54 protein-coding genes, 1 tRNA gene and 1 other RNA gene (2 of these 56 running past the window's edge) are annotated in these 55,535 nt (G+C 66.8%); 24 read left to right on the plus strand and 32 right to left on the minus strand.

The features are described from left to right. The 4 genes from ITJ67_RS05160 to aceE form a co-directional block, all read right to left on the minus strand. Positions 1-161, minus strand: partial view of a beta-ketoacyl-ACP synthase III gene (locus ITJ67_RS05160; RefSeq protein WP_160072037.1) — the 5' end (the start) only. It extends 850 nt beyond the left edge of the window; the window shows 161 of its 1,011 coding nt (coding positions 1-161); it begins with the start codon at positions 159-161; its stop codon lies beyond the left edge, outside the window. Between the two features lie 39 nt (positions 162-200). Further along, positions 201-1,124, minus strand: coding sequence for an ACP S-malonyltransferase (locus ITJ67_RS05165; RefSeq protein WP_160074172.1), 924 nt, complete (start codon positions 1,122-1,124; stop codon positions 201-203). 78 nt (positions 1,125-1,202) lie between these two features. Beyond that, entirely contained in the window at positions 1,203-2,447 is a 1,245-nt protein-coding gene (locus ITJ67_RS05170) for a PucR family transcriptional regulator (RefSeq protein ID WP_160072035.1), read from the minus strand. Positions 2,448-2,487: 40 nt separating this feature from the next. Continuing rightward, positions 2,488-5,232: a pyruvate dehydrogenase (acetyl-transferring), homodimeric type gene (gene aceE / locus ITJ67_RS05175; RefSeq protein WP_160072033.1), complete on the minus strand. Its 2,745-nt coding sequence runs from the start codon at positions 5,230-5,232 to the stop codon at positions 2,488-2,490. 267 nt (positions 5,233-5,499) lie between these two features. Here aceE and ITJ67_RS05180 point away from each other — a divergent pair, with 267 nt between their 5' ends. Both ITJ67_RS05180 and ITJ67_RS05185 read left to right on the plus strand, forming a co-directional pair. Further along, positions 5,500-5,895, plus strand: a complete 396-nt coding sequence (locus tag ITJ67_RS05180; protein WP_194676977.1) for a redoxin domain-containing protein — start codon at positions 5,500-5,502, stop codon at positions 5,893-5,895. Then, positions 5,886-5,961 (plus strand) — tRNA-Val (locus tag ITJ67_RS05185). Before ITJ67_RS05180 ends, ITJ67_RS05185 begins: the two co-directional genes overlap by 10 nt. Positions 5,962-6,164: 203 nt before the next feature. Here the strand turns inward: ITJ67_RS05185 and ITJ67_RS05190 are convergent. After that, on the minus strand, positions 6,165-6,422 hold the full coding sequence (locus ITJ67_RS05190) for a hypothetical protein (RefSeq protein ID WP_194676978.1): 258 nt from the start codon (positions 6,420-6,422) through the stop codon (positions 6,165-6,167). A gap of 1,203 nt (positions 6,423-7,625) precedes the next feature. Here ITJ67_RS05190 and ITJ67_RS05195 point away from each other — a divergent pair. Both ITJ67_RS05195 and ITJ67_RS05200 read left to right on the plus strand, forming a co-directional pair. After that, positions 7,626-7,994, plus strand: coding sequence for a hypothetical protein (locus ITJ67_RS05195; RefSeq protein ID WP_194676979.1), 369 nt, complete (start codon positions 7,626-7,628; stop codon positions 7,992-7,994). A gap of 655 nt (positions 7,995-8,649) precedes the next feature. Next, positions 8,650-9,432: a hypothetical protein gene (locus tag ITJ67_RS05200; protein ID WP_194676980.1), complete on the plus strand. Its 783-nt coding sequence runs from the start codon at positions 8,650-8,652 to the stop codon at positions 9,430-9,432. A 194-nt stretch (positions 9,433-9,626) separates the two neighbouring features. Here the strand turns inward: ITJ67_RS05200 and ITJ67_RS05205 are convergent, their stop codons facing one another. Further along, positions 9,627-9,869: a hypothetical protein gene (locus ITJ67_RS05205; RefSeq protein WP_194676981.1), complete on the minus strand. Its 243-nt coding sequence runs from the start codon at positions 9,867-9,869 to the stop codon at positions 9,627-9,629. Positions 9,870-10,012: 143 nt separating this feature from the next. Next, positions 10,013-10,429, minus strand: a complete 417-nt coding sequence (locus tag ITJ67_RS05210; protein ID WP_194676982.1) for a hypothetical protein — start codon at positions 10,427-10,429, stop codon at positions 10,013-10,015. A 359-nt stretch (positions 10,430-10,788) separates the two neighbouring features. Between ITJ67_RS05210 and ITJ67_RS05215 the strand changes: the two genes are divergently transcribed. Both ITJ67_RS05215 and ITJ67_RS05220 read left to right on the plus strand, forming a co-directional pair. Further along, the gene (locus tag ITJ67_RS05215) at positions 10,789-11,319 is read left to right on the plus strand and encodes a hypothetical protein (RefSeq protein WP_194676983.1); all 531 of its coding nucleotides are present in this window, start codon (positions 10,789-10,791) and stop codon (positions 11,317-11,319) included. 52 nt (positions 11,320-11,371) lie between these two features. Beyond that, positions 11,372-11,893, plus strand: coding sequence for a hypothetical protein (locus ITJ67_RS05220; protein ID WP_194676984.1), 522 nt, complete (start codon positions 11,372-11,374; stop codon positions 11,891-11,893). Positions 11,894-12,425: 532 nt separating this feature from the next. Here the strand turns inward: ITJ67_RS05220 and ITJ67_RS05225 are convergent. Beyond that, complete coding sequence (locus ITJ67_RS05225) at positions 12,426-12,971, minus strand: CPBP family intramembrane glutamic endopeptidase (protein ID WP_194676985.1); 546 nt, start codon at positions 12,969-12,971, stop codon at positions 12,426-12,428. Positions 12,972-13,442: 471 nt separating this feature from the next. Continuing rightward, a complete protein-coding gene (locus tag ITJ67_RS05230; protein ID WP_194676986.1) occupies positions 13,443-14,159 on the minus strand; it encodes a hypothetical protein in 717 nt (238 codons plus the stop codon). A 216-nt stretch (positions 14,160-14,375) separates the two neighbouring features. Here ITJ67_RS05230 and ITJ67_RS05235 point away from each other — a divergent pair, with 216 nt between their 5' ends. Continuing rightward, positions 14,376-14,915, plus strand: a complete 540-nt coding sequence (locus ITJ67_RS05235; RefSeq protein ID WP_194676987.1) for a hypothetical protein — start codon at positions 14,376-14,378, stop codon at positions 14,913-14,915. 187 nt (positions 14,916-15,102) lie between these two features. Here ITJ67_RS05235 and ITJ67_RS05240 read toward each other — a convergent pair whose 3' ends face one another. The 6 genes from ITJ67_RS05240 to ITJ67_RS05265 form a co-directional block, all read right to left on the minus strand. After that, positions 15,103-15,615 carry a DUF1990 family protein gene (locus ITJ67_RS05240; protein WP_194676988.1) on the minus strand — a complete coding sequence of 171 codons (513 nt, stop codon included), beginning with the start codon at positions 15,613-15,615 and terminating at the stop codon, positions 15,103-15,105. Between the two features lie 6 nt (positions 15,616-15,621). Then, the gene (locus ITJ67_RS05245) at positions 15,622-16,668 is read right to left on the minus strand and encodes a hypothetical protein (RefSeq protein WP_194676989.1); all 1,047 of its coding nucleotides are present in this window, start codon (positions 16,666-16,668) and stop codon (positions 15,622-15,624) included. Positions 16,669-16,777: 109 nt separating this feature from the next. Then, on the minus strand, positions 16,778-17,755 hold the full coding sequence (locus tag ITJ67_RS05250; RefSeq protein ID WP_160071921.1) for a zinc-binding dehydrogenase: 978 nt from the start codon (positions 17,753-17,755) through the stop codon (positions 16,778-16,780). A 2-nt stretch (positions 17,756-17,757) separates the two neighbouring features. Beyond that, positions 17,758-18,180, minus strand: a complete 423-nt coding sequence (locus ITJ67_RS05255; protein WP_160071920.1) for an organic hydroperoxide resistance protein — start codon at positions 18,178-18,180, stop codon at positions 17,758-17,760. Between the two features lie 2 nt (positions 18,181-18,182). Continuing rightward, positions 18,183-18,641, minus strand: a complete 459-nt coding sequence (locus ITJ67_RS05260; RefSeq protein ID WP_194676990.1) for a MarR family winged helix-turn-helix transcriptional regulator — start codon at positions 18,639-18,641, stop codon at positions 18,183-18,185. 84 nt (positions 18,642-18,725) lie between these two features. After that, entirely contained in the window at positions 18,726-19,388 is a 663-nt protein-coding gene (locus ITJ67_RS05265) for a hypothetical protein (RefSeq protein WP_194676991.1), read from the minus strand. Between the two features lie 347 nt (positions 19,389-19,735). Between ITJ67_RS05265 and ITJ67_RS05270 the strand changes: the two genes are divergently transcribed. After that, entirely contained in the window at positions 19,736-19,942 is a 207-nt protein-coding gene (locus ITJ67_RS05270) for a hypothetical protein (protein ID WP_160071918.1), read from the plus strand. Between the two features lie 90 nt (positions 19,943-20,032). On the opposite strand, the gene ITJ67_RS05275 is transcribed toward ITJ67_RS05270, so the two are convergent. Next, positions 20,033-20,713 carry a Pr6Pr family membrane protein gene (locus ITJ67_RS05275; RefSeq protein WP_160071917.1) on the minus strand — a complete coding sequence of 227 codons (681 nt, stop codon included), beginning with the start codon at positions 20,711-20,713 and terminating at the stop codon, positions 20,033-20,035. Between the two features lie 64 nt (positions 20,714-20,777). On the opposite strand from ITJ67_RS05275, the gene ITJ67_RS05280 reads away from it, so the two are divergent. Beyond that, positions 20,778-21,809 (plus strand): sensor histidine kinase, encoded by a 1,032-nt coding sequence (locus ITJ67_RS05280; protein WP_194676993.1) that lies wholly within the window; start codon positions 20,778-20,780, stop codon positions 21,807-21,809. A gap of 35 nt (positions 21,810-21,844) precedes the next feature. Here the strand turns inward: ITJ67_RS05280 and ITJ67_RS05285 are convergent, their stop codons facing one another. The 4 genes from ITJ67_RS05285 to ITJ67_RS05300 form a co-directional block, all read right to left on the minus strand. Then, positions 21,845-22,738, minus strand: a complete 894-nt coding sequence (locus ITJ67_RS05285) for an SDR family oxidoreductase (RefSeq protein WP_194676994.1) — start codon at positions 22,736-22,738, stop codon at positions 21,845-21,847. Positions 22,739-22,790: 52 nt separating this feature from the next. Then, a complete protein-coding gene (locus tag ITJ67_RS05290; RefSeq protein WP_194676995.1) occupies positions 22,791-23,591 on the minus strand; it encodes an SDR family NAD(P)-dependent oxidoreductase in 801 nt (266 codons plus the stop codon). Positions 23,592-23,653: 62 nt separating this feature from the next. Continuing rightward, positions 23,654-24,544 carry an SMP-30/gluconolactonase/LRE family protein gene (locus ITJ67_RS05295; RefSeq protein WP_194676996.1) on the minus strand — a complete coding sequence of 297 codons (891 nt, stop codon included), beginning with the start codon at positions 24,542-24,544 and terminating at the stop codon, positions 23,654-23,656. Then, positions 24,534-26,342 (minus strand): glycoside hydrolase family 15 protein, encoded by a 1,809-nt coding sequence (locus ITJ67_RS05300; RefSeq protein ID WP_194676997.1) that lies wholly within the window; start codon positions 26,340-26,342, stop codon positions 24,534-24,536. Before ITJ67_RS05300 ends, ITJ67_RS05295 begins: the two co-directional genes overlap by 11 nt. A gap of 209 nt (positions 26,343-26,551) precedes the next feature. On the opposite strand from ITJ67_RS05300, the gene ITJ67_RS05305 reads away from it, so the two are divergent. Genes ITJ67_RS05305 through ITJ67_RS05330 form a run of 6 tightly spaced genes read left to right on the plus strand, consistent with a single transcriptional unit; the run spans position 26,552 to position 32,838 of the window. After that, positions 26,552-27,622: an acyl-CoA/acyl-ACP dehydrogenase gene (locus ITJ67_RS05305; RefSeq protein WP_194676998.1), complete on the plus strand. Its 1,071-nt coding sequence runs from the start codon at positions 26,552-26,554 to the stop codon at positions 27,620-27,622. After that, complete coding sequence (locus ITJ67_RS05310; RefSeq protein WP_323741395.1) at positions 27,619-29,094, plus strand: bifunctional PIG-L family deacetylase/class I SAM-dependent methyltransferase; 1,476 nt, start codon at positions 27,619-27,621, stop codon at positions 29,092-29,094. Before ITJ67_RS05305 ends, ITJ67_RS05310 begins: the two co-directional genes overlap by 4 nt. Next, complete coding sequence (locus ITJ67_RS05315; RefSeq protein ID WP_194676999.1) at positions 29,091-29,921, plus strand: glycosyltransferase; 831 nt, start codon at positions 29,091-29,093, stop codon at positions 29,919-29,921. Before ITJ67_RS05310 ends, ITJ67_RS05315 begins: the two co-directional genes overlap by 4 nt. After that, positions 29,918-30,445, plus strand: a complete 528-nt coding sequence (locus ITJ67_RS05320) for a hypothetical protein (RefSeq protein ID WP_194677000.1) — start codon at positions 29,918-29,920, stop codon at positions 30,443-30,445. Before ITJ67_RS05315 ends, ITJ67_RS05320 begins: the two co-directional genes overlap by 4 nt. Continuing rightward, positions 30,442-31,869 carry a phytoene desaturase family protein gene (locus ITJ67_RS05325; RefSeq protein ID WP_194677001.1) on the plus strand — a complete coding sequence of 476 codons (1,428 nt, stop codon included), beginning with the start codon at positions 30,442-30,444 and terminating at the stop codon, positions 31,867-31,869. Before ITJ67_RS05320 ends, ITJ67_RS05325 begins: the two co-directional genes overlap by 4 nt. A 30-nt stretch (positions 31,870-31,899) precedes the next feature. Continuing rightward, entirely contained in the window at positions 31,900-32,838 is a 939-nt protein-coding gene (locus ITJ67_RS05330) for an aldose 1-epimerase family protein (protein WP_194677002.1), read from the plus strand. Between the two features lie 2 nt (positions 32,839-32,840). On the opposite strand, the gene ITJ67_RS05335 is transcribed toward ITJ67_RS05330, so the two are convergent. Then, a complete protein-coding gene (locus ITJ67_RS05335) occupies positions 32,841-33,827 on the minus strand; it encodes a LacI family DNA-binding transcriptional regulator (protein WP_194677003.1) in 987 nt (328 codons plus the stop codon). A gap of 174 nt (positions 33,828-34,001) precedes the next feature. Between ITJ67_RS05335 and ITJ67_RS05340 the strand changes: the two genes are divergently transcribed. From ITJ67_RS05340 to ITJ67_RS05350, 3 genes are all read left to right on the plus strand, one after another. Then, complete coding sequence (locus ITJ67_RS05340; RefSeq protein ID WP_160071904.1) at positions 34,002-34,826, plus strand: Nif3-like dinuclear metal center hexameric protein; 825 nt, start codon at positions 34,002-34,004, stop codon at positions 34,824-34,826. Between the two features lie 101 nt (positions 34,827-34,927). Beyond that, positions 34,928-35,662: a zinc ribbon domain-containing protein gene (locus ITJ67_RS05345; protein ID WP_160071903.1), complete on the plus strand. Its 735-nt coding sequence runs from the start codon at positions 34,928-34,930 to the stop codon at positions 35,660-35,662. Between the two features lie 149 nt (positions 35,663-35,811). Then, a complete protein-coding gene (locus tag ITJ67_RS05350) occupies positions 35,812-36,960 on the plus strand; it encodes an ABC transporter ATP-binding protein (RefSeq protein ID WP_104241372.1) in 1,149 nt (382 codons plus the stop codon). 197 nt (positions 36,961-37,157) lie between these two features. Here the strand turns inward: ITJ67_RS05350 and ITJ67_RS05355 are convergent, their stop codons facing one another. The 3 genes from ITJ67_RS05355 to ITJ67_RS05365 form a co-directional block, all read right to left on the minus strand. Then, entirely contained in the window at positions 37,158-38,120 is a 963-nt protein-coding gene (locus ITJ67_RS05355; RefSeq protein WP_104241371.1) for a carbohydrate ABC transporter permease, read from the minus strand. Further along, positions 38,117-39,247, minus strand: a complete 1,131-nt coding sequence (locus ITJ67_RS05360; RefSeq protein ID WP_104241370.1) for a carbohydrate ABC transporter permease — start codon at positions 39,245-39,247, stop codon at positions 38,117-38,119. Before ITJ67_RS05360 ends, ITJ67_RS05355 begins: the two co-directional genes overlap by 4 nt. A gap of 111 nt (positions 39,248-39,358) precedes the next feature. Beyond that, positions 39,359-40,675, minus strand: a complete 1,317-nt coding sequence (locus ITJ67_RS05365) for an ABC transporter substrate-binding protein (RefSeq protein ID WP_160071902.1) — start codon at positions 40,673-40,675, stop codon at positions 39,359-39,361. A gap of 321 nt (positions 40,676-40,996) precedes the next feature. On the opposite strand from ITJ67_RS05365, the gene rnpB reads away from it, so the two are divergent. Then, positions 40,997-41,362: RNase P RNA component class A (rnpB, locus tag ITJ67_RS05370), an RNA gene on the plus strand. A gap of 91 nt (positions 41,363-41,453) precedes the next feature. Here rnpB and ppgK read toward each other — a convergent pair. Beyond that, positions 41,454-42,236, minus strand: coding sequence for a polyphosphate--glucose phosphotransferase (ppgK, locus tag ITJ67_RS05375; protein WP_104242077.1), 783 nt, complete (start codon positions 42,234-42,236; stop codon positions 41,454-41,456). Between the two features lie 40 nt (positions 42,237-42,276). Beyond that, positions 42,277-43,149, minus strand: coding sequence for a type I methionyl aminopeptidase (map, locus tag ITJ67_RS05380; protein ID WP_194677004.1), 873 nt, complete (start codon positions 43,147-43,149; stop codon positions 42,277-42,279). 12 nt (positions 43,150-43,161) lie between these two features. Between map and ITJ67_RS05385 the strand changes: the two genes are divergently transcribed. Then, the gene (locus ITJ67_RS05385; protein ID WP_104241367.1) at positions 43,162-43,350 is read left to right on the plus strand and encodes a hypothetical protein; all 189 of its coding nucleotides are present in this window, start codon (positions 43,162-43,164) and stop codon (positions 43,348-43,350) included. A gap of 33 nt (positions 43,351-43,383) precedes the next feature. Here ITJ67_RS05385 and panB read toward each other — a convergent pair whose 3' ends face one another. Further along, a complete protein-coding gene (gene panB, locus ITJ67_RS05390; RefSeq protein WP_228502331.1) occupies positions 43,384-44,211 on the minus strand; it encodes a 3-methyl-2-oxobutanoate hydroxymethyltransferase in 828 nt (275 codons plus the stop codon). A gap of 75 nt (positions 44,212-44,286) precedes the next feature. Between panB and glnA (ITJ67_RS05395) the strand changes: the two genes are divergently transcribed. Together glnA (ITJ67_RS05395) and ITJ67_RS05400 are read left to right on the plus strand one after the other, a co-directional pair. Then, the gene (glnA, locus tag ITJ67_RS05395; protein ID WP_104241365.1) at positions 44,287-45,624 is read left to right on the plus strand and encodes a type I glutamate--ammonia ligase; all 1,338 of its coding nucleotides are present in this window, start codon (positions 44,287-44,289) and stop codon (positions 45,622-45,624) included. Between the two features lie 3 nt (positions 45,625-45,627). Continuing rightward, on the plus strand, positions 45,628-48,645 hold the full coding sequence (locus ITJ67_RS05400; RefSeq protein WP_160071900.1) for a bifunctional [glutamine synthetase] adenylyltransferase/[glutamine synthetase]-adenylyl-L-tyrosine phosphorylase: 3,018 nt from the start codon (positions 45,628-45,630) through the stop codon (positions 48,643-48,645). A gap of 37 nt (positions 48,646-48,682) precedes the next feature. Here ITJ67_RS05400 and ITJ67_RS05405 read toward each other — a convergent pair whose 3' ends face one another. Further along, on the minus strand, positions 48,683-49,009 hold the full coding sequence (locus ITJ67_RS05405; protein WP_194677005.1) for a hypothetical protein: 327 nt from the start codon (positions 49,007-49,009) through the stop codon (positions 48,683-48,685). A 135-nt stretch (positions 49,010-49,144) separates the two neighbouring features. Continuing rightward, entirely contained in the window at positions 49,145-50,569 is a 1,425-nt protein-coding gene (gene glnA / locus ITJ67_RS05410) for a type I glutamate--ammonia ligase (RefSeq protein WP_068492563.1), read from the minus strand. Between the two features lie 166 nt (positions 50,570-50,735). Between glnA (ITJ67_RS05410) and ITJ67_RS05415 the strand changes: the two genes are divergently transcribed. After that, positions 50,736-51,161 carry an RDD family protein gene (locus ITJ67_RS05415; protein ID WP_194677006.1) on the plus strand — a complete coding sequence of 142 codons (426 nt, stop codon included), beginning with the start codon at positions 50,736-50,738 and terminating at the stop codon, positions 51,159-51,161. 36 nt (positions 51,162-51,197) lie between these two features. On the opposite strand, the gene ITJ67_RS05420 is transcribed toward ITJ67_RS05415, so the two are convergent. Beyond that, a complete protein-coding gene (locus tag ITJ67_RS05420; RefSeq protein ID WP_104298719.1) occupies positions 51,198-51,917 on the minus strand; it encodes a DUF4191 domain-containing protein in 720 nt (239 codons plus the stop codon). 116 nt (positions 51,918-52,033) lie between these two features. Between ITJ67_RS05420 and ITJ67_RS05425 the strand changes: the two genes are divergently transcribed. After that, positions 52,034-53,767 carry a hypothetical protein gene (locus ITJ67_RS05425; RefSeq protein WP_194677007.1) on the plus strand — a complete coding sequence of 578 codons (1,734 nt, stop codon included), beginning with the start codon at positions 52,034-52,036 and terminating at the stop codon, positions 53,765-53,767. 5 nt (positions 53,768-53,772) lie between these two features. On the opposite strand, the gene sucB is transcribed toward ITJ67_RS05425, so the two are convergent. Then, positions 53,773-55,254, minus strand: coding sequence for a 2-oxoglutarate dehydrogenase, E2 component, dihydrolipoamide succinyltransferase (gene sucB / locus ITJ67_RS05430; protein WP_194677008.1), 1,482 nt, complete (start codon positions 55,252-55,254; stop codon positions 53,773-53,775). A gap of 32 nt (positions 55,255-55,286) precedes the next feature. After that, a protein-coding gene (gene lpdA, locus ITJ67_RS05435) for a dihydrolipoyl dehydrogenase (RefSeq protein WP_228496588.1) crosses the window boundary here: on the minus strand, positions 55,287-55,535 show its 3' portion. 1,152 nt of this gene lie beyond the right edge of the window; the window shows 249 of its 1,401 coding nt (coding positions 1,153-1,401); the start codon falls outside the window, past its right edge; the stop codon is at positions 55,287-55,289.

The following is a 55,535-nucleotide window of genomic DNA, read 5'->3' on the forward strand; positions in this document are numbered from 1 at the left end:
ATGACTCCCGTGCGCTGGCGGATCCACTCATCAGACGAGTTGATCGGCTCGATGATCTCCGAGTTCGGGACGACGCGCTCGCCGCGGGCGGCACCCATGGCGAGGATGCGCGTGTACTGCGCGCCCGTCGACTGCACAAGGGTCGGTGTTGCTGTGGTCATGCGAGTCCTCTCGAGGATGCTCTTGGCAGTTCGGTGTTCTCAGACGTCGGCCGCGATGCGTTCGCGTGCCACGTCGAGGTCTGCGGGAGTGGAGAGTGCGAGGGTCGGGGTTCCCTTGAGCGCTCGCTTGGCGAGTCCGCTCAGGGTGCCGGCTGGTGCGAGTTCGATGAGTGAGGTGACGCCGGCGTCGGCGAACGCGCGCATGCAGGCGTCCCAGCGCACTGGTTGCGCGAGCTGTCGGATGAGGGCGGCACGGAACTCGACTCCATCGGTCACGACCGAGCCGGTCTCGTTCGACCAGATCGTGCGCACGGGGTCACGGACCTCGAAGTGCTCAGCATCCGCGGTCAGCGTAGTGCGGGCCTGTTCCATGTAGCGGGTGTGGAAGGCACCGGCCACCTTGAGCGGGATCACTCGTGTTCCAGGTGCGGGCTCGCTGCGGAGTGCTGCGAGTGCTTCGGGTGCGCCGGCCGCGACGATCTGCCCGCCGCCGTTGAAGTTGGCGGGGGTGAGGTCGAGTTCCGCGAGACGCGCGAGGACCGCGTCCTCGTCACCGCCGAGAACAGCGCTCATGCTGGTGGGAGTGGCGGCGGCGTCCTGCGCCATCAGCTGCGAACGCCGCGCGACGAAGCGCATCGCGGTGTCGGCGTCGAAGATGCCCGCCGCGTAGGCGGCCGTGATCTCGCCGACGGAGTGGCCAGCGACCCCACCGATCGCCGCTGCTGCGCCGGGGATCTCCATGAGGGAGTTCCAGGCGAGGATGCCGGCCGCGACGATGAGGGGCTGCGCAACTGCGGTGTCGCGGATCGTGTCTGCGTCAGATTCAGTGCCGTGCTTGACGAGGTCGATGCCGGAGGATGCGGACAGCTGCTCGAGGGTGTCTCGGTTCCTGGTGTCTTCGATCCAGGGGAGCAGGAAGCCTGGAGTCTGTGAACCCTGGCCTGGGCAGGTGACGACAATCATGGATTCCATCATGACAGCACCTGGGCGTTCAGCCCTGTAGCAACAGTCCCAAGAAGTCGAAAGATCATTAGAGGTTTTCTAGTGCGAGGTGCGGCGGCTGCGTCGAGCCACGTTGCTGGCAGGGGTGCCGCTCGGCTGGCGGCGGGGCTCTGGCTGCTTCGGCTCGGCGATGTTCCCGAGGATCAGCGCGCACTGGAGTATGAGCGCCTCTCGCGGTCCGGTGGCGTCCCAGCCGATGACTTCGCTGACGCGCTTGAGGCGGTAGCGGACGGTGTTGGGGTGCACGAAGAGCTCGCGGGCCGTCGCCTCGAGCGAACGTCCGTTGTCGAGATAGCACCAGAGCGTCGTCAGCAGATCGCTCTGGTGATCCGCGAGTGGCCTGAAGACCCTCGCGACAAGCGTCTGGCGTGCGAGCGGGTCGCCGGCGAGGGCACGTTCTGGGAGGAGCTCGTCGGCCAGCATGGGGCGCTGCGCCTTCCTCCACGCGCCCGCCACGGCGAAGCCGGCGAGCGCGGCGCGGGCGCTGCGAGAGGCCTCGACCACGCTCGGCACGGGTGGGCCGAGGACAAGTCGGCCGTCGCCGAAGCTGGGCTCGAGCCGCTCGGCGATCTCCATGAAGGGCACCTGCTCGGCTTCGTCACCTTCGCCGTCGGGGTGAGCCCGGCCGATGACGAGCACCAGCCGGCCTCCCTGCACGCCAACGAGAAGGTCGACCTTGTTGTGGCGGGCCGTCCGGCGGATCTGGTCGACCTCGAGGATCCTCGGAGTCGTCCCGACGAGCACGCTGACCTCGCCGTGCCCGTGCCAGCCGAGCGCGGCGATACGGCTCGGGAGCTCGTCGTCGTGCTCGCCGGTGAGGATCGAGTCGACGACAAGCGCCTCAAGGCGCGCATCCCACAGGCCTCTCGCCTCGGCTGCGCGTGCGTACACGTCGGCCGCGGCGAAGGCGATATCTCGCGAGTACTTCAGCACCGCTTCACGCACGTCGCCGTCGGTCAGCTTCGTGCGCTCCTCGACGACCTCCACGACCACCCGGATGAGCTGCAGCGTCTGCTGCAGGCTCACCGAACGAAGGAGCTCTCGAGGCGCCGAGTCGAAGACGTCGGCCGCTACCCATGGGGTGGCTGTCGGGTCTTCGAACCAGGCGATGAAGGATGAGATGCCCGACTGGGCGACGAGGCCTACGGCACTGCGTCGCCCAGGGGGCATGTCACCGAACCAGGGAAGGGTGTCTTCCAAGCGCTTCACTGTTGCGGTCGAGAGCTCTCCCGAGATCGATCGCAGCCAGTTGAGCGTCTGTTCCTTCGTGCGTGGAGCGGGCATGATTCCGAACTGTGAGGAGGCGAGCAGGGGAGGAGCGCTGTTAGGCGTCTCCGCCCGCGCTGCCGCTCGTGCCGGCCTTCGGGTTGTGGAGGTCGTACTTGTCGATGGCCTCCTGCACGAGGGAACGGTCGATCTTGCCCTGCGTCGCGAGGCGCTCGAGAGCGCGAACGACGACGGAGTGGCTGTCGATCAGGTAGTACCGACGTGCGGCGGGACGCGTGTCGGAGATGCCGAAGTCATCGGCACCGAGCGTCGTGAAGTCGTTCTTCACGAACGGACGGATCTGGTCCTGAACCGCGTGCGAGAAGTCGCTCACGGCGATGACGGGGCCTTCCGACGCCTGGAGCTTGTCCGTGACGAACGGGACCTTGGGCTCCTCGTTCGGGTGCGTCCAGTTGTACTCCTCGGCACGGAGGCCGTCGCGACGGAGCTCGTTCCAGGACGTGACCGACCAGACTTCAGCCGCAACACCCCAGTCCTTCTCCAGAAGCTCCTGCGCTTCGAGGATCCACGGCACACCGACACCCGAGGCGAGCAGCTGCACGCGCGGTCCCTGCGCCTCGGTTCCCTTGAGGTAGTAGATGCCCTTGAGGATGCCCTCGACGTCCACGTTCTCCGGCTCAGCTGGCTGGGCCATCGGCTCGTTGTACACCGTGAGGTAGTACATGACGTTCGGGTCCTGCTTCGGGTTCTCCGACTGGGAATCCGGGCCGTACATCCGCTCGATACCCGCCTGCATGATGTGTGCGAGCTCGTAGGCGAAGGCGGGGTCGTAGGTCACGACTGCCGGGTTCGTGGCTGCGATGATCGGCGAGTGGCCGTCCATGTGCTGCAGGCCCTCGCCGGCGAGCGTCGTGCGCCCAGCTGTGGCTCCGATGAGGAAGCCGCGCGTGAGCTGGTCTGCCGCCGCCCACATGGCGTCGGCGGTGCGCTGGAACCCGAACATGGAGTAGTACATGTAGATCGGGATCATGGCCTCGCCGTGCGTCGAGTACGACGATCCGGCTGCCGTGAATGCGCCCATGGCGCCGGCCTCGTTGATGCCGACGTGGTTGATCTGCCCCTGCTCGCTCTCGCGGTAGGCGAGGAGCAGTTCGCGGTCGACCGACATGTAGTGCTGGCCGTTCGGGTTGTAGATCTTCGCGGTCGGGAAGAACGCGTCGACGCCGAAGGTGCGGGCCTCGTCCGGGATGATCGGGACGATGCGCGACCCGAAGTCCTTGGACCGCATGAGGTCCTTGAGCAGGCGGACGAACGCCATCGTCGAAGCGATCTCCTGAGTGCCGGAGCCCTTCTTGATGGAGGCGTAGGTCTTGTCGTCCGGCACGGCGATCTGCGTGAACTTCGAGCGACGCTCCGGCACGAACCCGCCGAGCTCACGGCGGCGCTCCTGCATGTACTGGATAGCCTCGTTGTCAGGGCCCGGGTTGTAGTACGGGGGCTGGTAGACGTCGGCCTCGAGTGCTGCATCCGAGATCGGGATGTGCAGCTGGTCGCGGAACGCCTTCAGGTCCGGAAGCGTGAGCTTCTTCATCTGGTGCGTCGCGTTGCGGCCCTCGAAGTGCGGTCCGAGACCGTAGCCCTTGATGGTGTGCGCGAGGATGACGGTCGGCTGACCCTTGTGCTCGGTCGCCGCCTTGTACGCCGCGTAGACCTTGCGGTAGTCGTGGCCGCCTCGCTTGAGGCCCCAGATCTCGTCGTCGCTGTAGTTCTCGACGAGCTTGAGCGCCTCGGGGTCGCGTCCGAAGAAGTTCTCGCGAACGAACCCGCCCGACTCGGTCTTGTACGTCTGGAAGTCGCCATCTGGCGTCTCGTTCATCAGGGTGCGCAGCGCGCCCTTGTCATCGCGCTCGAGGAGGGAGTCCCACTCGCGACCCCAGACGACCTTGATGACGTGCCAGCCGGCGCCGCGGAAGAAGCTCTCGAGCTCCTGGATGATCTTGCCGTTGCCGCGAACCGGGCCGTCGAGGCGCTGCAGGTTGCAGTTGACGACGAAGGTGAGGTTGTCGAGGTTCTGGTTGGCTGCGACCTGCAGCTGTCCTCGCGACTCGACCTCATCCATCTCTCCGTCGCCGAGGTATGCCCAGACGTGCGAGCCGGAGGCGTCCTTCATGCCGCGGTTGGTGAGGTACTTGTTGAACTGCGCCTGCCAGATCGCGTTGAGCGGTCCGATACCCATCGAGACCGTCGGGAACTGCCAGAAGTCCTTCATGAGGCGCGGGTGCGGGTACGACGGCATGCCGTGCGGGGCAGCGGACTGCTCCTGGCGGAAGCCGTCGAGCTGCTCGGCGCTGATCTGACCCTGCAGGAAGGCGCGCGAGTAGTTGCCGGGGGAAGCGTGCCCCTGGAAGAAGACCTGGTCGGGCCCATCCGCGTGGTCGTAGCCCTTGAAGAAGTGGTTCAGACCCACTTCGTAGAGCGTCGCCTGCGAGGCGTAGGAGGAGATGTGGCCGCCGACGGCAACCCCTTCGCGCTGTGCGCGCTGCACCGTCATGGCCGCGTTCCAGCGGATCCACGATCGGTAGGTGCGCTCCAGCGACTCGTCACCTGGGAACTCTGGCTCGTCCTCGGGCGCAATCGAGTTCACGTAATCGGTGGTTGGAACCATGGGAACGCCGAGGTGGCGCTCCCGAGACCGCTCAAGAAGGCTGAGCATGATGTCTCGCCCGCGCTGGTGTCCCTGCGCGTCTACGACCGCATCGAGCGATTCGCGCCATTCGGCGGTCTCCTCGGGGTCGCTGTCAACGTAATGCTCTGAGTACGGATCCTGGTTGTTAACAGCCACCGTCGACCTCATTTCGTTCCGGGTTCGTCACGTCTATGGCGCGCGCCAGGTTATGACGCGCAGTCCACCGGCTAGCCTATCTTTGGTTTGTGCGATGCACACGCAGGTTGGCGTGAATGCTTGTCGAAGCGCGCACAACCGAACATCGCCGGCGGAGAGGGCCTGATCGTGAGCGAATTCGCGCCGCCGCTTGAGTCGATTTCTCTGGTCGACCACCGGGGTGGGATGGGCGTGGTGGCCGGGCCGGCACCATCATCACGGCTGGTCGTGTTCGTTCCCATGGCGTTCACGCCCGTGTGCGCCGACGAGATATCCGACCTCGCCCAGCTGGTGAGTGAGGCCCGCGATCGGCCCGAGTGGGGCTCCGCGCCCGAGACTCCCGAGGTGCTCGTCGTCTCGACCGACAGCTCAGCTGCGCTGCGAGCGTGGCTCGTCGAGCTTGGCGCGGATGCACTCCTCACCGGCTGCAGCGACTTCTGGCCGCATGGTTCGGCCGCCCGTGCGTATGGTGCGTTCGACGAGGCTGCTGGCACCGCGACGCGACGCTCCTTCCTCGTCAGGGCTGACGGCAGCTACCGGGTCGCCGCATCCGCTCGCCCGGGTGAGGCTCGCGTTCGATCGGAGCACGCGGCCGCGCTACACTTGCTCGCCGAGGGCCTTTAGCTCAGCTGGTAGAGCGCCACGTTTACACCGTGGATGTCGTCGGTTCGATCCCGGCAGGGCCCACCACTTCTTTCCCTTGGTCAGGACCATCTGCGTTTCCGTCGACTTGAGTAGCGCAGCGATGGTCGCCAGCGGGAACGTGACCTCGGTCGAGGAACCTGACATCGACTTCACTCCGCAGAGGAGTGCACCCTGGACGGCCAGAGCCGTGGCCCTCTCAACACGAGAGCGCCGATGGCTCAACAGGTGAGAGTCGGTGGTGCTGTCGGCTAGTAGGACAGCGTGACCTTGGACTTCCACACGTTGCCGCTCTTTGCGCAGGTCGATCGGAACGCGGCGTCGTAGCCGTTGCCGCCCTGGCTGGCCATGTAGCGGTCGGCGTAGTGCTCGCACAGCTGGAACGAGGGGCCCGTCACGTAGGCGTATGCGACTCCGGCCTGCGCGGGGGCCGCGGCGGTGACTGCGCCAGCAGCGAGCATGATCGCTCCAACGACCCCGCCGATGATCTTCTTTGTTGTGGGTCCCATCGTGTCTCCTCACTCGGCTTTGTCCTGGCGCCACGACCATATCGGCGCCCAGCGATCCGTCGCCAGGGAAGTTCTGCCCGTTCCGCTGGGGACTCGCCCGGAGCCTGCCTCGACTTCTGGGACACCGCGCGTAGGGCAGGGCGCGGCGGATTGGTCGTGCCCCTGTTGTCGTTTGGAAGGCCGCTCCGCATGAACTTGCTCGAGAAGATGCCGCTCGAGAACGGCTGCAACCTCACCAGCGATGCCGGCCTCATCACCGGCGTCCGCCCAGGCCGAGGACGCTGGAACTGCCAATCGAAGAGGGCTTGACGTTCCTCCGAATTGCCGGCGAGCAGCAAGACGTGGACGCCATCCTCGACTGCTCGGCGCGCGCCACAGGCGGTGCGCCTCACCTCGTTCCTGGGGCGAGAGACGCCTGCCAACGCTCCATCTGGCACGGAGTGCAGCGTTCAAGGGGAAGGGCGTTGCCTCGTCGCGACCTGCCACAAGACCGGCGACGAAGCCTCGATGGCGCTCGTGAGTCGCGACTGGGACGGCGTCACCGGGTGGCTACAGGACACCGACATCTAGGTGCGCTCAGCGATGGTGACTTCGCGGCGCGTCCGGTTTGGGCTCCCGCGCAGGCCACACGACGAGGAGGAACACCGCGATTGGACCGGTGAAGAGGGTGAGCAGGCACCAAGTCCACGCTGACCGATTTCGCGAGCGCGCATACCCAGCTGCGAGCAGAGCGATGCTGAACCAGATTGCGGAGAGCGATGCTTGGTCTGCCGTCATCTCCTCGACGGTACGCGGCCCGGCTGTCGCGTGTGTTCACGAAGACCGGCCCCGCGTCTCGAGGCCCGCTGATGCTCATCACCCGTGAGTGACTTCGCGATGAGTACCGGTAAGACCGCGGCCCAGGTCGCACAGGCCATCACGTTCTGGCTCGTTGAGCTTCGCGCAGCCGACGACGCTGGGTCTCTCCGGGGACAGGAGTCGACCCCAGCCGTGTGCACGGCTGACCTTGACGACGTCTCCGCGATTCCCCTGCACCCCAGCGCGGTCGTCTACTCGGGCCTGACGGAGATCGCGCTGAGGACCGCGACTGTGCGCACAGGACCGGCCGTGACAGCGGCGCGCACACACCCATGGCACCTCGAAGGAGAAAGCTCATGGGCGCACCCGTACTCGCTTCGGACATCCGACCTGTACCGTCGAAGCATGGATCTCGAGGCGGGGGCGGAGAACGCGGTCCCAGACCTGCCACCTCACCCTTCGGTGCCGGTGGGGACAAAACGCACCGACTCGTCAGGCATCGTCTGGAGGGCGGGAGTCGACGCCTGGGAGCGAGTCCCGGAACGCCACGGAATGGGACTCTTGTTGAACGGACGCCGCGCCGGGATATTCCGTGCTGTGGCTCTGGTGTCCGTGCTGGCAGTCATCTTCCTCGTGCCGCTCGTCGAAGCATGGTGGCTGAGGGTCCTGGTCTTCGCCCTCTGCGGCGTGCCATTCTTCCTCGCAGTTGGGGTCACCCGATGGGCGATCGCCAGAGACTCCAGGGACCGGGTGGACGAGCAGCGCTCCCCGTAGTGAGAGTGCCGAGCTCAGAAGCGGCCACCCAGCGCATGTCGCTCGTCGCGCTGATGCTGTCGAGCCTGACTGCGAGACAGGCGGGGACTGGCCGCTCGGACCCATGCGAACGCACATTTAGCGCCGACTTGAGGTCATTTGGCGTCAGCTTAGGACTGACTGCGGAGCGGTTGGCAGGAGAGCACGTAAGTTGCCTGTGATCGCGCACGCTTCGGCGTTGAGAGTCGGGGGACTCTCCCAGGTTGTTGGGGAACAGATCCTGGGGCACGTATCGATGGAGGCCACGCGGATCTGGGTGCACCACCCCGCGTGGCATTCATCGTGCCTCGCTGCGCCCCGGGGCCCTCGGTGATCGAAGATCCCGTCCGGCTCGATCGGCGGAAAACGATGGAATGCACGGCAGTTGGTGGTTCACTTCCCGACCCGCTCTGAGCTGAGGTATTTTCACGTCGATCCCGCGACAGGGAGGTTCTATCCTGCGACAGGGCGGCTTGGGGAAGTCTCTTGCGTGCTGGACTCGTGCACAAGAGAGCGAAACGAGTTCCACGTGCCCAAATCATCCCCACTCGGGTACGCCCGTCTTCAGGCTCGAGAATCCAAAGACGACGTTCACTTTGCTGCGCTGCTCAACAGCACCGGGATCACGCTGGTCGACATGGAACGCGCCGAGAGCTACAGCATCTCTGCGCTCCGAGGTCCATCCTTCATCTGTGCGTGGGCGAGCGTCCCCGCATCGAGCTACCGAGTGCATCGGACGGGAACCTCGCTCGAGTCGCGGACGCTGTTCGTCTTCGCGAACGCTGGTCAGGTCCACGTCGGGGTGGACGGGCGAACGGTGCCGCTCGCCCGCGGAGAGGTGTCCGCCGTCGCCTCGGGCAGCTCAACGATCGAGCTCGTCGCCGCGGGTGAGCGGACCGAGGTCATCCTGTTCAGTATCGACCTGCCGGTGGCCGGTCGCGGCGATTCTGGTTCTCCCGTAGAGGGCATCAAACGACTCGTCGACCCGACGCTCAACACGTTCGTCTTCACCGCGTGCTACGGCCTTGCCCAGGCACCAGCACCGGTGTCCAAAGCGACCGCCGACACCCTTGAACACGCGGCCGCAACCCTCGCCCGAGGCTTGCTGGCGCGCATGGCTCACCTGCAGGAACCTGACCTCTACCTGGCATCCTTGAGGCACATCCGTCTGCATGCTGCTGACGCCAACCTCACCCCCGTCTCTCTCGCAGATCGCTTCAAAGTCTCACCTCGCAAACTGCAACTTCGCTACAACCAGGAAGGCGACACCGTCGTCTCCGCCATTCGGAGAAGCCGCGCGGTCATCGCGCACAGCATCTGGAAGCAGGATCCGTCACTCGCCGCATCGATGATCGCCTCCCGGTCGGGATTCGCCTCGGCTCGGGGCCTGCGGCGCGCGCTCGCCGAATTCCCCGACTGACATTGAACGACGGCACGAGTATCGAGGACGGCATGGGCCACGGCGCGCTCAGCGACGAGCCGTGACCGGCCTGGACCGCAAGTGCAGTTCGGGCTTGGGCTTGAGAGCATCCGTGGCGTTCGCCACTCGAGCGGATGACACGGAGTGAGGCGAAGCCTCAAGCAGGCGGCCCACCCGTCACCCGAGGGGCGCGTTCACACTGGTCGCCCAGTTGCGGATCGCCTGACGCTCACTGTCGCCGCAGATGTGCCCGAGGCGCTTTCAGTGATCCCATCGCTCAGAGTCCATTCATCGAAGTACATGAGCGTGTAGCAGTCGGCCATGACTTCTTTGCTGCCCTGGAACAGGCTCTGAAGGAGGAGCGGTTGATAGCCGCCGCTGTCGTCCGTGTAACGGATGTCGTCTGCTTTTTGGAACACATGCGCGAGCTCGTGCACGGTCGTCATTCTGCTGTGCCATGCGCCGAGCTCGGCTTCGGGGAGAAGACGACCGCGAGGGGGCTGCCGCCGTTGACGCATCCGGTGGTTCGGCAGCCCTCCTCCGCGTTCGAGTCGGTCTTGCAGGCTGTCGCCGCATCCCACTAAATGTCAGTGAATCCGTTTCCAGCCGCGTCGACGATACCTTCGCTGACAGACCCGCTCGCATTCACTCGACGGGCCTGCGCATCGGCAACGCTCTGCTCCAGCTCCGAGCGGAACGTGCTTGTCTGGATGACGATGCTCTCGGCGGAATGCACGCTGAGGCTCGGGTCCGTCATCTTGGCGTCCTGTTCCTCCATCCAGTCGAACAGGTTCACGAGGGGCTTGACCGGGTTCTCGTCGAGAGCGACTGACAGCTCGGCGATCTTCGTCCGCTCCTGCTCGTAGAGCTCCAGGTGCTCGGCGATCTCGGTTGCATCCGTGCTCTCCGGGTAGGTCTGCACCGAGAGGCTCGGGGCGGTGTCTGAGTCGCTCAGGCCAAGGACTGCGCTGAGACCGGCGAACGCTAAGAGACCCATGGAAAGCGCCACCCAGAGGGGGATACTGGGCACCACCCGGGCGAGTCGTCAGCTGGAGAGGCGCCCGCCGGGGCGGCAGCGGTTGCGGACGACCGCTCGGCCGCACACCGTTCATTCACCGAAGTAGCTCTGGCGTCGCTCCCGGGGTCAAAGTGATGCTGGGGCGCAGATCCGGACGGCGCATGGCGATGTCGGTCAGCAGCTGCGGAGGTGTCCCGATGGTCCTCGTCGCGATCCGATCTAGATCCGCGTCCGTCATCGCCCTACTGGTCGTCTGCTCGAACCCACGGGAGCCGAACCGTTGTGCGCTCCCCGCGGGGCACCGCCAGCGGTGAGCGCACAGTAAATAACATATGGGGATGACCTCTCCGATGCCGTTCACTCGAGCCACATTCTCCGGTGCCCTCGTCAACCCGGCAGGGAACGGGTACGTGCCAGGAAACGTGGAGGTCGGCGACGGTTGGGTGACGCTCTGGGCTCTCACGCCGGACGGCTGGACGGCTGTGTTTCGCGCGCAAGCACCAGAGGTGAGCGTCAGGTCGACTGCTCAGAAGATCCGTCTCTCCGTCGGCGGACAGCAGTACCTGCTCCTCGCTGACCCCGATGCCGTGACTCGCGCGCTCGGGTACAGTACGGCCGGGGCCGTCGCGGCCGTCCTCGACCGACCGGTTGCGGGAGCCGCAGCCGACGTCGGAGCCCTCCGGAATCAGATCTCGGCTGCCAACTCGTGGAATGTGGGCGGAGGTCCGCAGTTCCTCGATGCCGCACGGCAGTCCGGAGCGCGCGTCTCAAGGCTCGGGTACGGGGCGATCGCAGCGATCGGATGCGGAGCCGGCATCGCCGCGGTGCTGCTCGTCACCGTCATAACGGTCCTCATCATCACGCTCTGACGGATCCCAGTGCTGCCCCGTGCGGTAACGCCGTCAGGCCTATGCTGAGCCGGTGCATATCACCGAACGTTTCGCGGGGCTCGTCGAAGCCGAACTTGCCGACAAGCCCTTCGCGGTCGTCCGAGTGCCAGGTGGCTTTGACGTCGGCTTTGCACTCGCCGATGCCCGGTGGGTGAGCATCCTCGCGGTCAACGACGTTCGCGACAGCATCACGTACAACGTTCGAGTGAACGAGCGCGCGGGGAAGTTCAGCATCAACGACACCCTGCGTCGCATCAGCTGGAGCGCCGGGGTGTCCGGAACGGTCCCTCGACTCGGTTTCTCGATGTCCTACCAGTCGGGTCGGGTCAAGTACGGCCGCGTGATCCAGCTCGGTGTCGCGCCCGGTGGGTTCGAGGTGGCGTTCAGTCCCGAGGAGGAACGGGCTCGTATCAGAGGGATCGGGCAGGAGCTCGGTCTGAAGCCGGGGTTGAGCAGGTCGGTCCTGATCGGGCTCTGGACGGCTGGCGGGGTCGTCGGTCTGTGCATCCTCGGTGCTGCGATCGGGCTCATCATCCAAGCGTTTCTGGGGTAGCGCCGCCGGACGCCGACCGACCTCCGACAACACATTCGAGCGCCTGCGTGGGGCCGTTGTGTTCATATCCGGACGTCCTTGTGCGGCAGCTCTGTCCAGGCCAGACGGGATTTCCGAATGCGAGGTGAGTCAGATTCGTTGGTCCTGCCGGCCTCGAGAACTAGCGAGACTCTGGGCCTGCTTGAGAAGTCACTCGCGCTTGTCTGACGGACGAAAGAAAAGCCCACGCTTACGGCATCCTCAAGCCTTTTCGCGGATTGGTAGATGTTGAGCAGTGAGCACGCATGAGCGACGAGGACGGCCTCTTCCTCAACCGGGGAGCATATAACGCACAGAAGGGAACAAGGGGGCCCAGAGCCGGGGACGACGATGTGATGGAACGTGAGAGCGTAAAGAGAGCACGAGGTTTACCGCGGCGAGCACGTGAGGAAGATTGTGCCAGCGAAGTTTGCTCTTCCTTGGGCGAGGGCGGATGCTTCTGTACGTACTTGACGGCACCACCGCTCTGGCTTATGCCTACTGTGCTCAGCTGTCAGCTCAGCAGCAATCCTGCGCACACGTTTGCCGCTGCATGCACAAGTGCCCCGGGCACGAAGGTCCCCGTCTTCTCACGCAACCAGCCAAGAATCCAAGCGGCCGCAAACTGGGCCGGGATGACAGGCCAGGCGCGGATATCGACCAGCAGAATCCCGAGGTGCGGCACGACGAACACTAGAGACTGCAACAGGTTTCCTTTCTGAAAGCCGAGTCGACGCGATAGGACGCCTCCGAGAAGACCGCGAAAAAGAACCTCCTCGCCGAAAGCGCGCAGTACGACGCTGAGCGCGACTCCCAGGGAAGTGAGACGAGCAACTGACACGCCAGGGGCATCAACGACCTCAGCTGGCACCGCGACAATCGCCAGCCAACCCGCGAAGAGCAGCGGGAAGAGCAGGAGACCTGCCCACGCATAGCCGTTTGCCGACCCCCACGTTAGTCCGAGTTGCAGGCGTGCGGCAGCGAGCGTCCGATTCTCCCCGCGCGACTGAACGAATAAGTAGATCGCCGCGGGGAGACAAAACAGCACGAACTCGAACATGTCCCAAACCTATCGGCGATACTGCCCACGTGGCCCCGCGAGTTTGCGCGCCGGCGCGTTCATCTCGGCACTCACTTGACCGCAGATGATCCAGCGGCGGTGCAGGCGGGCTAGCAACTCCTACAAGGTTCGCCCCGAGTGCGAGCACAGGGCAGTAGCTGTCTCCATCGAGGTCGCGGGTCGCGCCGGCATGAGACCGGTCCTCTTGATGACGAAGAGCGGCCCACCGCCCAGTCCGATGGCGATGGGCATCGCGACGAAGGTCGGAGTCCACGATTGTGCGCGACACAGACGACGGTTGTGGTCATCAGTTCGAGGGCGACGCCAGCAAGACAGCCCGACGCGCCAGCAGTGGCGTTGTGATCCACCAGTCCACGCTCCAGAAGTGGACACCGAGCAGCGAAGTCCGGAGGGGCCCAGAATCTAGCGCGTATCCCAGCAATGCGCTCGACGCCTCGTCGCTGGTCCAGATCAGGGGAGGTCGAGTTCCCACTCGCCCCGCTGGGAGACGAAGATCAGCGAAGGGCCAGCCGCGAGCTCCCCTCGGAAGTCGGCATCCCTGCGCTGCTCGCTGACAGCCTCGTACGGTGTCTCTCCACCGCCGATGCCGTCGGCGCCCGAGCGGTACTCCGTCATCGACATGCCGACCCCGGTGTCCGGTTTCACACCCGTGAACGCGCCGCCCGGGCCGTCGTAGAGATACGCGCCGTACCCCGTCCCGGATTCGGGGAGCTGAGGCGCAGAGTCGATGGGGCGAACGGTGACCTCCCAGGCTCCGTCGGCTTCGACGAGCAGTGCCGAGGGCGGCTCGTTCGCCGCCCACCACATCGTCTGGCCGTTGAAGGAAGTCGGGTCAGCTGTGTAGCCCTCGATGCTCGTGTCGAGCAGGATCATCCCGAGCGCGCCCGCGGAATCCTCTGACCACAACGTCAGGGGTGCGCCGCCGTCATAGGCGATGTCGATGATGCCGGAACGTGCCTTGGCGACCTCGGCGGGCAGCTCGACGCGCAGCTCGCCGGTGCCGCTCGACGTGTACTCATCGAACGTTCCGAAAGCCTCGGACGCCCACTCGGCCGAATTGGCCGGGGGTACGAGCGAGGATGACGGGGGAGGTGCGGAGTCTGTTTCCTGATTCTCGACGGGTGTCACCGACGCGCATCCGGTCAGCACAAGGGCTGCTGCGAGCAACGCGATCAAGAGATGAGGACGTGCTCCGGCGCTTCGTCGAGAACTCGCTTCTGGACTTCGGCGCATGCTCTCAGCCTAGAGAAGATGGAGCATCGTGGCGAGAACCGACGTGTCCGCCGGCGCTCGAGAATCGTCGGCTCTCCTTCAGTCCTGGCCTTCCGGCCTTCGTTAGGGTGGCACCGAGCTGCATGGGCAGCAACCGCTCAGGAGAAGATCATGCCGAATCGAGCACACCGCGCCGAGGAAGAATCGCTCGCCGACTTCCTCGCGGATTACACCCCCGTCGAGGCGAAGTTCGCGCTGTCCACCGGCGACACTCCGCTCCTTCGAGCGATGATAAATGCCGATGTGCTCGCCCGTGTCGGCATCGCGGAACGACTCCTCGACGATGGCGCGGATGCAGCGGTCACGCTCGGTTCGGGGCTCAACGCGCTGCACCTGCTCTTCTCGAACCGAGAGCACGACCTCGCCACAGAAGCGGGTCTCGTCGGCCGACTCATCGCGGGCGGCGCCGACCCGAACGCGGTGTCGAAACGCCAGGGGCCTCCACTGCTCGTCATGATCGAATCGGGGATGGCGTCGCTTTCCGGGGTGGGCGCTGTCATCGACGCGATCACAGAGTCGACGACGATCGACCTCGAGGTGCTCGTCAATCGCAAGGGGCGACCACGCAAGACGCTGCGCGACGAGATCGCCAGCACTCCGTGGCACATTCCCGAGGTGAGGGAGCGCTTGGGGATTCCGCAGGATCAGTGAGGGTAGCTGTCACCCTGATCGGAGAGACCAGCCGCGCTCGTAGGAGTCCGACCTCCGTCAGGTGGCGAAATGAGAGCACTTCGGAGGGCGTGACATCTCCCGTTGCTGTCACGGTGTCCCTCGGCGGCTCGCCGTGTGATCCCATGGCGACGGAGGAGATGGCACGGGCACCGCCGAAAGGCTGAATTCAGGCCAAGCGTGGTTCTCCACTCCTCAGCGCCTCGAGGTACCGCCGCGTCATCCTTGTCTGCACACGCCGGGCGATCGGTCCCCCGATGCGCGTGAACCAGCGCCCCGGAGCCGAGAACGCGACGATGCTGAACACAACCGCACCCGTCTCGGTCAAACGGACCTCGAACCGTTCCTCACCCCGCTCCGGATGCCCGGGCAACGTGCCGTACGCGAAGCCGCAGGATGTCGAGGTGCGCTCGGCCCAGACGACGAGGCAGGGTATTCGAAACCGCAGCGGCCCGATGCGCAACCGCATGACCACGCGCGAACCCTTGCGAAGCGGGACATCCGACAGCTGAACGTCCGCTCCCGCTCGGCGCTGCGCCTGTCCTTCGAGCAGCTCGGTTGCTGCCCGCTCGAACGTGCCGCGCCCGTGCCCAATGACGAGCGACTCGCGGACGTGGTGATACCCGCTCGGCAGCCTCTTCTCGGCGGTTGCGCCGACCTCCGCGTAGGTGAGCTCAGACATCGGGCGTCAGTAGTTCGCGGGCTCGTCGACCGCGGCCTCAGAGACGACCGCGGCGATCTGCAGGCCCTCGGTCGCGCTCGTGAACAGCGCCACGATGAGGTCGTCGCCGGCTGGCCAGAGGTCGACGTGCTCGATCGACGTCACCACCAGCTTGTTTGCCACCCAGGAGTCCTTCGCTGGCGCTGCGCCCCGAGGGGCGCCCCATGCCGCGATGAACGCGGACCGCACGTCACTCATCAGGCTGGCGAGGGCCGTCTCTTCGTCGAGCCCGGCCGGCTCCCGCTCCTTGACGATCTCCAGTTCGTGTCCCCAGGCCGCGGTTGTCAACCGCAGTCCATCGAGTCGACGGAAGCGGATGCCGTCGATACGCGGCTCGTAGAGCAGCTTCCGGCAGGCCGAGACAACCGCATCGATGTCGACGGACGGCAGGACGAACGGGGTGGGGTCCGGCTCCGGTGCGGGACCCCCGACCGAAACTTCCAGCTCCTCGCCCTTGACCTCACCGACCCAGGCGGCGAAGGGATCCGGCTTGCGGACCGACCACTTCGGTGGCACGGAGACATCGAACTCCTGCTCGACCCAAGCGCGGAAATCTGAGAGCGCAGCCACCGACTCCACATCGTCGTCGATCGGCGTTTCGCCGATGGAGTAGCTGTTCAGCTCCAGGTAGCCGATGGCCAGGAGGCGGAGGAAGTCGATGGCGTCGTCAGCGACGTAGAGTCGCTCGCCCTCTGAACCGAGGACGACCACGCGCACCTCGTCAGAGGGGTCTCGCCAGAGCGCTGCGAAGCCCCCGGTCCCGTCGGTCTGGCCAAGGGGGAAGAGTCGGTCGTGTCCGTTCTCTCCTGCCTCGAACCATCCGGTGAGCGTCTCGGTGGGGGAGAAGACGATGCCAAGCTCTGCCGTTCCGGCGTACGGGGTCAGGAAGTAGCCGTGCTTGTTCTCGAAGCCCCACCCCTGGGTCTCCATCCACGTCCAGGCCCGTTCGAGGGGGTCCGGGATACTCATCCCCGGCGGGAGCTTCGGTGACAGGAGCTGTGAGAGTTTCGACATGGCTCAAGCATGCCTGCGTCGTTTGAAGGAGTCCGGAGAGCGAAGCTGCGTCCAGACGACGAGAGCCCCGCCCCACACTTCGTGGGACGGGGCAAGATCTCGGCGGGAGCTACGGGCGGAGCAGCACCTTGCCGACACGGCCGGATGCGAGGCTCGCCTCGACCGCAGCCGTGATCTGCTCGAATGGGAACACGTCGGCTACAGGAACGGTCAGCTGACCAGATCCGAGGTGCTGGAGCAGCTCCCCGAAGAGACGCTGCTTGAGGCCGGCGTCGATGGACTGGCTGACCTTGCTGCCCCAGAAGCCGCGCACCGTGGCCTGCTTGAAGATGACGTCACCTGAGGACAGTTCGAGCGTGGGGGACGCCATGGCGCCGAACACGACGAGCTCGCCGTTCTCGGCGAGGAGCGAGAGCACCTCGCCAGCGGACTTGCCGCCCACCGACTCGATGCCGACCTTGATGGGGGCGCCACCTGTGATCTCGGCGACCCGGTCCCGCCAGCCTTCGGAGCTGGTCGCGACGATGCGCTCGATGCCCTGCTCGCGCAGCTCCTCGACGCCCTCGTCACGGCGCACGAGGCCGATGACGTTCACGCCCCGTGCGGCTCCGAGCTGCGCGACCATCCGGCCGACCGCGCCATTCGCGGCGTTCTGAACGAGCCAGTCACCGCGCTCCAGACCAAGCGACTCGAGCAGGCTGATGGCGCTGAAGGGCATCGCGACGAGCTGCGCGGCCGCTTCGTCCGGGACCGAATCCGGTACCGGGACGAGGCCGGCAGCCGGGGTGGTCACGTACTCGGCCCAAGCGCCGAAGGATCCGCCGGTGGCGACCCGCTGACCGACAGCCAGCGAATCGACCTCGGGGCCGAGTGCGTCGACGATTCCGACGGCCTCGGTTCCTGCCCGCGCCGGCAGCTCCGGCTTGAAGCCGTAGGTTCCACGCACCGTCCAGAGGTCGTGGTTGTGGATGGGGGAGAGGAGGATCCGCAGGCGCACCTCGCCGGGGCCGGGCTGCGGAAGCTCGTGATCCTCGACGGTCAGGACGTCCTGGGGCTCTCCGAAAGTGGAGTGGGTGATGGTGCGCATGTTCAGTCCTCCGAGACTGTGATCGTGACGTCGATGTTGCCGCGGGTGGCGTTCGAGTAGGGGCAGACCTGGTGGGCGGCGTCGGCGAGTGCCTGTGCTTCGTCGTGTCCCAGGTTCGGGATCACGACCTCCAGCAGCACGGCGAGCTGAAATCCGCCTTCGCCGTTCGGCCCGATCTGCACTCGGCCGCCGACGCTCGAGTCACGAACATCGACCTTCTTGCCCCTGGCGACGGCGTTCAATGCCGAGTGAAAGCAGGCGGCGTATCCAGCGGCGAAGAGCTGCTCGGGGTTCGCACCGCCGCCTGGTCCGCCCATCTCCTTTGGGATGGCCATCGTGAGGTCGACGGTGCCGTCGCTTGTGACGACGTGACCATCTCGCCCCTGACCGGTCGAGAGCGCTTCCGCGGTGTAGAGCACGTCCACAGCTAGTCCTTCTTTCCTTGTGATTCCGCCTGTGCGGCGGTGGTTTGCATGGTCTCAGTCAGGTGCTGCAGCGTGCGCAGGAGCGCCGCCGCTGATTCCTGGCTGTCGAGGCCGGTCCCCGCTGCGATGCGGGCCGGGATGTGCGAGAGCTGTCCGCGCAGTGCGGTGCCGCGCTCGGCGAGTGTGACCACGACGACTCGTTCGTCGCCTCGACGTCGTTCGCGAGTGATGAGTGCTGCATCAGCCATGCGCTTCAGGAGCGGTGAGAGGGTGCCGGAGTCGAGCTGTAGGAGCTCCCCGAGGGAGCTCACTGATTGCTCGCCGTCGTTCCAGAGGATCACGAGCACGAGGTACTGGGGATACGTGATGCCGACTGGCTCGAGCAGCTTGCGGTAGGCCTGCGTCGTGGCGCGGCTTGCGGCGTAGAGGGAGAAGCAGATCATCTCATCGGTTACCGGCATACAGAAAGCATTGCACACAACTGAATTGTGCACAACTTAATCTCGGAGGGAGATCAGTTCCTCCGCTCGGACGAGCTCTCGCCCTCAGTCATCGCCGTCGAACAGTCCGCCGTCGAGCACCCAGTTGTAGCGCAGGCGGAGCGCGCGCTCTGAGCTCGCCAGCAGGGCAGCGACAAGCAGGGAGACGTTGAGCCACGACGGCAGATGGATCGGCGAGGAGAAGGTGCCGACGCGTTCCGCCACCAGCGGGATGTTCGTCACCTGCTCGACGATCTGGGGGAGTCCGAGCACAAGCGCGACGACGAGCATGCCAAGCGACGCCGCGCCGATGAGGCGGCTCAACCCGGGCCTGGTCTGTCGGAGCCGGGCCCGGCGACCCTCGGCCGAGGCCCCGTCGGGGGTGAGCTGCAGCTCGCTGCCATCCGAGGAGACGAAATGGCAGCGCTTCAGCCCGTACCCGCTTACCGCGACCTCGATGGTGCCGCCCGGCACCTCGAAGATGGCCGGCAGCTTCGAGTGGGCGACGTGGTGCCCGTCCCGGTACAGATCAGCGACGACCTCGCCGTCGGAGTCCCCCCAGAGCTTCACGTTGACCGACCAGAGATGTCGCAGCCCATCGCTCTCCGCGAGCCGCAAGTGGAGGAGCGCGCGCGAGAACGGCTGCCACCAGCGATACCGCCTCAGCGCGTGGCCGTCTCCGGCGGTCACCTTCCCCGCGGCTCGCTTGCGCTTCCATTCGGAGAACATCGGCGACACGATAACAAGGCCGTCTGCGCGACCGGGGAACCGTGACCTGAACGTAGCCGTTCGGCCCGATCCGAGGGGATAGATTGATGGCTCCCCAACACGGAGGAGCGCCTGTGGCCCGCCCGTCGTCGAACAAGCGTCGCAGCCCCGGATCGAGCGGAGCGAAGCGGGTCCGAACGACCCCGCGGGCAGGTAGCGGGAAGACCCGTCCGGCGCGTGTCGGCTCGACGACAGCGAAGCGGAGTCAGCCGCCCCGCCGACAGACCTCATCCGCGCGGACTGCGACGCGTGCGAAGCGTTCGCCGAGCTCGCGCCGCGCGACTCCCTGGTGGACGCAGCCGACGAACGTGACCTCGTCGCTCCGTTATCCCCGCCTCGCGGCGGCCGGCTTCCTGCTGGCCGTCACCGCTGTGACGCTCGTCGCCACGTTCGGAATCCTGTGGCTCTTCGTCCCCGACGTCGCTCGGCGCACCCTCGAGCAGTGCGTCCAGTTCGGGGCAGGCCTTGTGAGTCTCGTCCAGGCGTTGGTCGATGCCCTGACTCGGCTGCTCTGACCGATCGCGGCCTTCGGCTCCCTCGATGTGCTCGTGCGACCGCGAGGGGGTTCGACGAGCGGCTGGCATCAGCGATGGGATGTCCGCAGCTCAGCGCCGAGGACGGATCGCCGCCCCGACTCGGGGCTGAACCGTCGCCCAGGGCAGGCCGCGGAATCGCGAGGCCCACCAGACGAGCGCCGCGGCCGCGATGAGGGCGACGAGGAGGCCAACGACGTGGAGCGCTAGGAGAGCGACGCCGCGCTCCGGCAGCAGGAAGCCGTACGGCACCCACCCGTCAGTCGCCCCTCGCAGCAGCACGACGAGCATCCACAGAAGCGGGTAGGGGAGCACGAGCCAGATACCTCGCCACGGGAGTGGGCGCCGATCTCCGACGAGCAGCCAGTCGAGGACCACGTAGACGGGGAAGACCACGTGCAGGATGGCGCTCACCCAGGGAGGTGCTGAGCCCGTTCCAGGGACGAGGGTGTTGTAGATCACCCCGACGATGATCATGCAGCTTGTCGCGACCGCACGCAGCACGGTGAGCCAGGGCGGTGCCGGGCGGCCGCGGAACGAGAGGGCGCCGGTGGCGATGAGGAGCAGGCTCGTGAACAGGCTCGTCTGATTCGTGAAGTAGCCGAAGAAGTCGAACGGGTTGTCGTCGCCGACCTCGATTCTGCTCGCGTAGGTGAACCCGAGCAGTCCGATGATGCCGAGCCCGACAGCGATCCGCAGCGCAGCGACATGGGCAGGCGCCCTCGCGGTCGTCGTCTTCAGAGTGCTCGTCACCTGCGTCAGCCTAGGGCCGCGCGGCTGACACACGACTGCGACCGGCCCATCTACGATCGGGACCGTGACCGACGACTCCCTCCTTCGCGACGAAGCAGCCCCCGACTCGCCCGAAGCCGGGTTGGCCGATGCCATCGATGAGATCCTCGAGACGGCGACGACGCTGCTTCTCGAGCGTGGCGACGCCGCCGTCGAGGATGGACAGCTCGATCCGGTGTTCCGAGCCCACGTCGTCGGCATCCTCACGGAGGCGTGGACGAGGCTGGCCGGACTCCGCGACTACGGCCACCTGCAAGCGCCCGCCACGATGGATCTGGGCCTCATGCAGGCGACCGCCGATGTCCTCCTGTCGCAGGGATTGCACCCCGCGCAGCCCCTCGTCTCGGCGAACCTGCTGTTCGAGACCGCGCTCCCCGTCTTCGCGGACCGCCTGCCTGTGCCGACCGTGACCGTCGCACTCGTCCTGCACTCGAGTGTCTTCGGCAGGTTCGTCCCCGGTGCGCTTGCCTACGCCGAGACGCTGCGCACCCAGCTCTCCGGCGTCCAGCGAGTCTCCGAGCTCAGGTTGGCTCGCCAGCTTCGCGAGACCGTGCTCCCCTCGCTTGCCGGCGATGACGCTGCCCTCGTGGATGCGATCGCCTGGGATCTCGAACGGCCCGCCCCCGCAGGCTTCCCGGATGCCCTCATGGACTACGCCGCGCATGAGCTGGCTGGCGCGGCTCCCGTCGAGGTCACGGAGATCGGGACCAGGGGAGCAGTATCGGCGCCCGCCGCCGCTGAGCTCCACGCTATCGCCGTCGAGGCGATCCGGAACGCTCGGCGGCACGCAAGGGCAAGCCGGATCGACGTGGTCGTGCTCTGGCGCCCCTCCACGCTGGTGCTCACGGTCACCGATGACGGCACCGGCGCAGCCGCGCCCCTCGAGGAGCTCGCGGCAACCACGTTCGGGGTCGCATCCATGCGTCAGCGCGCCGCGCTGGTGCACGCCCGCATCCGCTTCGAGACGCACGAGACCGGAACGACCGTGACCCTCACCTGCCCGACCACCGCACGTGCGGAGACAGACCGGGAAGCGAACACGGACGCCCGAGCCTGAGGCCCGGGCGTCCGCTTCCGTAGGAGAGGTGAGCCCTACGGTGTCGGCATGCCGCCGTTCACGTTGAGCGTCTCGCCGAGCACATAGCTCGACTCGGGCGACGCGAGGAAGACGTAAGCGGGCGCAAGCTCAGCTGGCTGACCCATGCGGCCGAGCGGCGTGTCCTCGCCGAACTCCTCGACCTTCTCCGGCGGCTGCCCGTCGGTGACCTGCAGTGGCGTCCAGATCGGTCCGGGGGCGACGGCGTTCACGCGGATGCCCTTGGGCGCGAGCTGCTGGGCGAGCGCCTTCGTGAAGGCGTTGATGGTCGCCTTGGTTGACGCGTAGTCGACGAGGATGGCCGCGGGCGAGTAGGCCTGGATGGACGTCGTGTTGATGATCGTCGAACCCGGTGGGAGGTGGGGGATCGCCGCCTTGGAGATCTCGAACATCGCGTAGACGTTGACCTTGAACGTCTCGTCGAACTGCTCGCTCGTGAGCGTCGTGAGGTCTTCGTTGAAGATCTGCTTGCCCGCGTTGTTGACGAGGATGTCGAGTCCGCCCAGCTTCGCGACCGCTGCATCCGCGAGGCCCTTGACGTACTTGTCGTCGGTCAGCTCGCCGGGGAGCTGCACTACGTTGACGCCCGCGTCCTGGGCGATGGCGGTGATCCGGTCTGCGTCCTCCTGCTCCTCGGGCAGGTAGGCGAGCGCGACGTCGGCGCCTTCGCGGGCGAACGCGATGACCGTGGCGGCGCCGATGCCGGAGTCACCGCCAGTCACGAGTGCGCGACGCCCCTTGAGGCGGCCGGATCCCTCGTAGGTGCTCTCGCCGAGGTCCGCGGTGTCACGGAGCTTCGAGTCGAGGCCCGGCTCGGTCTGGTCGTCGGAGTTCGGCGTGATCTCGCTGTAGAGCTTGGTGGGGTCGGTGAAGGTGTACTGATTTGCCATGTTCGTCTCCTGTACGTGGTGTCTGTCGTGGTGTGCGGGCGCCGAGCGGCGGCTAGATCGTCGCGACCGAGCCCGAGTCGACCCGGTAGTTCGAGCCGTTCACGAACGAGGCCCTGTCTGAGCAGAGGAAGGTGATGACGGAGGCGACCTCGCTCGGCTCGCCGCGGCGGCCCAGCTCCATGTACGGTCGCTCCTCGTCGAGGAACGACTCGATCGCCTCGTCGATGTCCGTGCCGAGCTCCTTGGCGCGCTTCTCCATCATCGCGTCGGTCATCGGCGTCGAGATGAAGGCCGGGGAGACCGCGTTCACGAGCAGTCCCTCCGACGCGTAGCTGCGCGAGAGTCCCTTGGAGAGCGCGAGGATGCCGGCCTTCGCCGCGCAGTAGGGGAGCTCATCGTCGTAGGGCTGTACCGCATCCTCGGAGGCGAGGAACACGATCCTGCCCCAGCCGCCCTTGCGGAGCGAGGGGAGGAACTGCCGGACGAGCCGAACGGGACCGAGCAGGTCGATCTCGACGGTCTTCGTCCAGCCCTCGTCGTCGATCTCGTGGAACAGGCCCTGCGCCCCGGTGATCCCCGCGGACTGCACGAGGATGTCGATGTCGCCCACGTGCTCCTGGACGAAGCCGTGCAGCTCGGCGAGCTCATCGAGTCGGGTGATGTCGGCCGCGTGCGCGAACAGCCTGCCTTCCGGCGCCTCGAGCTTGGCGGCCGCCTCCGCGAGCGCGTCCGGGTCCTTGTCGCTCAGGACGACGATCGCGCCCTCGTCGAGCAGCTGCCTGGCGGTCTCCCAGCCGATGCCGGAGTCCCCTCCGGTGATGAGCGCCTTCTTGCCGGTGATGCCGAGATCCATGTGCGTGTCTCCAGTCTTGGTTCGAGAAGTGACGTGCTTGGGGAAGAAGAAGAATGAAGGGGTCACCGCGGGCTTGCGGATGCCCCGAAGAGGTTGGCGGGGCGGCCGTGCCCGACGCCCTCGATGGCGAAGATCGAGCCGCTGAGTGGTGCATCGACGAGGTCGCTCTCGGTGAGGTTCTCGCGCGCCGTTCCGACGAACAGCGTCGAGAGCCCGTCGCCACCGAAGGCGACCGACGTGACGTTCGGCGCCGGAAGGGTGAGGTCAGCCAGCGGCGACGCGCTGGCGTCCCAGTGCGCCACGCGTCCAGCACCGTAGATGCCGTTCCAGAAGGAGCCGTCGACGTCCCTGGCCAGCCCGTCCGAGTTTCGCCCGTGGATGAACGGCTCCAGCTCGCCGAGGTCGTCGGGGCCAGGGCCGTAGCTCGCCCGGTAGACGGTCTGCGTCGACGTATCGGTCACGAAGATCGTGTCGCCGGAGTCGCTCCACTCGAGGCCGTTCGTCGTGTGGAACCCGCCGAGGAGCAGTCGGACGGTGCCGTCGGCGTCGAAGGTGTACAGGGCTCCATCTGCGGCGGGCGACGTGGTGTTCATCGACCCGACGACAAAGCGACCGAACGGGTCTACTTTGCCCTCGTTGAAGCGGATGCCACCGTGGGAGTGCACGACGGAGGCGATGGTCTTCTGCAGCTCCCCGTCCGGCCCGAGCACGACGATGCGGTCCTGGAGCGATGCCACGAAGCCACCGCCGGCGGCCGGTTGCACGGCGCTGACTGGGGCGGGGAGAGCGGACACTCGGTCGGCGCTGCCGTCGCGTGCACCGTCGAGCCTCGCCCGATGGAAGGTGCCCATCGTGATGTCCACCCAGGCGAGTTCGGAGGTGCGAGCATCCCACCAGATGCTCTCGACGAGCACCGAGCGCAGCTCGCGGAAGATGGTCGGTTCACTGGTCATCTGTGGCTTCTTCCGGTGCGAGCTGTCTGATCATGAGCGCGGCGTTGATGAGCGCCAGGTGGCTGAGTCCCTGCGGGAGGTTGCCCCAGAAGGCGCCGTCGCCGGTGGCGATCATCTCGGAGAGCAGCCCGACGTCGTTGGTCTGCTCGACGAGCTCGTCCATTGCCGCGATCGCCTCCGAGGAACGGCCGACGCAGGCGAGCGCCGAGACCCGCCAGAAAGCGCAGGCGACGAAGGTGTGCTCTTCGCTGGCGACTCCCGAGTACCGGTAGAGGAGAGCGCCGTGGCCGAGTTCCCTGCTCAGGGCGTCGATGGTGGACGACATGCGCGCACCGCGGTCGAAGCCGCTGGGCGCGTGGAGCAGCACGGAGGCGTCGAGGCGATCCGAGCCGGGATGCATGACGTAGCTGCCGAGCTCCTCAGACCAGCAGTGCTCCAGCGTCCACGCTCGGATGCGGTCCCGTTCCGCTCGCCAGCGATCGACGTCTCCTTCGATGTGCGCGCCCTCCGCGAGCGCGATCGCGTCGTTGAGCGCCTGCCAGCACCCCATCTTTGAGGAGGTGTAGTGCTGTTCGTCACCGAGCTCCCACATTCCTGCGTCTCGCTTGCGCCAGTCGTCACAGGCCTTGTCGGCGACCTTGGCGAGGAGTCGTGCGGTTTCGACGTCGAGGAGATTGCCGTCGTCGACGTAGGTGCGGCTGATGGCGATGAGGTCGCCGTAGATGCCGAGCTGCAGCTGCCCTTGCGCGGGGTTTCCCGTCACGACGGGGCTGTTGCCGCGCCATCCGGGGACGTCGTACTTCTCGACGCCCGCGCACGTCTCGCCGTTGAGCGTGTACATGACGTAGATATCCGGGCCCTGCTCGCGGATGGTGCGCAGCAGCCAGGAGATCGCCGCGTGCGTCTCCTCCCTGAGGCCGAACCAGACGAGTGCGTGGGCGGTGTAGGCGAGGTCGCGGATCCAGGCGAACCTGTAGTCCCAGTTCTTGCCGCCGGCTGGGTTCTCGGGAAGCGACGATGTCCCCGCCGCGGCGATAGCCCCTGTGGGGCTGTAGATGAGGAGCTTCAGCGCCAGCGCGCTGCGCTGGACCTGCCGGGACCATGGGCCGTCGTAGGAGAACTCCTTGGACCAGCTCAGCCAGCTCTCGATGGTTCGGTCGATGCCCTTGTCGACGTTCTCCGGCTCTGGAACGCGGAGGGGCTCCCCCTCGGTTGCGGTCAGGACCAGCAGGTGTCGCGAGTCGGGCACGGTCGTGAACCCGCCTCGGAGCTCGGCCTCCTCCGTGCCGCTGCGCGGGTCTGCGCTCTCGGGGCCGTGCTCGCTGCCGACGACGGCGAGGGAGAGCTCGCCGCAGCGGATGATGGTGTTCCGACCGACGCGGTCGAGCCACGGGGACCTGGTGCCGAGCATCGTCCCGGGAACGACGCGCCAGGTGAACTCGACGCTGCCTTCGATGCCGTCGACTCGCCGGGCGAACTCGGCCCAGGGGAGGCGCCCGGCGACGCCCGTGACCATGGCGTCGGTGACGCGTGCCACACCGCTCTCGCTCGTGTAGGTGGTCTCGAGCACGTTGGTCTGCTCGATGTACCGCCTCGTGGACGTGAAGTCGCCCGCGGGGGTCAGCTCGACGTACCCGCCCTTCTTGTCGTCGAGGAGGCGCGCGAAGACGGGGAGCGAGTCGAGGTTGGGCAGCGGCAGCCAGTCGACGCGTCCATCGGGCGTGACGAGGGCGATGGTGCGCCCGTCGCCGATGGCGGCGTAGTCGAGAAGGGGGAATCCGGGGGGAGTCTGCGTCATGAGGGTCACGACGCTACGGGAAGGCTCGGTCTGCTCCGTGGGAGTTTCCTCCGCGTGCCTGAGCGCCTGCCGCTACTCGGGAGCGCGTACGGTTATCGGCTCGCTCGCCTGGTGTCAACCCTCCTGTGACCTCACGGTCGGCGTGCGTAGCGTGCTGTTGACCAGGGAGTGCAGCATCCCGCCGTTGGGTTTGGCTGGAGGGAGACAGGATGCTCGAGTTCATGGGCAGGATCGGGGTCGACGCCGACTTCTGGGACGGCAGCGCCCGGCTCCTCGCGGCCGCCGAGGAGTGCGCAGGGGACGCCTCGCAGATGCTCGGCGTCCTGCGCGAGCTCCCTTCCGTCCCGGTGCCTGGACGCGGTCGCACTCGCTCGCTGCTGCATCTGATGTCGAGCATCGCCGCGATCGATCTCACAGCCGCCCGTGTCGTCGAGCCGCACTTCGACGCCGCAGCGATCCTTGCGCAGGCGGGCGCGGAAGTCGGACGCGGTGAGGTCTGGGGCGTCTTCGCTTCAGCGTCGCCGGTGGCTGTCCGATGGGTTCCGGAAGCGGACTCGCACAGCGTCGCCGAGGGTGCCGACGCTGAGCTGACCGGCGCCAAGCGCTGGTGCTCGCTCGCAGCGAAACTGGATCGCGCCCTCGTCACTGCGTCGGATTCGACGGGGGAGTGGATGTTCGTGGTCGACCTCCGGCAGGCGGCTGTGGTGCCGCGCGAAGGCGGGGCCCCCTTGACCGGCCTCCGTGGAGTGCCGAGCGGGCCGGTCGATCTCCACTCGGCCTCTGCGAGAGCCGTAGGGGACGACGCCGGCTGGTACACCTCGCGTCCGGGGTTCGCTTGGGGTGGGATCGCGGTCGCTGCCGTGTGGTTCGGGGGAGCGGTGGCCCTCGGGCGTGCGCTTGAACGTGCTGTGGGCGGCAGGGAACCGGACCAGCTCGGGCTCGCCTGGCTCGGTGAGGCGGATCGTCTGCTGCACGGCGTCCAGGTGCAGCTCGACGACGCCGCCGACCGCATCGACGCGGGGAGCGCCGACTGGGCGCTTGCTCAACGGGTGCGCGGGAACACCGCCTCCGCCTGCTGGCGCCTGCTGGCAGTCTGCGGAGAGGCCATGGGGCCTGGCCCTCTCGCCTTCGACGCCGCGCACGCACGACGGGTCGCCGACCTCACCATGTACCTCAGTCAGCATCACGGAGCCCGCGACGATGCAGCTCACGGGCAGCAGCTCGCGGCCGCACTGCACCGCTCCTCCGAAGCCCCATCGAGATCGGGGGTCGGCTCGTGATCGGCGCCGCTTCGGTGGAGTTCACGCATCTGGACACGGGGACACCAGAGGCAGCCTGGAGGGAAGCCGGTATCGAGCACCTGCCGACCCTCGCGCTCGAAGATAACCTCGGCCCGGAGACGCTGCTCATCGTCGGAGCCGCGCACCCCGACGACGAGTGCCTCGGCGCCGCTGGCCTCATCCGCAGGGCACTCGCGGCCGGAGCGGCCGTGCGCGTCCTGCTGTGCACCTGGGGCGAGGCCTCGCACCCGGCCTCGCCGAGCGTCCAGCCACCGGCGCTCGCCGAGCTGAGACGGGCAGAGTTCCACGAGGCACTGAGACGGCTGCGCACGAGTCCTTCCCCTGGTTGCGAGAGCACCGGTGGGCAGCGTGGCTCCATCGAGTCGATCGAGCTCGGTCTCGGCGACGGCCACCTCTCGGAGTCCACCGACCTCATCGCAGAGGCCGCAGCGACGATCGTCCGGGAATCGCCGGCACAGCGTGTCGTCGTCGCGGCCCCCTACCGGCGAGACGGGCACACGGACCACGACACCGTCGGTGCCGCGCTCGCGCGGGCCGCCGCCGAGTCTGGCGCGCTGCTCCTCGAGTTCCCGATCTGGTTCTGGCACTGGGCACATCCCGCGCGCGACAGCGAGTGGCGTCACTGGATGCGGCTTCCGCTCTCACCGGGGGAGACCGATGCCAAGGCGGACGCCCTCGAGGCGCATACCTCGCAGCTGCACGCGCTGTCCGACGCGATCGGCGACGAGACGGTGCTCGGGGCCAGCCAGCTCGAGCATTTCTCGAGGAGCTACGAGGTCTTCCGGGTGACGGCGAGCGCGATGCGCGACGCCGGCTCGGCGAGTCGCGCGTTCGACGGCGTCCATGCAGACGCGGACGACCCGTGGGACCTCCGATCCAGCTGGTACGAGCGGCGCAAGCTCGGCCTCACGGTCGGCATGCTGCCCGACGAGACGTACCGGCGTGCGCTCGAGATCGGCTGCTCCATCGGTGAGAGCACGGCGGCGCTCGCTGAGCGGTGCGATCACCTCCTGGCCGTCGACGCGAGCGCCACCGCCCTCGGTCTCGCCGCGGCGAGACTCGCAGCTCGCACGGGCGTGGACCTGGCCCATGCGACCCTGCCGCACGAGTGGGACAGCCTCGGCATCGGAGCCGGCCAGCTCGATCTCGTGGTCGTTTCCGAGACCGGCTACTACCTGGCGGAGGACGAGCTCTGCGAGCTCCTCGCCAACTCCCGCCGAGCCCTCTCACCGAGCGGCGTGCTCGTGCTCTGCCACTGGCGTGGTCCGATCGACGGCTGGCCGCTCGACGGCGATCGAGTGCACGCACTCGCAGCACGACTCGGCATGCGCAGCCTCGCCTCCTATTCGCAGGACGAGACCCTCATCGATATCTACGAGAACGGGATGCCGCCGGGCGGTGGTTCCTGCTTCGCTTCGGGCGCACAGCAGTGGGCGAGCGCGGCCGGATGACGATCGCGAGTCCGGTGAGCGACCCGGCGACCGGTGAGGGGAGCTCGCGAACGCCCATCCGCGACCTGCGGATCGTCGTGCCCGCCCGCGATGAAGCCGAGACGCTCGCTGAGTGCCTCGACGCGTTGACCGTCGCGATGGACTCGATGCGTTGTGCGGGCGCAGGCGTGCGGGTGCAGCTTGTGCTCGTCCTCGACAGCTGCCGCGACGCGAGCGCGCGGATCGCGGCACGAGCTGCCGAGCGCGACCCCCGCATCCACGTGATCGAGGGTCTGCACGGCTCTGTCGGCAAAGCCAGACGAACGGGGGTGAGCGTCGCGCTCAGCCTCATCTCCGAGGGCGACCCCACAGCCGGCGACCCGACCTCGACGTGGATCTCTTCCACCGATGCCGACTCCGCCGTGCCGCCGGGCTGGCTGCTCTCGCAGCTCGAGTTCGCCGACGCAGGCACCGACCTCCTGCTGGGGACGGTGAACGTCGAACCGCAGACGGATGCGCCGCACATCGAGGCCAGGTGGCGACGGGACTACTCGAGTATCGAAGGGCACCCGCACATCCACGGAGCGAATCTCGGCGTCCGGGCCTCGGCCTACCTCGCCGCCGGCGGATTCCCTCCGCTGCGGGAACACGAGGACACCGGCCTCGCCGCCGCCGTCACCGCGTGCGGCTTCGCCGTGCACTCGACGGCCAGCTCACCCGTCCTGACCTCGGCGCGGCCACGCGGACGCACGCCGGGCGGTTTCGCTGGATATCTCGAAGACCTGTACGCCCCGAATCTCGAGCCACGAGACAATCGGGACACGGCAATCGAGAGGAGCAGGGCATGACAACGGCACGCGGATTCGACCACGACGTCTACGCGGGGTATCTCAACGCGCACCTCCTGGCCTCGGAAGCGGGGCTGCGCGCATTCAAGTCAGCGAAGGCGACGTGGGCCGGATCGCCGCACGAGCAGACGATGCGGCTGCTCATCGCCCACATCGCGGCTGACCGCCGGGACCTCGCATCGCTCATCGACCAGCTCGGCTACCGCGAGTCGTTCCTGAAGCTCTGGCTCACGAATGCGGCGCGCGTGGCCGGAACGTTCAACCCGGTGAACATCCTCCGCCTCAGGCAGCGCCCGAGCACGCAGCTCGAACTCGACACCCTCACCGGCATGGTGCGCGCGAAGCTCTCGATGTGGGAGGCGCTCATCGCCGTGCAACCCCGGGACCCGCGACTCGTGCTCTCCGGATTGCAGGAACTCGAAGCCCGTGCGCACACCCAGATCGAGCTCATCCAGAGCATCAGCCGCGACTCTGTCGAGGAACGATTCCTCGAGCAGGACCCGCGGGCAGGTGCTGGGTGGTGAGCCGCCGGGCGGTCGTCGTCGGGGCGGGCCCGAACGGGCTCACAGCTGCGGCGCTCCTTGCGACGCGCGGCGTCGAGGTCACCGTGTACGAGCGCGACGCCCAGATCGGCGGAGCAGCGAGGTCTGCCGAGCTGTTCGGGCCTGGTTTCGTGAGCGACCTCGGGGCCGCGGCGCATCCCTTCGGCGTCGCGAGCCCGGCGTTTCGCGAGCTCCAACTCGAGCAGAACGGGCTCGAATGGGTGCAGCCCGAGATCCCGATGGCGCACCCCCTGCCGGGCGGCCGCGCGGCGATGCTGCACAGGGACATCGAACGCACGGTTCAGGAGCTCGGCGTCGACGGTCCCAGCTGGCGGCGCCTGCACGAGCACTTCTCGCACCATCCTTTCGAGACGGTGGAGAACACGATGGGTCCGCTCCTTCGAGTCCCCCCGCATCCCGTCGACATGGCGCGGCTCGGGGTCTTGGGGGCGCTCCCGGCGGCGATGCTCGCGAACCTCGTCTTCCGAAGCGGCGCAGCCAAGGCGCTCCTCGCCGGTTCCTCGGCGCACGCGACGCTGCCGCTCACTCGGCCGCTGACATCGGCGTTCGGCATCGCCTTCGGAGCCCTCGGCCACAGCACCGGGTGGCCCGTGGCGAAGGGCGGCTCGGCGAGCATCACGGATGCACTCGCCAGAGTGCTGCTCGCCAACGGCGGACGCATCGAGACCAATGCAGAGGTCACCGACCTCCGCGACCTCCCGCGGGCAGACGCCGTCCTCCTCGACCTCACACCGAAGCAGATCCTCCGCATCGCCCCGGAGCAGCTGGAGTCGCGCTACGCCGCTCACCTCGCACGATGGAAGTACGGGGCTGGTGTGCACAAGATCGACTACCTGCTCGACGGACCCGTGCCGTGGGAGGACGCGCGGGTCGCGTCCGCCGGCACCGTGCACGTCGGCGGGGAGTTCCGGCAGATCATCGAGGCCGAACGCGACATCAACCGTGGGCGCATGCCGGAGAAGCCGTTTGTCATGGTCACGCAGCAATCCGCTTCCGACGCGAGCAGGACACACGATGGCAGGCAGGTCCTCTGGTCGTACGCGCACGTACCGAACGGCACAGCGCTCGACGTGCGCCCAGCCCTTGAAGCGCAGATCGAACGCTTCGCGCCCGGCTTCGCAGACGTCGTCCTCGAACGTCGAGAGTGGTCGCCGAGCGCGCTCGAAGCGTGGAACCCGAACCTGGTGGGCGGTGATATCGGCGGCGGCTCGATGGCGGGCACGCAGCAGCTGTTCCGGCCGGCGCCCTCGCTGCATCCCTACCGCGCCGGACGACGGGGACTCTACGTGTGCTCGTCGTCGACGCCGCCTGGGGGCGGGGTCCACGGCATGCCCGGCATGCACGCTGCACGCGCTGTGCTGCGCGATTGGGCACGGCGCGACTGAGCCGTCGGCGCCTCCCGCTACGGTGGACGCATGCAGCCACCTGTCACCGGTCCCCAGCACGAGGTTGAGAGCGCACGAGTCCGCGTCAAGGTCGGCCGGGTCGCTGCGGTGCTCCGTTCCCTCGAGGTCGGTGGCGTGCAGCTCGTCGAGGACTTCGGCGACGACGTTCTCCCGCCCTTCGGCGCCGGCTTGACGCTGTTCCCCTGGCCGAACAGGGTCAGGGATGGCCGATGGGCGCACGACGGGAAGACGCAGCAGCTCGACATCACGGAGCCCAGCAAGGGCAATGCCTCGCATGGTCTCCTGCGCAACTCGGAGTACGCGGTCGTCGCAGAAACGGGCTCAGGCCTCGAGCTCTCCGCAACCGTGTTCCCTCAGCACGGCTGGCCCTTCACGCTCCGCCACAGGGTGCGGTACGAAGCCGTCGACGACGGCCTCGTGGTAACGCACACCGTCGCCAACCTCGGCACGCAGCGGGCGCTCTTCGCAGTCGGTGCTCACCCGTACTTCCGCATCGGAGAGGAGCCGATCGCCGATCTCATCGTCAGCGCCGACCTCGTCGAGCGCGTGCTGCTCGATGATCGACTGCTCCCGGTGGGAACCGAGCCCGTCGTGTCGGGAGGAACGTTCGACCTTCGTGGTGGTCGCAGGGTGGGCGATCTCGACCTCAACTACGCCTTCCGCGTCCGCCCTTCCGGCGACCGCACGCTGCTGACCGTCGAGTCCGCGGCCGGGGCCCGCCTCGAGCTCTGGGGCGACGCCGAATTCCGGCACCTCCAGCTCTACACGCCCGCCGACTTCCCCCGCCCCGAGGGGCACCACGGAGGCACTGGCCTTGCGTTCGCCGCGGAGCCGATGACGTCCCCACCGGACGCCCTCAATTCGGGCGTCGACCTCATCGAGCTCGAGGCCGCGCAGGTCTGGAGCAGCTCGTGGGGAGTGCGCTTCTCGCCGGCAGACGAGAGCTGAGCTCAGACGACCTTGCCCGAAGAACGGCGGACGACGAGCCGCGGTTCGACGAGCAGTTCCTGCGGCAGCGAATCCTTGCCAGCCTCGGCGTCGATGAGCCACCTCGCGGCCTCTCGTCCGATGACTCCGTTGTGCGGGTCGACGGACGTGAGCGAGACACCGGCGATCGAGGCGAGGAACGAGTTGTCGTAGCCCGTGAGCGCCACGTCGTCCATCGTCAGTCCGCGCTCCTCGAGCGCACGCTGCACGCCGAGAGCGGCAAGGTCGTTTGGCGCGATGATCGCGGTCGGCGGGGTCGCACCGGACAGCACGCTCGTCGCGGCGACGTAGCCTCCGAGCTCGGTGAAGTCGCTCTCCTGGACCTGCACGTGGCCCGCGAGTCCGTGCGCCGTCATCGCTTCCTCGTACGCTTCCGCCCGGCTGCGGCCGGCGGCGGCAAGGCCTCCGAGATGCGCGATGTCGCGGTGGCCGAGGGAGGTGAGGTGCTCGACCAGGAGCGCGAGGCCCTTGCGGTCATCGGTTCGCACGCAGCCCGCGTTCGGCAGCCCTTCGGCCAGGCCAGAAGCCACGACGACGGGGCGATCCTCGGCGAGAGCACCGAGCGAGGCAGCGTCCGGAAGAGAACCGGCGATGAGGACGCTCCTCGGGCGCAGATCGCTGAGCGTCGCGATCGTGCCCTCGTCGAGCTGGCGCACGGTCCCCGACTCAGGCAGCACGGCGGTTGTCATCAGCCCGCGCCGACCCGCGCGGTCGAACTCCAGGCTCGCCGCGTCGATGATCTCCGCGAACACGGGGTTGACCGGGTCTGCGACGAGAATCCCGATGAAGTCGCTCATGTTGGTCGCCAGCGACCTTGCCAGCAGATTCGGTCGGAACCCCAGCTCGTCGGCCGCCGCGAGCACGCGGCTCTTCCTCGCCTCGCTGACCTTCTCCGGATCGCTGTACACGAGCGAGACGAGCGACTTGGACACGCCGGCAACCGCCGCCACGTCGCGAATCGTGGGACGCTTTGCGGGATTTGGGACAGCACGACGCTGTTGCTCTGACAAGAGGTCTCCTGGGGGAAACTCTGGGAGAAGGGCTCCGGGGGAGGGAGCTTCGGAGTGCTAACACTACGCGGAAAGTGCGGCACCCGACGGCAGTACCGCCGGTAGAATCGCCCCATGGTGACCCGACTGCGCGACGTGCTCATTTTCGGAGAGCGGAACTGGCCCTCGTCAGGAGCGGAGTCCTGGGACTCGGTCGGTCTCGTCTCCGGCGCGCTCGACGCTGAGGTGGGCCGCATCCTCCTCGCAGTCGATGCCGCCCAGCTGACCGTGAGTGAAGCCGTCGACACATCCGCCGACCTCCTGCTCGTGCATCATCCGCTGCTTCTGCGCGGTGTCACGACCGTGGCGGAGTCGAGCGCGAAGGGCTCGCTCCTCGCGCAGCTCATCCGCGCGGACTGCGCGCTTCTCGCAGCACACACGAACGCCGATGTCGTGGAGACCGGCACCTCGGCGGCGCTCGCTTCTGCGCTCCGGCTCGAGCAGGTCACGCCGATCGTGCCGTCCGCAGACAACCCCGACCGCGGTCTCGGACGCGTCGGCGTTCTGCCGCAGCCCATGACACTCGGGGCGCTCGCACGGGCTCTCGCGGGCATCCTGCCGGCGACCGCGACTGGGATCCGCGCAGCCGGCTCCTTCGACCGCCTCGTCGAGACCGTCGCGCTGTGCGGCGGAGCCGGCGACTCGCTGCTCGAGGACCCGAAGGTCATCGGGGCTGACGTCTACATCACGAGCGATCTTCGCCACCACCCGGCCTCGGAATCGCTCGAGCAGTCACTCGCACGCGGCCGGGGGCCGGCACTCATCGACACCTCGCACTGGGCGAGCGAGTGGCTGTGGCTCGACCATGCTGCTCGGGAGCTGCGCGCGGAATTCCCTCAGCTCGACATCGAGGTGTCCGAGCTCCGCACCGACCCGTGGGAGTTCGCCATTCCCCAGTAGTGCGCGGCGGGCCACATGCGCGCCCTGCTCGGGCGGCACACGACTTCACGACAGAATGAGGGAACTATGAACGACTACCAAGACATGAACCGGGGCCAGGCATGAAGGCCAGCGAAGCAGACCAGCGCCGTCTGCTCGACCTGGCCGAGGTCGACACCAAGCGCCGCCGTGTGCAGCACGTCGCGAAGAACCTGCCAGAGCAGCACCACCTGAACGCCCTCGACGAGGAGCGGACGAAGCACCGTGCCGAGGTCGTGCAGCTGCTCGGGCAGCTCGAGGACTCGCGCAGCGAACTCAAGAAGATCGAGTCGGACGTGGAGACCGTCGAGGCACGCCTGAAGCGCGACAACGACAGGTTGCAGGGTGCATCGAGCCGGAAGGACATCGAGGCGCTGCAGCGCGAGATCGAGGTGCTCCAGCGACGCCGGACGATTCTCGAGGACGGCGAGCTCGTAGTCATGCAGCGCGTGGAGGAGCAGACCGCGGCTCACGAGGGTGCACTCGAGTCGCAGCGAAGCGTGGAGGACCGTGCGCGGGAGCTCACTGTTCTGCGCGACGCCGCTCGCGACAACCTCAAGGGCGAGTACCGTGTCCTCTCCGAGCAGCGGGCGAGCGTCCTCGCGAGCCTGCCAGCTGAGCTCGTCGCGCTGTACGAGAAGCAGCGTGAGCGCTACGGCGTCGGCGCTGCCGAGCTGATCGGCAACATCACGACGGGAACCAACGTGGCCCTCGACCGGCCCGAGCTCGAGAAGATCCGCCGCGCGGCGCCGGATGACGTCGTGATCTGCCCGGACTCAGGCGCCGTCCTGGTGCGCACGGAGAAATCCGCGCTCTGATCTGAGAAAGTCGAGCGCCCGCCGCTGAGTTCTGACATACTCAGTGGCGGAGCGCCGACGGCGTCGCTTGAAGTGAAACGCATCGTTGCTCCTCACCTATTACTACGGATCGTCCGGCACGTACCTGCCGGTAATGAGGGAGTACTCCTATGGCAACTGTGACCTTTGAAAGCGCCTCGCGCGTCTACACCGAGGGCGCTCGTCCCGCGGTCGACAGCCTGGATCTCGAGATCGACGACGGAGAGTTCCTCGTCCTCGTCGGCCCATCCGGCTGCGGCAAGTCCACATCGCTGCGCATGCTCGCAGGCCTCGAAGAGGTGAACCACGGCCGCATCCTGATCGGCGACCGCGACGTCACGCACCTCCCGCCCAAGGACCGCGATATCGCCATGGTGTTCCAGAGCTACGCGCTCTACCCGCACATGACGGTCGGCGAGAACATGGGGTTCGCGCTCAAGATCGCCGGCATCAACAAGGAAGAGCGCGCCAAGCGTGTCCTCGAGGCCGCCAAGATCCTCGACCTCGAGCCGTACCTCGACCGCAAGCCGAAGGCGCTCTCCGGTGGTCAGCGTCAGCGTGTCGCCATGGGCCGAGCCATCGTGCGCAGCCCTCAGGTCTTCCTCATGGATGAGCCGCTCTCCAACCTGGACGCGAAGCTCCGTGTGCAGACGCGTACGCAGATCGCGAGCCTCACCCGTCGCCTCGGCGTCACCACGGTCTACGTCACGCACGACCAGACCGAGGCCCTCACGATGGGTGACCGCATCGCGGTCCTGAAGGACGGTGTCCTCCAGCAGGTCGGAACCCCGCGCGAGCTCTACGCGAAGCCGAAGAACGTCTTCGTCGCCGGCTTCATCGGCAGCCCGTCGATGAACATCTTCGGTGCTGACCTCACCTCCGAGGGCGTGCGCTTCGGAACCGACGTCATCCCGCTCGAGCGTGCCACCCTGGCAAAGCTCAAGTCCGGTACCGCAACGGTCGGAGTCCGCCCCGACGACATCATCATCTCGCGCGAGGAGAAGCCGGGCCTCAAGGTCGAGGTCGACCTCGTCGAGGAGCTGGGCGCTGAGGGCTACCTGTATGGCCACTCGATCATCGACGGAACGCGCACGGACATCGTCGCTCGCGTCGACGGCCGCAGCCACCCTGAGGTTGGCGAGACGATCTACGTCACGACGGACAACGACCACATCCACATCTTCGACCCGGAGACCGAGCAGCGCATCAGCGGTGCGCTCACGGAGGCCATCCGCCTGCAGGAGGCGAACGACGCTCTCGCGAGCGGAGCCGCCAACTAGCACTTTTCTCCAGAGCTGCGAACGCCCTCCCCAGATCACTGATCTGGGGAGGGCATTCTGCTGCGCCAACGAAAAGACGCGTCGCAGTGATGGAGCAGGGGAGCGGGCACCGCGAGCTGCTGTGTCACCGCACGACTGAGGGGGAGCCAGCTGGCTCCCCCTCAGTTGTGATGCGGGCGCCGAAGGCGCCGACGTGACTAGCCCTTGGTGGAACCTGCCAGGAGGCCGCGGACGAAGTAGCGCTGCAGCGAGAAGAACACGATGAGCGGCACGAGGATGGAGAGGAACGCACCAGCCGTGAGCAGCGGCCATTCCTGACCACGCGAACCCGTGATCTCGGCAAGCAGCTTCGTCATGGGAGCCACCGCACCGTCCGCGAAGACGAGCGCGACCAGCAGGTCGTTCCAGACCCAGAGGAACTGGAAGATACCGAACGAGGCCACGGCGGGCAGCGTCAGCGGGACGATGATGCGGAAGAAGATCTGGCCGTGGCTCGCACCGTCGACGCGCGCTGCCTCGATGACCTCACGCGGGATCTCCGAGATGAAGTTGTGCAGCAGGAAGATGGCAAGCGGCATGGCGAAGATCGAGTGAGCGATCCACACCTGCGCGAAGCCGGCGTCCGCTCCGAACGCGGCGATCACGGGGACACCGAAGATCTCACCGCGGGCGAAGAGCTGGAGCAGCGGCACGAGTGCCATCTGGATCGGCACGACCTGGAGGGCGAAGACGAGGATGAACAGCCAGTTCTTGCCCTTGAAGTCCATCCACGCGAATGCGTACGCGGCGAGCAGTGCGATCGCGAGCGGGATGACCGTCGCGGGGAGCGCGATGACGATGGAGTTCAGGAACGCCTGCGCCATCGTCAGCTGCGTATTGCCGGAGGCGAGCACCTCGACGTAGTTGTCGAAGGTCAGACCCCAGTTCTGGAAGATCGTCCACCAGCCGGTGCTGACGACCTCCGCCTTGGGCCGGAACGAGGAGACGAAGAGCCCGAAGGTCGGGATGGTCCACACCACGGCGATCGTGATCGCCGCGATGGTGGCCCAGCGGCTGGTGAGGTTCTTCTTCACCTTGCCGCTTGTGCTCTTCTCGCCTCGCGCGAGCTGTTCCGCCGTCTTCGTGTCGACGGGCAGTTCGACTGGAACGATGGCGCTCATCGGATCTCCCTCTGCTTCTTCATCTGGTTCGCGTTGTAGATGATGATCGGCAGCACGAGGATGAACAGCACGACCGCGAATGCGGCCGATCGTCCGGTCTCGAAGGTCTTGAACTGCGTGTACATCTCGTTCGCGATGACGCTCGTGTCGTTCGCGCCTGCGGTCATCGTGCGAACGATGTCGAAGACCTTGAGCGAGGCGATGGAGATCGTCGTGACGACGACGACGAGCGAGGAACGGATGCCGGGGACCGTGACGTTGATGAATCGCTGCCACGGGTTGGCACCGTCGAGGGATGCGGCTTCGATCTGGTCCATCGGAACGCCCTTGATGGCGGCCGAGAGCACGACCATTGCGAAACCGGTCTGCACCCAGATGAGCACGATGATGAGGAAGAACGTGTTCAGGGGCGACTCGGCGAGGAAGTCGTATGGCTGCCCGCCGAACCAGACGATGATCTGGTTGAGAAGGCCGATCTGGTCCTGATCGGCTGGTCGTGCCGTGTACATGAACCTGAAGATGATGGATGCGCCCACGAACGAGATCGCCATGGGCATGAAGACGAGCGCCTTCAGGAACTTCTCACCACGCGACTTGTCGATGAACACGGCGTACGCGAGGCCTGCGACCGTCGACAGGATCGGCGTCACGACGACCCAGATGATCGTGTTGAGGACCGTCCGGATTCCGCTTGGCTGCGTGAAGATCCAGATGAAGTTCTCGAGGCCGACGAAGTCGCCGGACTTGTTCGTGAATGCCTGGCCGGTGGTCTGAATACTCGGGACGATGAGTCCGATGATGACCAGGATCAGGGCAGGTGCGAGGAAGCCGATGAGGCCGATCAGGTAGCCGGCGCCTTCACGCGACCTCTGGTCGAACCAGAAGAGCAGGGCACCGAGGAGGATGGCGACGATCGCCGCCCAGGTGTAGGTGCCGAGGATGAACACGAGTGCGACTGGGACTGCGATGCAGACGACGAGCCGCAGGATCGTGTATTTCTTGCCGGGTCGAGGTGCGAGCTCGACGAAGTAGACGATGAGCGCAACCACCGCGAGGAACGCGATGATGACGATCGGGACTTGCAGGAGTGGCGGCAGTTGGGCCAGCCACGTGAAGAAACTTGCCATTGTGACCTTCCAGGGTGGCAGACAAGCACGTGCGCGGGGGACGTCGTCGTCCGTGCGGTGGAATGCGTGTGGAGCACCCGGCACGAGGCCGAGTGCTCCACAACACGGTGCTTAGCTGGAGGGCCAGCCTGATTCGATCTGGGTGGTCACGGTGTTGACGTCCGTGCCGTTGATCCAGTCGATGATGCCCTTCCAGAACGTTCCTGCTCCCACTGCCGAGGGCATGAGGTCAGATCCGTCGAAGCGGAAGGTCGTCGCCGGGTCCTGGAGGATCGCGATGGACTCCTGCAGGATGGGGCTGGAGGCGCTTGCCGGGTCGAGACCCGTGTTCGCGCTGATCACGCCTCCGAGCGAGACGCGGCTGTTCGCCCATTCAGGGCTGGAGAGGTACTCCTGGACCTTGACCGTGTCCTCGTCCGAGTTGAACGATCCCACGATCTCGCCGCCGCCCGTGACGGCGAGTTCCTTGCCCTCGACGGGCGGAGTCATGAAGGCCCAGACGTCGCCGTCCTCACCGACCGTGCCACCCGCTTCGGTGATGAAGCCGTCGTAGAAGGAAGCCTGGTGGTGCAGCGCGCACGTGCCGTCGACGAGCTTCGCGGCTGGGTCGCCGAACGCGGTCGAGTTGATGGAGCGCACGTCGCCGAAGCCGGCGTTGACGTAGTCGGGGTTCGTGAGGATCTTGCCTGCTTCATCGAACGCGGCCTGGATGCGCGGGTCGGTGAAGGGAATCTCGTTCGCGACCCACTGGTCGTAGACCTCTGGTCCCTGCTGGCGGATGACGAGGTCTTCGATCCAGTCGGTGCCCGGCCATCCAGTTGCGGCGTCGGAGCCGAAGCCGGCGCACCATGGCGCGGTTCCGGTCTTGGCCTGGATCTCGCCGGTGAGCGTGATGAGCTCTTCCCACGTCTTCGGCACTTCGTATCCGTTGTCCTTGAAGAACTTCGGCGAGTACCAGACGAAGCCCTTGAGGTTCGCCATGAGTGGCGCCCCGTAGACCGTGCCGTCGTACGAGGAGTACGTCTTCCAGTCTTCCGACCAGTACTGCTCGAGGTTGCTGACGACGCCTTCCGGTGCCTCCGTGAGCAGGCCGCCGCTGGCGAGGTCGCCCATGAGGCCGGGCTGCGGGAAGATGGCGATGTCCGGCGGCGTACCGCCCTGGGCTCGAACGGAGATCTGCGTCTCGAACTCCTTGGAGCCTTCGTAGACGATCTCGATGCCGTTCTCTTCCGCCCAGCCTGCCCACGATTCCTCGAGGAGCTCGGCTTCGGCGTCGACGATCGTGCCGTAGATCGTGACCTTGTTGTCGCTTGGGCCGCCCGAGCTGTCCTGCACACCGGGGCCACCGGAACAGGCGGTCAGGGCGAGACCGGCGACTGCGAGTGCGGCAACCGATGTTGCGGCACGTCGCTTCGTGGATGTTGTCATTGAACTCCTCCTTAAGTCCTTGACTGCGAGCGAACCGCCGTTCTGGGCAGTCATTGCCCAGATTCGCTGCGAGAGCGCGTCGGTTCGGCTACGACATTCCTGAGAGCTGCGTGTGGAAATGCCGTGCGCTTTTGGAGCGTACACGAACTCCTCAGTTGATCCACGCCGTTCACTAAGTCGTTATCAATGGATGTTCAGGTGCGGTGAAAGTGGCACGATCCTCGCTCTCGTCACTGCCGGAAGAAGCACTCCTGCCCATCCAGAGTCAGATTGTCGTGACAACGTCCGGCGGTTTCTCCAGGCAGTACGATGGTGCGTGAGCAGGTCGACCAGGCGGTCGCGTCATGGGAAGCCATGCCGAGGAACGTCCGGGCTCCGCAGAGCAGGACGGTGGGTAACGCCCACCCGGGGAAACCCGCGAGACAGTGCCACAGAAAGCAGACCGCCCCGCCGTGTCCTTCGGATGCTGGGGTAAGGGTGAAAGGGTGGGGTAAGAGCCCACCGGGCGCCTGGTGACAGGCGCTGCAAGGTAAACCTCGTCCGGAGCAAGGCCATACAGGGGATGACGACGCTGCTCGCCGAGTCCCCGGGTAGGCCGCTAGATGCACGCGGCAACGTGTGCGCGAGAGAGATGGCCGCCCCCGATCCAGATCGGGACAGAACCCGGCGTATCGGTCGGCCTGCTCACCTTCGTGGTCGCGATGCCGGGCTTGAAGCTGTTCTGGCTTCCAGCCCGGCCGCTCCCGTCCGATTTTGCGCGTGCCGAGGATCGGAGTTGTTAAACCCAGTGCTCAGCTGCGAGGCACGCTGAGCCGACGATACCGGCGTTGTTCATGAACTCGGCGACGACGATGGGGGTCTCGACATCGATGTAGTGCAGGAACTCGTCTGCCTGCTTGGAGATGCCACCCGAGACGATGAAGACATCGGGGGAGAAGAGGGCTTCGAGCTGGCGATAGTAGGGAGTGAGCCGCGAACCCCATTCCGAGAATGACAGCTCATCGCGCTCGCGCACCTTCGACGAGGCGAACTTCTCATAGTCGCTATGGTCGCCGATGCTGATATGGCCGAGCTCTGAGTTCGGGAACAGATGGCCTCCGTAGAACATGGCCGTCCCGATGCCGGTGCCGAGCGTCGTCATGATGACACTGTCGAGTCGCCCGTGCGCGACGCCGAATCGGACCTCCGCGATGCCGGCTGCGTCTGCATCGTTCGCGAGCGCCACTTCGCGCCCGACTGCCTCGGAGAACGCCGCCCTGGCGGCGAAGTCGATCCAGCGCGGCGAGATGTTGGCCGCGGAGCGCGTCACCCCGTGCTTGACGATTGCGGGCACGCTGATGCCCACCGGAACGTCCGTGTCGCCGTCCAGGTCCTTGTCCCAGATCTTGCGGACGATCTCCATGGTCGCGTCGATGACCTCGCGCGGGTCACCGCCGACTGGTGTCGGCACCTTGCGCCGCTTGGAGAGCAGCTCGCCCGTGCGGAGGTCGACAAGCGCCCCTTTGATGCCGGTGCCGCCGATGTCGATGCCGATGGCCTTGGTGGCTCTGCTCTTGCCCATGCGTGTGAGCATATCGGGAGCGGGGTTCCCGTTCGTGCCGTCAGGCCGATGGCACGGTGAGGAGCCGCGCGCCGTCAGAGGTGACGACGATGGTGTGCTCCCACTGCGCGCAGCGAGAGCCGTCGGAGGTCACGACGGTCCAGCCGTCATCCCAGAGGCGCCAGTCCGAGGTTCCGAGCGTGAGCATCGGCTCGACGGTGAAGACCATCCCCTCTTCGATGACCGTGGTGTGCTGCGGGGAGTCGTAGTGCGGGATGATCAGGCCGGAGTGGAAGGCTGCGCCGACACCGTGGCCGGTGTAGTCGCGCACGACCCCGTAGCCGAACCTCCCCGCGTACTTCTCGATGACGCGTCCGATGACGTTGACCTGCCGTCCCGGCTTCGCAGCGGCGATGCCGCGCATCATGGCCTCGTGCGTGCGCTCGACGAGCAGCCGCGACTCGTCGGCGACGTCTCCGACGAGGTACATGCGGTTCGTGTCTCCGTGCATGCCCTCGAAGTAGGCGGTGATGTCGACGTTGAGGATGTCTCCGGATTCGAGCAGCGTGTCGTCTGGGATCCCGTGACAGATCACCTCGTTGAGCGAGGTGCAGCTCGACTTCGGGAACCCGCGGTAGCCGAGCGTCGATGGATAGGCACCTCTGGCCGTCACGAAGTCGTGCGCGATGCTGTCGAGCTCATCGGTGGTGATGCCGGGGACGGCGAACTGCTCGAGGTGCTCGAGGGCATCGGCGGCGATGGTGGATGCCCGCTCGATCCGGGCGATCTCCTCCGGCGTGTAGACATCCCCGCCCGTCCACTTATCCGGCGCCTGCTTGCCGACGTACGGCGGGCGGGCGATGGCGGCAGGGACGGATCTGGCCGGGGCGCTGCGGCCGGGGATGAGGAGTCCTGTATTCGGGTCTTTCGGCATACGCTTGAGCCTATGACCGATACGCATGCACAGGAATTCTGGTACAACTCGCGCACGGGCGAGGTCGAGGTCGGACGGCAGTCCCTCGGCTCTGAGCTCGTCGGCCCGTTCGCATCCGAGGCAGAGGCGAAGCGCGCCCCTGAGAAGCTTCAGGAGCGCGCGAAGGCCTGGGCCGAGGAAGAGGCCGAAGAGGACCGCTGACCGACGGCGTTCCTCCTCGTTCCCGGAGCGGCCCTAGCCGGACTGGTCCTCGAAGCTCTCCGCCTCCGAGGGGAACGCGCCTGACTTGACCTCGTCGCGGTAGCTCGAGGCGGCGTCGAGGAGGATGCCCCGCAGGTCGGCGTACTTGCGCACGAAGCGCGGCATGCGACCGGTGCCGAGGCCCATCGCGTCGGTCCACACGAGGATCTGACCGTCGCACTCGGCACCGGCGCCGATGCCGATGGTCGGGATGACGAGCTCCCGCGTGATCTCCGCGGCCAGGACGGCCGGGACCATCTCGAGGACCACGCTGAACGCGCCGGCGTCCTGCACGGCGCGAGCGTCTGCTCGAACCCGCTCCGCCGCGTCGCCTCGGCCCTGCACGACGTGCCCGCCGAGGCCGTGCTCGCTCTGCGGGGTGTAGCCGATGTGGGCCATGACCGGAATTCCGGCCTCGACGATGCGCTTGATGGTGGCCTGCGAACGCACGCCGCCCTCGAGCTTCACGGCCTGCACGCCGGCCTCCTTCATGAACCTGACCGCGGTGTCCAGAGCCTGCTCGGGTCCGCGCTCATAGCTGCCGAACGGAAGATCTGCGACGACGAGGGCTCGCGACACGCCGCGTGCGACGGAGCGTGCCATGGGAATCAGCTCGTCGACCGTGACGGGCAGCGTCGAGGTCTCACCGAGCACCGTGGTGGCCGCGGAATCTCCGACGAGGAGCACGTCGATGCCTGCCTCGTCAAACACCGCAGCGGTCATGGCGTCGTAGCTCGTGAGCGCGGTGATGCGCTCGCCGGCGGCCTTGGCCGTCTGAAAGTGTCGAATTCGGACTCGCTTCGGTGCACTGGCCTGAGACATGCAGGCCATCATACGGCGGGGCGGCCTCAGGCCCAGTAGCCTAGGGGGAGGCGCACAACAAGAATTGGAGCCCGAGTGGACAAGCAGCAGGACTTCGTACTCCGCCAGATCGAGGAGCGCGGGATCAAGTTCATCCGCCTGTGGTTTACGGATGTTCTCGGAACACTGAAGTCCGTGGCAATCGCACCGGCGGAGGTGGAGGGTGCCTTCAACGAGGGCATCGGACTCGACGGCTCTGCCGTCGAGGGGTTCACGAGGCGGTCTGAGGCCGACATGCTCCTGCACCCGGATCCGTCGACGTTCCAGATGCTCCCGTGGCGTGGTGAGATCGATCCGACCGCTCGGATGTTCTGCGACATCTCCACTCCGGACGGCCAGCCTTCGGTCACCGACCCGCGCCGCGTGCTTCGCCGCGCGCTGGACGTGGCATCGGCGCAGGGCTTCACCTTCTACGTGCACCCCGAGATCGAGTTCTACCTGCTGAAGTCCGACGAGGCGCTCAGCGGCGAGCCGGTGCCGGCAGACAACGCGGGCTACTTCGACAACGTGCCAGGCGGAACCGCTCACGACTTCCGTCGTCGCGCAGTGCGCATCCTGGAAGACCTCGGCATCTCGGTCGAGTACAGCCACCACGAGGCTGGCCCGGGACAGAACGAGATCGACCTCAGGTTCTCGGATGCGCTCAACACGGCCGACAACGTCATGACGTTCCGCACCGTGGTCAAGGAAGTCGCCATCGAGCAGGGCGTGTACGCCACGTTCATGCCCAAGCCGATGTGGCAGCACCCTGGCAGCGGTATGCACACGCACGTCTCGCTCTTCGAGGGCGACACGAACGTGTTCCACGAGCCGGGCGCCGAGTACCAGCTGTCGAAGATCGGCAGGCACTTCGTCGCGGGTCTCCTCAAGCACGCGCCGGAGATCACGGCCGTGACGAACCAGTTCGTCAACTCCTACAAGCGCATCTGGGGCGGAGACGAGGCCCCGAGCTACGCGTGCTGGGGTCACAACAACAGCTCTGCACTTGTGCGCATCCCTACCTACAAGCCGAACAAGGGTGGCTCGGCTCGGGTCGAGTACCGCGGCATCGACTCCGCGGCCAACCCGTACCTCGCGTACGCGGTCCTGCTCTCGGCTGGCCTCAAGGGCGTGTCGGAGGAGTACGAGCTTCCTGCCGAGATCGAGGGAGACATCTGGGAGATGTCGCCGCGTGAGCGCAGCGTGCTCGGCTTCGATCCGCTGCCGTCGAGCCTCAACGAGGCCATCGCCATCATGGAGAACTCGGAGCTGGTCGCCGAGACGCTCGGGGAGCAGGTCTTCGCCTACTTCCTCGCGAACAAGCGTGCGGAATGGAAGCAGTACCGAGCTCAGGTGACGCCTTTCGAGCTCGCCTCGAACCTGCACTCCTTGTAAGTCGTGCGCTCTGACGGTCTGCGAACGCGCCTCGCGAGGGCGGGCTTCGCCGCGCCCAGTGAGGCCGAGCCGCGCCTCGTGGAGCTCGCCGAGCTGACCGGGGTGCGGGCAGACGACGTGTTCTCCGTCGTAGACGAGCGGGTCGCCGATCCGGACCAGGCGCTCCAGTGGCTCGTGTATCTCGCGCGTCAGCACCCGAGTGCCGTCGACTCGCTGTTCGCGGAGCGACCGAACGCCAAGACGGTCGTTCGTCTGCTCGGGGCGTCGACAGGGCTAGCCGAGTTCTTCCTGCGCCACCCGCGCACGATGGAGGTCGTGCAGTCCGGCGAGTCCGAGCTGCCGACCCGTGCCGAGCTGCAGCGCCGGATGGCGGCGAGTGTCGGTGTCGACGCCGACCAGGCAGACGCCGACGGCGGATTCGGCATGGCCGTCGCGCAGATCACGGGCTCCGAGGCGATTCGGTCGCTCCGCATCCGCTACCGCACCGAACTGGCCCGCATCACCGCCTTCGACCTGGCCCAGGACGACCAGCGCGGGTGCGTCCGCGAGGTGAGTCGTGCTCTTGCCGACCTCGCGGGGGAGACGCTGGATGCGGCCATCATGGTCGCCCGCGCCGAGACGCAGGCGCCGCCGAGCGGGTTCGGACGCTTCCCGGCCGAGGACGTCGAGTGCGTTCGCCTCTCGGTGATCGGCATGGGCAAGGCCGGCGCCGAGGAACTCAACTACATCAGCGATGTCGACATCATGTTCGTGGCCGAATCGTCCGACCCGGAGCGTGTCGCTGTACCGAAGGCCGTCGAGATCGGCACGAGGCTCGCGAGCCTCACGATGCGGGTCATCGACTCCACGGACATCGAGCCGGCACTCTGGGAGGTGGACGCGAACCTCAGGCCAGAGGGCAAGGACGGCGCGCTGGTTCGAACGATCGACTCGTACGCGCGCTACTACGAGCGGTGGGCGAAGAACTGGGAGTTCCAGGCGCTCATCAAGTCGAGGGCCATGGCGGGCGACTTGAGGCTCGGAGAGGAATTCGAGCGCCGAGTCGAGCCGCTGATCTGGGCGAGTGCCAGCCGCGCGGACTTCGTCGATCAGGTGCGGGCGATGCGCGAGCGCGTGACCGAGCACATTCCTGCTGAGGAAGTCGACCTGCAGATCAAGCTCGGACCTGGCGGGCTCCGCGATATCGAGTTCACCGTCCAGCTCCTGCAGCTCGTGCATGGCCAGCACGACGAGACCGTGCGGGAACGGTCGACGCTGGCGGCGCTCGAGGCGCTCAGCGAGGGCGGCTACATCGGGCGCGACGACGCGAATCAGTTCTCCTCCGACTACGAGTTCCTTCGCCTGCTCGAGCACCGGATCCAGCTGCGTGCCCTGCGGCGCACGCACCTCATGCCGACGAGCGACATCGAACGTGGCGTCTTGGCTCGCTCAGCGAGCTTCGCGAACTCACGCGAGCTCACCGACGAGTGGCAGCGGGTGAAGCTCCGTGTCCGCGGTCTGCACGAGAAGGTCTTCTATCGCCCCCTGCTCTCTGCGGTTGCGGCGCTGCCCACCGAGGGGTTCGCGCTGAGCTCGGACCAGGCAGAGGCTCGCCTGCGTGCCATCGGCTTCCTCGACCCGCGGGGCGCGCTGGCGCATATCACTGCGCTCGTGAAGGGGGTGTCCCGCAGAGCGATCATGCAGCGCACGCTGCTGCCGGTGCTCATCGACTGGTTCTCGCAGGGCAGCGACCCCGACAGCGGCTTCCTCGCCTTCAGGAAGCTCTCGGAACGGCTCGGCGACACCGCTTGGTACCTCAGGCTCTTGCGCGACAGCTCGGCGGCGGCCAAGCGGCTCACGCAGCTGCTCTCCGGCTCGAAGTTCGCGGCTGAGTTCTTCGAGCTCTACCCCGAGGCGGTGAAGTGGCTGGACGACGACGCTCAGCTGAAGCCCCGCACGCTCAACGCACTGCTCGACGAGGTCGCGACGACGATCCGCCGACACGACGACGAGGTTGCCCTCCGGAGGGCTCTTCGCACGTTCCGTCGACGCGAGGTCCTGCGCCTGGCCATCGGCGGTCTCCTCAGCCTCATCGACATCAAGCAGACGGGCGCGGGTCTCTCCGACATCGCGACGGCGACGCTCCACGGTGCGTACGACGCGGTCCGACGCATCGACAAGGTCGAGTACCCTCCGTTCGCGATCATCGCCATGGGCCGTTACGGCGGTCGCGAGCTCGGCTTCGGCTCGGATCTCGATGTCCTCTACGTCTTCGAGAAGGGCGACTTCGAGAACCCCGACCTCGCGAGTCGGCGAGCGCTTTCGCTGGTGCACCGGATCGTGGAGTTCACGGCCGACCCGCGTATGCCGATCGACCTGGATGCGGGGCTCCGCCCTGAGGGCAAGTCCGGGCCCCTCGTCCGGTCGCTGTCCGCCTACCGCAGCTACTACGCCAGGTGGTCGCTCGGCTGGGAGACCCAGGCGCTGCTGCGCGCGCACGACGTCGTCGGGGATGCCAACGTGCGTGATCGGTTCATGGACCTCGTGGACGAGGTCCGGTACGGCAAGGAGCTGTCCGAGGACGGCCTTCGCGAGGTGCGGCGCATCAAGGCGAGAGTGGAGAACGAGCGGCTGCCGCAGGGAGCGGACCCGACGCGACATCTCAAGCTCGGACGCGGCTCGCTGAGCGACGTCGAATGGCTCGCCCAGACCCTGCAGCTGCAGCACGCGACGCACCGCACGTCCCTTCGGACGACGTCGACGCTCGGCACCATCGACGCTGCACAGGACGAGGAGCTGCTGACGCCAACTGACGCCAATCAGCTGCGCGACGCCTGGCTGCTGGCCTCGCGGGTGCGCTCGGCGCTGTACCTGGCGACGAACAAGCAGTCCGACCTGCTGCCCCAGGACGGCCCGACGCTCGATGCCGTGGCACGCGCACTGGGCTACGCACCGGGCTCGGGCCCGCATCTCGAGGACGACTACCTCGGCGAGACCCGCCGCGCTCGTCGTGTCTTCGAGCGACTCTTCTACGGCGAGTAGCCGCCCGCACCTCGCACCTGCAGACGCGGGCGAGGACCTAGGACTGCTCGGACTGCTGCTCAATGATGGCGCGCTCGAGGCTGTCGGCGATCAGGACGGCGTCGAGGCCGGACTGCCTGCCGATGCCGACGGCGTGCTGGGCCTCATGCGAGGCGAGCGCCTGCAACGCGGACTTCGGCGTCGTGAACTCGTGGGCAAGCAGCTCGTCGATGGCGCTGTCGACGTCGGCGTTGTGCCGGTGCCAGTCCTCGCTCTGCGGCTCGGACGAGAGCCGACGGACGGCCGCGGCGTGGATGCTCGCGGCGAGCCGCTTGTGGTGGTCGATCGCGGCCAGAGCCTGCTCGTGGAGTTCTGCTTCATCCATCCACCCAGCCTGCCATGCCATCCGGCGCCTACCTGGACGGAACGGAGGCGCGGACGCACACACCGTCAGATGCAAAAACGCCCGGCCCGCCTCGCAGAGTGCGAGACGGGCCGGGCGTGGAGCTACCGCGACGAGTTAGACGCCGTAGTAGAGCTCGAACTCGTACGGGTGCGGACGCTGCGCGAGCGGCTGCACTTCGTTGACCGTCTTGTAGTTGATCCAGTTCTCGATGAGCTCCGGCGTGAAGACGTTGCCCTTGGTGAGGTACTCGTGGTCAGCCTCGAGAGCTGCGAGCGCCTCAGGCAGCGAGGTGGCGAGCTGCGGGATGCTCTTCGCCTCTTCCGGGGGAAGCTCGTAGAGGTCCTTGTCGACGGGCTCGTGCGGCTCGATGCGGTTCTGGATGCCGTCGAGGCCTGCCATGAGCTGGGCGGCGAACGCGAGGTACGGGTTGGCCGAGGCGTCCGGTGCGCGGAACTCGATGCGCTTCGCCTTCGGGTTGGAGCCCGTGATCGGGATACGGATCGCAGCCGAGCGGTTTCCTGCCGAGTAGACCAGGTTGATGGGAGCCTCGAAGCCCTTCACCAGACGGTGGTAGGAGTTCGTCGTCGGGTTGGTGAACGCCGCGAGCGAGTTGGCGTGCGCAAGCAGACCGCCGATGTACCAGCGAGCCGTGTCGGAGAGCGAACCGTAGCCGGCCTCGTCGTAGAAGAGCGGCTCGCCATCCTTCCAGAGCGACTGGTGCGTGTGCATGCCCGAGCCATTGTCGTTGTAGAGCGGCTTCGGCATGAACGTGGCCGACTTGCCCCACTGCTCAGCGGTGTTCTTGACGATGTACTTGAACTTCAGGATGTCATCTGCAGCGCTGACCATCGTGTCGAAGCGGTAGTTGATCTCCTGCTGCCCGCCGGTGCCCACCTCGTGGTGCGAGCGCTCGAGGATGAAGCCAGCCTCGATGAGCTTGAGCGTGATGTCGTCGCGCAGGTCTGCCGTCTTGTCGACGGGGGAGACGGGGAAGTAGCCACCCTTGAACGGCGTCTTGTTGCCGAGGTTGCCGCCCTCTTCTTCGCGGCCGGAGTTCCAGGCGCCCTCTTCGGAGTCGACCGAGTAGAAGCTCTGGTTCGACGTCACGGAGTAGCGCACGTCGTCGAAGATGTAGAACTCGGCCTCGGGAGCGAAGAACGCCGTGTCGGCGATGCCCGTCGAGGACAGGTAGTCGACAGCCTTCTTCGCGACCTGGCGCGGGTCGCGGTGGTAGATCTCACCGGTGCGCGGGTTGTAGATGTCGAAGACCATGATCAGGGTCTTCGCGTCGCGGAACGGGTCGAGGTACGCGGTCGTCACGTCGGGGATGAGCTGCATGTCCGACTCGTGGATCGACGCGAAACCGCGGATCGAGGAGCCATCGAAGAGCTGGCCGACGGAGAAGAACTCCTCGTCGACGGTCGACGCGGGGATGTTGAAGTGCTGCTGCACACCCGGGAGGTCGGTGAAGCGGATGTCGAGGAACTTGACATCGTTATCGGCGATATAGGCGAGGACTTCAGACGGTTCTTTGAACATGGCTTCTCCGGGTCGTGTCGAAGGTGTTGGCGGACGGGGTCCTGTCACAAGCTAACCACTCGCTGTTGCCCCTTGGTCACTGTTATGTTTCGTGCACGTTACGCAGAGCGTGATATGTGGGGCTCGGGCACCGAGCAGGCTCGGATGGCGAAGGTAAACTGTTCGGATGCCCGCACAGTCAAGCAGTCCGGAGTTCGCACGGCCGGAGAACAACCGCTACCCGGGCTACCGCCTCGGCTACCCCGAGGATGGGCGAGGCTCGATCGGGCCCATGCGTCGACGCGTCCCTGCCCTCATCGTGGACTACGCCCTCGCTGCCGGCGTTGCGTTCCTCTTCTTCGACTACGAGTCGATCGCGATCCTGCTCCTCTTCTTCTCCATGAGCTCCGTCGGCATCATGCTCTTCGGGGGATCGGCGGGACACCTGCTGTTCCGGATGCGCGTGACCAGACTCGATGGCTCCGCACCCGGGTACGTGCGTCCCCTCGTCCGCCAACTCCTCGTGACCCTCGTTCTGCCCATGCTCGTCTGGGACAGCGACCAGCGCGGCGGCCACGACATCATGACAAAACTCGCCCTGCGGCTCGTGTAGAGCGACAGGGCGAGTCTCTGGCGGGGATGCTGCGGATCAGCGCATCTGCGAACGCGACGAGCGCATCCGCATCGGGTCAATGCCCTTGGGGATCGGGAGCGCGTTGCTGCCGAGCGCCTTGAGTCGGCTCGTCACGGCGACGATCTCCGGCTTGGTGAGCTTCTTCGGCAGCTTGTTGAGGGTCTTGCGCACCTTGACGAGCTTCACGTCGTCGGCGCCAGTCCCCACATGGAAGTGGTGGATGGGCACGTTGGGCAGGATTCGCGCGGTCTTGCGCCGCTCGTCGTCGAGCAGTCGCTTGGTGCCGGACTTGCTGCCTTCGGTGAGGATGACAACGCCGGGCTTGCCGATCGCACGGTAGACCGCATCCTGCGTCTTCGCGTTGAAGGCGACCGGCATCTCGCTGGTCTGCCAGGTTCCGCGCATGGCGCTGGTGAGCACCTGGCCGGTAGCACCGGCACGTCCTTCGAGCTGCCCGAAGGCCACCCGCTCGGCGCGCCAGTTGAGCGTGAACATGAAGAGGAGCACGCCGACCATGAGGCCGAGGATCATCGTGAGGATCCAGATGAGCGCGTTCGATCCGGGCAGGAAGATGCTCACGAGCGCTGCGATGATCAGGGGGACGAGCACGGCAGCGGCCATGATCCAAGGTGCGGTCTTGTCGTACTTGACCGTCATCTTGAGGACTTGCCAGATCTGCTTGAAGCGACCTGGTTCTTTTTCCGCTGCTGCGCTGGCTTGTGGAGAGTTCGCCATAGTGCATCCAGAATACCGGCACTTCACCCCGTATTCACATTCGGACTCGTGACGACTTCTCCACAGACGATGAAGCTGGTGCGCTCCGCTGGTGTCGGGACCGTCAGACTCGCGTCGTGCGAGCCAGAAATCTGCCAGGAACCGAGCGCCTCGACCGCCCCGAGTACTTCGACATCGTGGGCTGGCGGGTCGTCGAGGTGCTCGCCGACTCCGGCGCCTGGCACCGTCTCCTGGCGGTGTCGAGGGAGCAGGCGGCACCGGATGAGCAGGAATGGCTCTCCGGTGCCGCAGACGTCTCGCAACCGCAGCGTCCTGCCGCGGCGCTCCTCGGCACCGTCGAGCTTGTCGTTGAGGTCGAAGCGAGCGGGGCTCCGACGCTGAATGAACTCTGCGAGATCTTCGACGAGATCAGCGCTCCGAGCATCCCCGTGCTGCTGGATATGGGCCTGACGGATCACCGACAGACCGTTGCGGTACTCGAAGCGACGACCGGCTCCAGCGTGGGGGAGCTGCTCGACCGGCCCTACCCCCTTGCGACCGGTGAGATCGTGACGATCCTGGCCCCGATCGCGGAGACGCTCGCCGAGCTTCACCGAGCGGGCCTCGCTCTCGGCGGCTTGAGCCTCGAGGACGTTCGGCTCACCGCTCAGGGGCGACCCGTTGTGAAGAGGTGGGATTCGCTGGCGCGCCTCGGAAGGTCCGATGACCGGCTGCAGCCTGGCGTCGTCCGCGACTGGAAGGCCTTCGAGGGCTTCGCCGACCTGGTCCTCGCGCAGCTGCCGACGGAGCTCGAGCTCCCGGCTGCGCTCGAGCGCGAACTCGACAGGTGCCTGAGCGGTGACGTGGATGCGGAGCTGCCCGAGCGCCTGCTCGACGCGCTCTTCTCCTGGCACGATGCCAGCGACATCCAGGACCCGGCGGCGGGAGAGCGCACTCCTCACCGGGCCTTGCTGGCGCACGAGTCGACGCTGCCTCCCGCGACTCCAGCTATCGAGGAGCACGAGGGCTTCGCTTCGGCGGGTGCCGATACACGCCGCTTGACCAACTCGCTGCTCGACGGCGATGACGACGATGCAGACGAGGCAGACGGCGACTTCGTGGACGCAGGAACAGGAAGAGTCGTCCGCCGCGGGCACCCCGTGCAGGCCCGTGGGGAAGCCAGACGTCGAGATCGCCCCGAGACTCCCGATCGGCGGGTGTCTCGCGGCGGGCCAAGCAGGAGGAGGCAGCTGGCGCGTCGGCAACCCGGCCTCCTTCGCCGCACGCTGGGCACCATCAGGCTCCCCTTTCGCATCGCGGCAGCTGCCGCAGTGGTCCTGTGCATCTGCGCCGCGGCCCTGGGGCTGCTCGGTGAGGTACCTGGTGGGGGAGAGAGTTCGGCGTCGACCGTGCCAACGAGCGATGCCGGGCCCGCACACACCGCTGGGCCGGACTCTCCGAGCTCCGGGAACCCGCCGGTGAACGAGACGATGCCCGTCGCCGACTCAGCTGCGGCCCCTGACTGGCGCGCACGCACCATGGCGGACGATCCGACCGTCGCCGTGCTGGCCCTGGTCGAACGGCGGGCCGAGTGCCTAGCCAGCGCGACGGTGGGTTGCCTCGAGGAGGTCTACCAGAGTGACGCGCCGGGTCTGCACGCGGACCTCGCCCGCGGTGGGGGCACATCAGACCAGCTCGCAGGGCTGACAGCAGCGACGCTCAGGGATCGCTACGGCGACCTCGTCGTGGTTGATCTGTGGCCAGCGGACGCGGTCCAGGCCGCAGAGACACCACCGGCCTCCCTCACGATCGCTCGTGGGGAGGCCGGTTGGCGTCTGCGGGATGTCCGAGGAGCGGCAGCTCCTCAGTGACGGCTCTAGAGTCCGAGCTGCCCTTCGAACGCGCCCTCTTCGAGGCGGTTCTTCACCTGCGAGAGGAAGCGAGCCGCGTCGGCACCGTCGATGATGCGGTGGTCGTAGCTCAGCGCGAGGAAGACCAGCGAGCGAATCGCGATGGACTCCTGGCCGTCCGCGGTCTTCACGACAGCCGGACGCTTCGCGACGATGCCGGTACCCAGGATCGCGCTCTGCGGCAGGAAGACGACTGGCGTGTCGAACAGCGCGCCACGCGAGCCCGTGTTCGTGACCGTGAACGTTCCGCCCGCCAGCTCGTCTGGGAGCAGCTTGTTGTCGCGAGTGCGCTCGGCGAGATCAGCGATCTGCCCTGCGAGGCCGGCGATGTCGAACTGCGACGCCTTCTTGATGACCGGCGTGAGCAGGCCGCGCTCGGTGTCGACCGCCATCGCGATGTTCTCGGACTCCGGGTAGACGATGGAGTCCCCGTCGACCGTGGAGTTGATGATCGGGAAGCTCTGGAGCGCTTCGGCCGCCGCGAGAGTGAAGAACGGCAGGAACGAGAGCTTGTTGCCCGTCTTCGCGTGGAAGTCGCCCTTGACGCGGTCGCGCAGCTGCGCAATGCGAGTCACGTCGACCTCGACGACCGTCGTGAGCTGTGCCGTCGAGTTCATCGAAGCGACAGCACGCTCGGCGACGACCTTGCGAAGACGCGACATCTTCGCCGTCGTGCCACGCAGCTCGGAGACCTCGAACGGAGTGGGCTCGCCGGGGGTGCCGGCCGAGGCTGCCGCTGCCGGAGCTGCGGACTTGCTCGACTCAGCGAAGGCGACGACGTCTTCCTTGCGGATGCGCCCGCCGACTCCGGTGCCCTGGACCTTCGAGAGGTCGACGCCAGCGTCTGCCGCGAGCTTGCGAACGAGCGGCGTGACGTAGCGGGGGTCGGAGCTCGAGGCGGCCTGAGCCGTCTCCCCAGCCTGCTTGGGCTGCGAAGGCTGCTTGGGCTGCGCCGGCGGCTTCGGAGCGGAAGCGGACTGCTGCGCCGTCTGCGCGGCGGGGGTCGCTGCCTGCTTCGCGGGGGCCTCAGACGTCGTCTCCTTCTCGGGAGCCGGCTCCGCGTAGCCTTCGTCTTCCTTGTCTGCCGGGGACTCTTCGGCCTCGGGAGCCGCGGCGGGCTGCGAGGTCGACTCGGCTGCTTCCTCGACCTCGGGCTCGGCCTGGGCCTCTTCGGCCGCAGGAGCGCTGTCGTCGGAGGACGACGCACCAGAGCCGTCGCCGAGGCGAGCGAGCACTGCGCCGACCTCGACGGTCTCGTCTTCGCCCACGAGGATCTCCTCGAGGACGCCGGCGATGGGCGACGGGATCTCGGTGTCGACCTTGTCCGTCGAGACCTCGAGCAGTGGCTCGTCGACCTCGACGGTGTCGCCGACGCTCTTCAGCCAGCGGGTGACGGTTCCTTCGGTGACACTCTCGCCGAGTGCCGGGAGCGTTACGTCTTCGCTCATGATGTGGGTTCTCCTTGAGTGGTTCTGGCTGGTCAGAGGGCGTGCAGCGGGACTCCGGCGAGCAGACGCGCTGCCTCGCCGATCGTCTCACCCTGCGTCGGGTGGGCGTGGATGAGGTGCGCGACGTCCTCTGGGTAGGCCTCCCAGTTGACGATGAGCTGAGCTTCGCTCACGAGCTCGCCGACGCGGCCGCCGATCATGTGGACACCGACGATCGGGCCGTCGTTGACGCGCACGAGCTTGACGGTGCCACTTGTGCCGAGGATCGAGCTCTTCGCGTT

It is taken from the genome of Pseudoclavibacter sp. VKM Ac-2867, assembly GCF_015351275.1.
Classification (GTDB): Bacteria; Actinomycetota; Actinomycetes; order Actinomycetales; family Microbacteriaceae; genus Pseudoclavibacter.

What these genes read in the sequence shown, in the direction of transcription:
- ITJ67_RS05165 (WP_160074172.1), bottom strand. Translation starts at nt 1,124, where the DNA reads ATGATTGTCGTCACCTGCCCAGGCCAGGGTTCACAGACTCCAGGCTTC.
- ITJ67_RS05170 (WP_160072035.1), bottom strand. Translation starts at nt 2,447, where the DNA reads ATGCCCGCTCCACGCACGAAGGAACAGACGCTCAACTGGCTGCGATCG.
- ITJ67_RS05190 (WP_194676978.1), bottom strand. Translation starts at nt 6,422, where the DNA reads ATGGGACCCACAACAAAGAAGATCATCGGCGGGGTCGTTGGAGCGATC.
- ITJ67_RS05195 (WP_194676979.1), top strand. Translation starts at nt 7,626, where the DNA reads ATGGATCTCGAGGCGGGGGCGGAGAACGCGGTCCCAGACCTGCCACCT.
- ITJ67_RS05200 (WP_194676980.1), top strand. Translation starts at nt 8,650, where the DNA reads ATGGAACGCGCCGAGAGCTACAGCATCTCTGCGCTCCGAGGTCCATCC.
- ITJ67_RS05210 (WP_194676982.1), bottom strand. Translation starts at nt 10,429, where the DNA reads ATGGGTCTCTTAGCGTTCGCCGGTCTCAGCGCAGTCCTTGGCCTGAGC.
- ITJ67_RS05215 (WP_194676983.1), top strand. Translation starts at nt 10,789, where the DNA reads ATGACCTCTCCGATGCCGTTCACTCGAGCCACATTCTCCGGTGCCCTC.
- ITJ67_RS05225 (WP_194676985.1), bottom strand. Translation starts at nt 12,971, where the DNA reads ATGTTCGAGTTCGTGCTGTTTTGTCTCCCCGCGGCGATCTACTTATTC.
- ITJ67_RS05235 (WP_194676987.1), top strand. Translation starts at nt 14,376, where the DNA reads ATGCCGAATCGAGCACACCGCGCCGAGGAAGAATCGCTCGCCGACTTC.
- ITJ67_RS05240 (WP_194676988.1), bottom strand. Translation starts at nt 15,615, where the DNA reads ATGTCTGAGCTCACCTACGCGGAGGTCGGCGCAACCGCCGAGAAGAGG.
- ITJ67_RS05245 (WP_194676989.1), bottom strand. Translation starts at nt 16,668, where the DNA reads ATGTCGAAACTCTCACAGCTCCTGTCACCGAAGCTCCCGCCGGGGATG.
- ITJ67_RS05250 (WP_160071921.1), bottom strand. Translation starts at nt 17,755, where the DNA reads ATGCGCACCATCACCCACTCCACTTTCGGAGAGCCCCAGGACGTCCTG.
- ITJ67_RS05260 (WP_194676990.1), bottom strand. Translation starts at nt 18,641, where the DNA reads ATGCCGGTAACCGATGAGATGATCTGCTTCTCCCTCTACGCCGCAAGC.
- ITJ67_RS05265 (WP_194676991.1), bottom strand. Translation starts at nt 19,388, where the DNA reads ATGTTCTCCGAATGGAAGCGCAAGCGAGCCGCGGGGAAGGTGACCGCC.
- ITJ67_RS05285 (WP_194676994.1), bottom strand. Translation starts at nt 22,738, where the DNA reads ATGGCAAATCAGTACACCTTCACCGACCCCACCAAGCTCTACAGCGAG.
- ITJ67_RS05290 (WP_194676995.1), bottom strand. Translation starts at nt 23,591, where the DNA reads ATGGATCTCGGCATCACCGGCAAGAAGGCGCTCATCACCGGAGGGGAC.
- ITJ67_RS05295 (WP_194676996.1), bottom strand. Translation starts at nt 24,544, where the DNA reads ATGACCAGTGAACCGACCATCTTCCGCGAGCTGCGCTCGGTGCTCGTC.
- ITJ67_RS05300 (WP_194676997.1), bottom strand. Translation starts at nt 26,342, where the DNA reads ATGACGCAGACTCCCCCCGGATTCCCCCTTCTCGACTACGCCGCCATC.
- ITJ67_RS05305 (WP_194676998.1), top strand. Translation starts at nt 26,552, where the DNA reads ATGCTCGAGTTCATGGGCAGGATCGGGGTCGACGCCGACTTCTGGGAC.
- ITJ67_RS05315 (WP_194676999.1), top strand. Translation starts at nt 29,091, where the DNA reads ATGACGATCGCGAGTCCGGTGAGCGACCCGGCGACCGGTGAGGGGAGC.
- ITJ67_RS05320 (WP_194677000.1), top strand. Translation starts at nt 29,918, where the DNA reads ATGACAACGGCACGCGGATTCGACCACGACGTCTACGCGGGGTATCTC.
- ITJ67_RS05330 (WP_194677002.1), top strand. Translation starts at nt 31,900, where the DNA reads ATGCAGCCACCTGTCACCGGTCCCCAGCACGAGGTTGAGAGCGCACGA.
- ITJ67_RS05340 (WP_160071904.1), top strand. Translation starts at nt 34,002, where the DNA reads ATGGTGACCCGACTGCGCGACGTGCTCATTTTCGGAGAGCGGAACTGG.
- ITJ67_RS05345 (WP_160071903.1), top strand. Translation starts at nt 34,928, where the DNA reads ATGAAGGCCAGCGAAGCAGACCAGCGCCGTCTGCTCGACCTGGCCGAG.
- ITJ67_RS05350 (WP_104241372.1), top strand. Translation starts at nt 35,812, where the DNA reads ATGGCAACTGTGACCTTTGAAAGCGCCTCGCGCGTCTACACCGAGGGC.
- ITJ67_RS05355 (WP_104241371.1), bottom strand. Translation starts at nt 38,120, where the DNA reads ATGAGCGCCATCGTTCCAGTCGAACTGCCCGTCGACACGAAGACGGCG.
- ITJ67_RS05360 (WP_104241370.1), bottom strand. Translation starts at nt 39,247, where the DNA reads ATGGCAAGTTTCTTCACGTGGCTGGCCCAACTGCCGCCACTCCTGCAA.
- ITJ67_RS05365 (WP_160071902.1), bottom strand. Translation starts at nt 40,675, where the DNA reads ATGACAACATCCACGAAGCGACGTGCCGCAACATCGGTTGCCGCACTC.
- ppgK (WP_104242077.1), bottom strand. Translation starts at nt 42,236, where the DNA reads ATGGGCAAGAGCAGAGCCACCAAGGCCATCGGCATCGACATCGGCGGC.
- map (WP_194677004.1), bottom strand. Translation starts at nt 43,149, where the DNA reads ATGCCGAAAGACCCGAATACAGGACTCCTCATCCCCGGCCGCAGCGCC.
- ITJ67_RS05385 (WP_104241367.1), top strand. Translation starts at nt 43,162, where the DNA reads ATGACCGATACGCATGCACAGGAATTCTGGTACAACTCGCGCACGGGC.
- panB (WP_228502331.1), bottom strand. Translation starts at nt 44,211, where the DNA reads ATGTCTCAGGCCAGTGCACCGAAGCGAGTCCGAATTCGACACTTTCAG.
- ITJ67_RS05405 (WP_194677005.1), bottom strand. Translation starts at nt 49,009, where the DNA reads ATGGATGAAGCAGAACTCCACGAGCAGGCTCTGGCCGCGATCGACCAC.
- glnA (WP_068492563.1), bottom strand. Translation starts at nt 50,569, where the DNA reads ATGTTCAAAGAACCGTCTGAAGTCCTCGCCTATATCGCCGATAACGAT.
- ITJ67_RS05415 (WP_194677006.1), top strand. Translation starts at nt 50,736, where the DNA reads ATGCCCGCACAGTCAAGCAGTCCGGAGTTCGCACGGCCGGAGAACAAC.
- ITJ67_RS05420 (WP_104298719.1), bottom strand. Translation starts at nt 51,917, where the DNA reads ATGGCGAACTCTCCACAAGCCAGCGCAGCAGCGGAAAAAGAACCAGGT.
- sucB (WP_194677008.1), bottom strand. Translation starts at nt 55,254, where the DNA reads ATGAGCGAAGACGTAACGCTCCCGGCACTCGGCGAGAGTGTCACCGAA.